The sequence below is a fragment of the Pseudonocardia lutea genome, from assembly GCF_042658055.1.
Lineage (GTDB): Bacteria > Actinomycetota > Actinomycetes > Mycobacteriales > Pseudonocardiaceae > Pseudonocardia > Pseudonocardia lutea.
Map to the genome: position 1 here is coordinate 1 of NZ_JBHSQK010000089.1, position 55157 is coordinate 55157.

Genomic DNA, 55157 nt, shown 5'->3' on the forward strand with positions numbered 1-55157 from the left:
CGAGACCCGCTCGCCGACTTCGTAAACAGCTCCTAGTGCTGGGCCTCGATGACATGGTCGAGCGCGCCGGCAGCAGGGGCCGTCGCGAAGGTCTGCACGTGGTCGATGGCTGCCTGCAGGGCGTCCTTCAGCGGGCCGATGTCGCGGGCGACCTGGGCGAGGAGCATGCCGCCCTGGAAGGCGGAGAGCAGGAGATGGGCCAGTCGGGTGGGATCGGCCTCGATGCTGATGCGGCCGAGCCGCTGCATCCGTTCGAGTCCGTCACGGAAGATGTCCCTCCACTGCTCGAACGCGTTCGCGAGTTCCGTGCGAACGTCGAGGTCGGTCTTGATGATCTCGCTGGCGAGCGAGCCGAGGCTGCAGCCTTCCTGGTAGGAGCGTTCGTAGGCGATGTAGAAGCCTGCCCAGTCCCGAAGCGAGTCGAGGCTGTCGAAGTGGGTGAACCGCTCACTGCGATGGAACGTGAGGACGCGCTCGGCCTGCCACTCGACGACCGCGAGGACCAGGCTCTCCTTGGTTGGGAAGTAGTGGTTGAGCTGGGACCCGCTGACGCCGGCCGCGCGACGGAGCTGCTCGTTGTTCGTCGCGTGGACGCCCTTGGTGTAGATCAGCTCCGCGGCGTGCTCGAGGATGCGGGCTCGGGTCGCCCGCCCCTTGTCCGTCAGCTTCTGCGGCACCCGAGCCTGCGTAGTGGCGTCCATGACCCGCACGATAACCCGGATTGGGCTTGACAGCCCACAACTGCGCCGTGTTCACTGTCGCCAGTGGGCTAGCAAGCCCAAAAAGCCGGCGCACCGAGCCGGCGCCCATGAGATATGGAGGCACCCATGAAGGCGATCGTCGCGATGGATCAGGCCGCGGAAGCGGCCGGGATCACGCTCGCGGAGCGGCCCGAGCCGACGCCGGCGATCAACGACGTCGTCGTCGAGGTCCACGCGTCGGGCTTCGTTCCCGCGGAGTGGGAGTGGCCCTCGACGTGGGCCGATCGCTCCGGTCACGATCGCGTCCCGGCGATCATCGGCCACGAGTTCGCCGGCGTGGTCTCCTCCCTCGGCTACGGAACGACGGGACTCTCGCTGGGGCAGCGGGTGTTCGGGATCACGGACTGGCACCGCGACGGAACGCTGGCCGAGTACGCGGCGGTGGAGGCACGCAACCTTGCGCCGCTGCCGGGGAACGTCGACTTCACGGTGGCTGCGAGCCTGCCGATCTCCGGCCTGACCGCGTGGCAGGGCCTGTTCCAGCACGGTCGTCTCCAGGCGGGGCAGAGCGTCCTGGCACACGGCGCCGCCGGCGCGGTCGGATCCGTGGTGACCCAGCTCGCCCGGGAGTTCGGCGCCTACGTCATCGGTACCGGTCGGGCGGCGGACCGCCGGGCGGCGCTCGACTTCGGCGCGAACGAGTTCCTCGACCTCGACCACGAGGATCTCGACGACATCGGCCGGGTCGACCTGGTCTTCGATGTCATCGGCGGGGAGATCCAAAGGCGCTCGGCGGGCATCGTCCGCCCCGGCGGGACGCTGGTGTCGGTGGTCGGACCTGTCGAGGCTCGCCCCGTCGACGCCTTGGCGGTCGACTTCGTCGTCGAGTCCGTTCCGGGTCAGCTGGTGGAGATCGTCGAGCGGGTGCGAGACGGGCGCCTTCGCCCGCACGTCGGAACCGTCGCGACCCTCGACGAGGCCATCCCCGCCCTCAACCCGACCGAGCGGCGCAAGGGCAAGACCGTCATTCGCGTACGTCCCTGAGCACCCTGGAACAGGCCAACAGCGCCGTCTGAGGGTGAAGAGGCGATTGCCCGAACGATCGCGGCGATGCCGGCGCCGACCACGGGCTGACCCCCATGATGCTCGACGACCTGAGGTGCTGCTCGTCGCGCCCTCGGGTAGGGAGGGGTCAGCGTGGGTGGCCCGTGACATGTTGACCCCCCGCGGGGTGGATCGGCACGTGGTCCCGGCCGAGCCTCGTCGCGGAGTGCCGGAGGAGCCCGTTTGAACGCCGACGAGTGGAGCGAGATCCAGAGCTCCGTAAGCTCCGGGCGGGCACCGGCTGGTCACCGTGATCGGCGTCGGCGGGGTCGGCAAGACCCGGCTCGCCACCCAGGCCGCGGTGGAGCTGCGCCGGGCCTTCGCCGACGGCGTCCGGGTCGTCGAGCTGGCCTCGCTGCGCAATCCGGCGCTGCTGCCGCAGGCCGTGTCCGACGGGCTCGGGATCGCGCACCGCGACCAGCCCGACCGGTCCGCCGTCGACGCGCTCGTGGAGCACGTGCGCACCCGGCAAATGCTGATCGTGATGGACAACTGCAAGCACGTGCTGGAGGCGGCGGCGCGGTTCGTCGACGAGGTCCTGCGCGCCACCTCGCGGGTCCACTTCCTCACCACCAGCCGCGAGGTCCTCAACCTGCCGGGGGAGCGGATCACCGTCCTGAACCCGCAGTCCACGGCGGGCGAGCGGACCCCGGCGATCGCCCTGTTCGAGAGCCGGGCCCGCGACGTCCTGCCCGGCTTCACGGTCGACGACACCAACCGCGACGCGGTGCGGCGGGTGTGCGAGCGGCTCGACGGCCTGCCGCCGGCGATCGAGCCGGCCTGCGCGCGGCTGCGGGTCCTGTCCGTCCACGAGCTCGCCGAGCGCCTGTCGGACGGCGTCGACCTGCTGTTGACCCGCGGTCGCGGCGGCGCGGAACGGCACCAGAGCCTGCAGGCGGCGATGGCCTGGAGCCACCGTGTTCGCGATGTCCCGCGGCTCGGCCTGCGTCCTGTTCCTGGCCTCGGACGAGTCCCGCTTCATGACCGCACACGAGCTGTCGCCGGACGCCGGGGTCACGGAGTACTGATCACAGGGCCAAGCTCGCGTCCCTGGCCAAGATCTACTCGGGCGGGGCGCCGATCCCGCCGAGCACCGTGCAGGCCTTCCGGGACAGAGTGCGCTCGTCGCCGCAGTCGCCGCCCGACCCTGCGCCCCGGTCCCGCTCGAGGACCGGGCCGAGGGGTTCGCCGGCGGGACGAGCAGCTCGTGGCGCAAGGGCCGCGCTGCGCCCCGACCGATGACCCGTGCGTGTCAGTCACTGATGGGCTGAGGCCACCTCGGCGAGGTCGTCGAGGGCGCGGAGGGTCCCGTCCTGAGGAAGGGTGTCGAGTTCGAGGGTGATCTCGTCGACTCCGGCGTCGGCGTACCCGCGCAGCGAGTCGGGGTCGGTCCCGGCGGCGAACACGGTGAAGGGCACGTCGTGGCGCCCCTGCTCACCCAGCCAGTTCCGAACCTCCACGATGCGCTCAGGTGGGGTGTGAGCGCGGGGCAGCCACGCGTCGCCGAGGTCGGCGAGGCGTCGAAGTGCCGCCGGGCTCTCCCCGCCGAGGTAGATCGGTGGGTGGGGCTGCTGGACGGGTTTCGGCCAGGAGTAGATCGGGTCGAAGTCGACGTGCGCGCCGTGGAACTCGGCCTGGTCGGTGGTCCAGATCTCCTTGAGCGCCTGGAGCTGCTCGTCCATCAGGGCGCCGCGCGTGGCGGGGTCCGTGCCGTGGTTGCGCATCTCCTCGCGGTTCCACCCGACTCCTACCCCGAAGGCGGTCCTGCCCTGCGAGACGAGGTCGAGGCTGGCGACCTGCTTGGCGGTGTGGATGACGTCGCGTTGGGGGAGCAGGGCGATCCCGGTTCCGAGGACCAGGCGCGAGGTCACGGCGGCGGCCGCGGTCAGGGCCACGAAGGGGTCCAGGGTGCGGTAGTACTTCCGGGGAAGGTCGCCGCCTCCGGGATAGGGCGAGTCGCGACTGGCCGGGATGTGCGAGTGCTCGGCGATGAACAGTGAGCTGAACCCGCGCTCCTCGAGGGCGCGCCCGAGTGCGTCGGGCCTGATGCCCTCGTCGGTGAGGAAGGTGGCGATCCCGAACTTCATCCCTCCGTCCTACTCCTGCGCGCCGAGTGCGGGGATCCGGGCCCTGTCACCCAGCGCTCGTCCAGTCCCGCACCCACGGTCGATCCGCCGCCGCGGCACACGGGTCCACGGTCAGGTGGTCGAGCAGGGGCGGACCACGACTCGCAGCGGCTGCAGGAGAGGTGAGGGACCCGTCGCTGTGGTCGCCGGGCGTACTCCTCGTCCGTGATGTGCTCGAGCCAGGTGAGCTGCATGTCAGTCCTTGCTGAGCAGTTCTTTGGCGAGGGTCAGGGCCGACACTGCGCGCGGCCAGCCGGCGTAGAAGGCGACGTGGGTGATGGCCTCCACGATCTCGGCCTCGGTCAGCCCGTTCTGCAGTCCCATCGGGATGTGGGCCTCGAGCTGCTCGATGTTGCCTGCGGAGACGAGGCTGGTGATCGTGGTCAGGCTGCGGTCGCGGCGGGAGAGCTCGGGCCGGGACCAGACCTGTCCGAACAGGATGTCGTCGGTGAGCGAGACGAAGGTGGGGGCGGGGCCGCCGAGCATCTGCTGCATCGGCGAGGCCCCGCCGCCGTTCGTGGGGCCGGCTTCCACGACCTCGCGGAACGGACCCGGTGCAGAGTGCAGCCGCCGGAGCCGGTCGGCCAGCGCCGTGGGGGAGTGACCGCGATGCCCTCGTCGGTCAGGGTGTCGTGCAGCATCCGGGCGTGGTGTCGAAGGACTTCTACCCGGACTGGGGGCGCTTCGCCGAGATGTGCGTGGCGATCATGCGGGTGGACGCGGGGCGGGACCCGCACGATCGCGGGCTGCAGGACCTGGTGGGGGAGCTCTCGACCCGCAGCGAGACCGTCCGCAGGCTCTGGGGTGCGCACGACGTGCGCACACACGGCGCGGGGACCAAGCGCTTCCACCATCCGCAGGTGGGGGAGCTGGTCCTGGCCTACGAGGAGCTGGCGGTGACCGCGGAGCCGGGCACCGTGCTGATGGTCTACACCGCCGAGCCCGGCTCGCCGTCCGCCGAACGCCTGCGGCTGCTCGGCTCGCTCGCGGTGAGCGCGCCCTGATGGCGCGGGTTCTGATCACCGGCTCGACGGACGGGCTCGGCCGCGCCACGGCCGAGGACCTGTCGGCACGTGGTCACGAGGTCGTCGTCCACGCGCGCAACGCCGACCGGCTGCCCGCGCTCGACGACCTGGCCCGCGGCGGCGCCTCCACTGTGGTCGGCGACCTCGTGGACCCCGGCGAGACCCGGAAGCTGGCCGAGCAGGTCAACGCGCTGGGCCCGATGGACGTGGTGATCCACAACGCGGGGGTGATGACGGGCCCGGTACTGCCGGTCAACGTCGTGGCGCCCTACCTGCTGACGTGTCTGCTCGACCGGCCGCAGCGATCGGTGTTCCTCAGCAGCGGTATGCACACCGGCGGACGGGCGACCCTCGCGGGCCTGGACTGGACGGGGCGACGGCGAACCGCGAGCTACTCGGACAGCAAGTTCCTGCTCACAGCTCTCGGCCTGGCCGTGGCGCGCGCGCTACCGGACGTCCAGTGCCAGATCGTCGACCCGGGCTGGGTCCGCACCCGCATGGGTGGGCGGGGCGCTCCCGGGGACCTGGAGAGCGGGATCCGCACCCAGGTCCGGCTCGCCACCGAGCCCGACATCGGCGAGACCGGCGGTTACTGGTACCACGAGCGCCGCATGTCACCCGACCCGCGCACCGAGGACCGGGCGCTGCAGGAGGCGCTGGTCGAGGCCCTCGCGAGACACACCGGGCTGCCTCTCTAGGCGGGTTCGGCCTCCCGCTGCTCACCTGCGGGCGGCCCGGGCGTGACGCGTGCACTGTCCGCGCCACGTTCCGCGCCACGGCCGGGCTACGCCTCCTGCAGCTCGGCCAGGATCCGCTGCCGCAGCCGGTACTTCTCGACCTTGTTCGTCGGCGTCCGCGGGATGTCGTCCACGATCCGGACGTGCCGGGGGCGCATGTACTTCGGCATGGTCTCGACCGCGAAGGCCTCCACCTCGTCGGCGGTGAGCACGGCGCCGTCCGTGGGCACGACGAAGGCCACGATGTCGTCCTCGTCCCCCTCGCCGCTCGGGATGGGGAACGCGGCGCTCATCTGGATCACCGGGTGCTGGTTGAGCATGTCCTCGACCTGGAACGACGACAGGTTCTCGCCGCGCACCCGGATCCGGTCGCCGAGGCGGTCGACGAAGTAGAACAGCCCGTCCTCGCCCAGGAGCGCGGCGTCGCCGGTGTGGAACCAGAGGTTGCGGGTCGCGGCGACCGTGGCCTCCGGCTTGTTCAGGTAGGACTCCAGCAGCAGCCCCGGCACCTTGGGCCGGACGGCGAGGTGGCCCGGCTCCTCCGGCGCGCACTCCTCGTCCCGCTCGTTGCGGACCGTGACGTCGAAGAACGGGCTCGGCCGCCCCATCAGCCCCTTCCGGGTCGCCTGCCCGGCCTGCAGCACCGGCACACCCTTCCGGAACGCCACCGCCGCCATCTCCTCGTGGGAGTGGCCGCGGTACAGGTCGGGCGGAGTGCCCTCGCCCTCCGCGGTCTCCTCGATCAGCACACACAGCGGCGCACCGGCCTCGGTCTGCCCGAACCCGGCCGCCACGTGGTCGATCCCGAACCGACGGGAGAACTCGTCGTGCTGCAGCGGCAACGGCTGCATGTACGCCTTGTTCAACGTGTTGCGCCGATCGTCGGCGGTGGCGGGTGCCTTGGACAGCCAGGGGATCATGACGTCCAGCAGGATCGCCGAGGTCGCCCCGCGGGAGGCGACACGCTCCCAGAACCGGGTGGGGCTGAACCGGTTCCACACGGCGACCTCGGCGCCCTGCCAGAGCGCGCGGCCGAAGTTCGCCAGCGCCCCGCCGACGTGGTACATCGGCAGGTCGTTGTAGACGACGTCCTCCTCGGACAGCGTCATCCGCAGCCCCCAGGTGTACTGCGCCATCCAGCGGAAGGGCTGCAGCACGCCCTTCGACGGCCCGGTGGTCCCGGAGGTGTAGAAGACGTTGGCCGGGTCGTCGAAGGCGAGGGCGATCTGCGGCGCCGCGGCGTCGGCCACGAGATCACCCCAGCTCACGGGCCGGAAGGCCGGGTGCAGGTCGGGGGCGGGCGCGTGGTCGTGCGCCGTCGGCGGCGGGGCGTAGACGGCGACGGCCGGCGGCTGCTCGAGCACGTCCGCGACGGCGTTGAGCGCCGGGAGCAGCGCCGGATCGGTCAGGATCAACACCGGCCTGGTGTCGTTCAGCTGGTAGGACAGCAGCCGCCCGGTGTAGGAGAAGTTGACCGGCGCGTACACCGCGCCGGCCTTCCAGCAGCCGACCATCATCAGCGCGGTGATCATCGGGTTGAGGCTGAAGACCGACACCCGATCGCCCCTGGCCACGCCCGAGCCGGCGAGGTTGCCGGCGATCGCGTCCGTCCGGCGGTCGAACTCGGCGTAGGTGAACGAGACGTCGTCCTCGCCGTAGTAGAGGAAGGTGCGATCTCCGGTGGTCCGGGCCCAGTGCCGGAGCCGGTCGGTGATCAGCTCGTCCTCGGCCCGCAGCCGGGCGGTGAGCTCGTGCTCCGATGTCGCTGCCATGCGGGATCTCCTCAGGGGCGCGTGCCGAAGGCGGGGCGGCCGAGCTGCTCGGGCAGCAGGCGGTAGGCGTCGCGCACCCACTCGCACAGCACGGCCCGGCTCTCGCGGGGGTCGATCAGGTCCTGCACGCCGAACCGCTCGACGGTCCGGAAGGGCGAGGCCAGCGCCTCCAGCTCGCGCTCGATCCGGGCGATCTCCGCCGCCCGGTCCGGGGCGTCCTCCAGCTGCGCGCGGAAGGCCGCCTCGACGCCGCCCTTCGCGGGCAGCGAGCCCCAGGTGGCGGACGGCCAGGCCCACGTCCGGTTCGGCCGGTGCCGGTTGACGATCCCCGCCCCGCCGACGCCGAACACCCGCCGCACGATGATCTCGGCCTGCGGCACCCTCGCCTGGTAGACGGCGGCGATCGCCCGCACCCCGAAGCGGATGGTGGCCTTGCGTTCCGCGCCCGAGCCGATCGAGGCCCCGCCCTGGTCGGTGAGGCTGACCAGCGGGAGGTGGAACGTCTCGCAGAGGTCGACGAGCCGGGTGATCGCCTGCGCGCCCTCCGCGGAGATCGTCACGCCGCGGGTCGGATCGGTGGCGATCACGCCGACCGGGTGGCCGTCGAGCCGGGCGAGCGCGGTGACCGTCGCGCCGCCGTACTCGGCGTAGCGGAAGACCGTGCCCTGGTCGAAGACGGCCTCGAGCAGGGCGTCCACGTCGTAGGGCTCGCGGGGGTTGCGGGGCACTGCCCGCACCAGGCTCTCCTCCGCGCGGTCCGGCGAGTCCTCGCCGGGCACGACCGGGGGCACCTCGAACACGCTCTGCGGCAGATAGGAGAGGAAGCCGCGGATCACGCCGAAGGCCTCCGCCTCGCTGCGGACGAACCGCTCGATCAGCCCGTTGCGGCGGTGCACCTCCGCGCCGCCCAGCTGCTCCTTGGTGAGGTCCTCGCCGGAGCTGCCCTTCACCACCGGCGGCCCGGCGGTGAAGACCTGCCCGATGCCCTCGACCATCAGCGCGAGGTGGGACATGGCCAGCCGCGCGGCGCCGAGCCCGACGGTGGGGCCGAGGCACGCGGACACGACCGGGACCAGCGAGAGGTTCTCGACGACGGCGTCCCACCCGGGGTTGACGGGCAGGTAGTGGTAGCCGTTGCGCTGCGCGGTGACGACGCTCCCGCCGCCGCTCGCCCCGTCGAGCAGCCGGACGATCGGCAGCCGCATCGCGCCTGCGTACTCCTCGGTGAAGACCTGCTTCTGCCAGATCGCGGCGTCTCCGGAGCTGCCGCGGATGGTGAAGTCGTCCGCCCCGACGACGGCGCGGCGCCCGTCGATCCGGGCCGTGCCGGACACGAAGTTGACCGGCAGCAGCGAGATCAGCTCGTTGTCCTCGGAGTACGTGGCGAAGCCGGTGAGCGGGGCGATCTCGGAGAAGGAACCCTTGTCCACCAGCGCGTCGATGCGCTCGCGCACGGTCAGTCGACCCGTCTCGTGCTGCCGTGCGACCTTCGCCGGGCCGCCCATCTCGCGGCCGAGGGCGCGGCGGGTGTGGACCTCCTCGGCCTCGCGCTCCCAGCCCTCGTCGACCGCGGGGAGGTCCGCGGTGACCTCGCCGTCGTCCGACGTCGAGGGCTCCAGCACGAGCAGCGGCGCGCCTTCCTCGACGACCGCCCCGACCTCGGCCAGCAGCGGCCCGACGGCGCCCGCGGTCTCGGCGCGGACCGTGAACTCCATCTTCATCGCCTCGAGCACCAGCAGGGGCTCGCCGCGGCGCACCCGCGCACCGGGCTGCACCGCGTACTCGACGACGACCCCGTCCATCGGCGCCGTGATCCCGTCGGCGGGCACGACCGCGGCCCTCGGTGCCGCCTCCGCGACGGTGGGGAAGCGGACCGGCAGGTCGGTGTTTCGCAGCTCGGCGAGGTGCGCGGTCACGAACCCGGTGTCCGACGGGCCGGCGGTGAAGTCCGGATGGGTCAGTACCGCGCGGAGGAACGGGATCGTCGTGGTGAGCCCCTCGATCCGGAACTCGGCCAGCGCGGCGTCCACGCGCCGGGCCGCGTCCGCGAACGAGGCGCCCCGGGCGATCACCTTGGCCAGCAACGAGTCGAACCGCGGACTGGTCCGCAGGCCGGCGTAGCCGTAGGTGTCCACCCGCACGTGCGGGCCGGCGGGCGGGTCGAAGGCGGTGAGCAGGCCCGCCCGGGGGCGCGGCGTGCCGTCCTCGTCGAGCTCCTCGGTGTTGACCCGGGCCTGGATCGCGAACCCCCGCGGATGTCCGTCGACGTCCAGGGGCGCACCCTGCGCGAGCCGGATCTGGGTCTCGACGAGGTCGACGCCGGTGACCTCCTCGGTCACGGTGTGCTCGACCTGGAGCCTCGGGTTGAGCTCGAGGAACCACACGTCGTCGCCGTGCACGAGGAACTCGACGGTGCCCAGGCTCTCGTAGCCGACGTGCTCGCCGATCGCCACGGCCGCGTCGAGGAGCCGCTGCCGGACGGCGTCGTCCAGGAACGGCGCGGGGGCGATCTCGATCAGCTTCTGATGGCGGCGCTGGATCGAGCAGTCCCGCTCCCCGAGGTGCCGGACCTGCGTGCCGTCCCCGACGATCTGCACCTCGATGTGCCGCGCCGCCCCGACCAGCTTCTCGACGTACAGCTCCCCGGACCCGAACGCCTGCTCGGCCTCGGAGCGGCAGCGGGCGTAGGCGTCGGCGAGGTCGTCGACGCCGGTCACGGCCCGCATCCCGCGGCCACCCCCACCGGCGAGCGCCTTGAGCATCACGGCGCCGTGCTCGGCGAGAAAGGCCGCGGCCTCGTCGAGCGAGGTGGGCCCGAGGGTGCCGGGCAGGATCGGGACGCCGGCCTCCTGGGCCGTCGCACGGGCGCGGACCTTGTCGCCGAACAGGTCCAGCAGCTCGGGCCGTGGGCCGACGAACGTCAGGCCGTTGTCCGCGCACCGCCGGGCGAAGGCGGCGTTCTCGCTGAGGAAGCCGTAGCCGGGGTGCACGAACCGGGCTCCCGCACGGATGGCCACCTCGAGGAGCGCGTCGTGGTCCAGGTAGGCGGCCACGCCCGAGCCGGGCAGCTCGTGCGCCTCGTCCGCCAGGGTGACGTGCGGGGCGTCGGCGTCCTCGGTCGCGAACACGGCGACCGTTCGCAGGCCCAGCTCGCGGGTGGCCCGGACGAGGCGGACGGCGATCTCGCCCCGGTTGGCGACGAGCAGGGTCACGGGACCTCCAGTCATGCGGTGATGCTGCGCAACAGGTGCGCGACGAGGCGGTCGACGATCTGGAACTCGTCGAGCCCGCCGTCCGGCCGATACCAGACCGCCGGGCCGAAACAGGCCCTGATCAGGGTGAACGCGGTCAGCTTCACGTCGTCGACCACGAGGCTTCCCTCGGCCACACCCTCGCGCAGCAGCGTCTCGAGCAGCCGCTCGTAGCGGCGCTCGATGGTCCGGACCTCGTCGAGGTACCGCTGGTCCAGGCCGTGCAGCACCGGCAGGAGGATCACGTGCTTGGCGAGCGGATCGAACGCCGCCGCCGCGAGGTCCCGCAGGGCGGCCTCGATGCGCACGCGCGCGCTCCCGGGTCGCTGCACGATCTCGGTGAGCCGGTCGACCGCCGCGCCCGAGGTGGCCCGGCGGGTCTCCACGACCAGCTCCTGCTTGCTGCGGAACTGGTAGTAGAGGACGCCCTTGCTCACGCCCATCTGCGCGGCGATGTCCTCCATCGTCGCGGCCTCGTAACCCTTGCGGGCGAACACCTCCGCCGCGGCCGCGAGGATCCGCCTGCGCTGCGCCTCGCGCTGTTCGGGATCGCGGACGGCGCTGCCCCGCAGGCCGATCTCGGCCATCGGCCCTCCCGCCGCGTCGTCGCCCCCCGACTTCGACCCGTCGGTTTATACCGAAGCGTATGGCGAGGGCCCCCGTAGGTCAACGCCGCTCGGGCGCTCCCACGACCCGCCGGGCACGAGACCGCTACAGCGCGAGACCGCCGTCGACGACGAGTTCGGCGCCCGTCATGAAGGGGCAGTCCTTGGAGGCGAGGAACAGCACGGCGCGCGCGATCTCCTCGGCCGTGCCGCGGCGGCCGAGCGGGGTCGCCGCGGTCACGGCGTCGATCTGCTCGCCGGGCATGACGTCGATCATCGTCGTGCTGATGAAGCCCGGGGCGACGGAGTTGACCCGGACGCCGTGCGGGCCCAGCTCGACGGCGGCGCACTTGGTCATACCGCGCACCGCCCACTTGGTGGTGGAGTAGCCGATCTGGTTGGCGTAGCCGCGGTGCCCGCCGATCGACGAGACGTTGACGATCGAGCCGGTGCCGGCCCGCTTCATCCCTCCGGCGACCGCCCGCATCCCGAGGAACACTCCGAGCTGGTTGACGCGGTAGTGCTTCTCGAAGTTCTCGACGCTGGTCTCGCTGATGTCGGGGCCGGGGTCGAGGATGCCGGCGTTGTTGACGAGCAGGGTGATCTCGCCGAGCTCCTCCCGGACCCGGTTCAGGAGCCCGGTCCACGACTGCTCGGAGCTCACGTCGTGGGGTAGGTAGCAATGCGCGCCGCCGAGCTCGTCGGCCAGTGCGCGCCCGTGCTTCTCGGAGCCGCCGGCGATCACCACGGAGGCGCCGGCTCCGGCCAGCGCGGCGACGACGGCGGCGCCGATGCCACGGCTTCCTCCGGTGACGACGGCGACCTCGCCGGTGAGGTCGGTCGCCCGGGCGGCCCCGAGGGTGGTGGTCTCGGTGGTCATGGTCGTTCCTCCCAGGGTGTCAGGGTGTCGAGCCAGCTCGCGAGCGCCGCGGTGACCGCCTCGGGTCGTTCCTCGGTGACGAGGTGGCCTGCGTCGGGGATCGGCACGAAAGTCGAGTTCGGCAGCCGCTCGTGCATCGCGTGGGCGTGTTCGACGGCGATCCCGTTGTCGCCCTCGCCGTGGAGGACCAGCGTCGGGACGCTGATGCCGGCCAGGTCCGGCAGGCGGTCCGGCTTGTCGATCCACGAGCGGTACTCGCCGTACAACGACCGCGCCGGGCGGCCGCGCCACTTCGCCGTCCAGCGCTCCACCAGATCGGTGGGTGCCTGCTCCCCGAAGATGACCGGGGTGAAGGCCTCGACGACGGATTCCGGGATCGGCCCGTCGACGTCCAGAGGCTCGAGCAGGGCGCCGAAGGTCGTGCGCTCCTCGTCGGTGTACGCCGCGGCCTGGGTGGCCATCAGAACCAGCCCGGCGATCCGCTCGGGACGGCGGAGCGCGAGCTCGACGGCCATGAACCCGCCGACCGACATGCCGAGCAGCACGAACCGCTCCACCCCCGCGGCGTCGGCCACGGCGAGGCAGTCGTCGACGAGGTCGTCGAGCGAGCGCTCGGTCCCGTAGCGGCTGGTGCCGGCGCGACTGGTGTAGGCGATGGTGCGGTACCGGTCGGACAGCGCCGCGGTCTGCGGCGCGAACATGGTGCGGTCGAGCAGCGTGCCGTGGCTGAAGAGGACCGGTGGCCCCTGACCGAGGTCGGCCACGTCCGATCCGGGCAGGATCGTCGCCGGTGTCGTCCGTGGGGTCATGCCGACGCCTCCTGCCCGACGCCCGGCGTCGCCGTCGACGCCGGGGTGGGGCTCTCCCCGGCCTCGTCGGCGAACACCTGTTCCAGGGTCTTGCCGGTGACGCGCGGGCCCAGTGTCCGGATCACCAGGGCCCCGACGGCGAGGAGGACCGCCATCGCGACGAAGACGCCGCCGAAGCCGACGGTGCCGAACGCGAATCCGATCGCGACGGGCGCGGCGAGGGCGCCGACGTTGCCCGCAGTGGAGACGAGCCCGGCGCCGGTGGCGCGCACGGCTGTCGGGTACACCTCCGAGGAGTAGGGGAAGAAGATCCCCGAGATGCAGGTGATGCAGACCGACAGCGCCATGCCGAGGAACAGCAGCGCGACGCTGTCGCGGGGGACCAGGGCGAGGGCGACGGAGGCGACGGTCGCCACCGAGAAGAACGTCACCAGCAGGGTGCGTCGCTCGAACCGGTCGCTGACCGCCAGCGCGGTGAGATAGCCGATGGGTTGGGCGACGAACAGCAGGAAGCTGTAGAGGGAGGCGATGCCGGGCGCGACCCCGATCTCGAGGAACAGCGACGGCATCCAGGTGAAGAAGCCGAAGAAGGCGAACAGGAACACGAACGACGAGATCCAGGTCGCCGTGGTGACCCGGGCGAGCCCGTTGCGCCACACCTCGAGCGGGGAGGTGGACACCCGCGGGGCGGCCGGGACGACGGCGGTGACGGGCACCGGCGGAAGCGCCGTGGCGCCGGTGGCGGCGAGAACCCTCGCCTCGAGCCGGGTGACCACGGCGTCGGCCTCGGCGGTGCGGCCCCGGCTGAGCAGCCAGCGCGGTGACTCCGGCAGCGAACGCCGCCACCAGAGCAGGACGAGGACCGGGAGCCCGCAGAGCACCGAGGTGATCCGCCAGCCGTCGTCCAGCGGGACGACGAAGGACCCGAGCAGGGCGGCCACGACGTTGCCGAGGGAGAAGAACAGGGTGACGCCGCTGACGAAGCGGCCGCGGTTGCGCCCGGTGGCGAACTCGGAGATGTACGGCGAGACGATCGCCGCCTCGGCGCCGCCGCCGAGGCCGGCGACGATCCGCGCGACGATCAGGAACGCCAGCCCGTCGGCGAAGGCGAGGGAGACGGAGGCGGCGCAGAACAGCAGCAGCGCGTGGAGCATCACGCTCTTGCGGCCCAGCCGGTCGCCGAACAGCCCGGCGAGGACGGCACCGACGATCATCCCGATCGGCGCGGCGCCGCCGATCAGGCCGATCTCGCCGTTCGACAGGCCGAACTCGACCTTCAGGTACGGCAGCATGAAGCCGATGATCACGATGTCGAGCGCCTGGAACAGGTGCCCGAGGCCGCCCGCGAGCAGGATCCCGTACTGCGGGCGGGCCATCGGGAGGCGTTCGAGACGGGCGAGGATCTGCGGATCGGGCAGGGTGGTGGGCGGGGGAGTGGCGTCGACCATGTCGACCTCCGTCGGTCGAGGGTGGACGTGCGGGTGGGATGCAGGTGTCTCAGGCGGGGCCGGCGATGCGGCTGGTCCGCGCCTGGTCGGCGTTCGTCTCGTGCGCGGCCGGGCCGCCGGCGGCGTGGGCAGGGTGGGTGTCGTCGGTGAGGGAGCGGCCGGCGGTCTCCGGCAGCACCTTCGCCAGGACGAGACCGATGGCGAGTGCGATCGCGGCCAGGTAGAGGGCCGGGGCGAGCGGGCTGCCCGTGCTCGCGGCGAGCGCCGCGGCGACCAGGGGGGCGGTGCCGGCGATGGGGCCGGCCCCGAGGCTGAACGCGACCGCGGCCCCGCTGGAACGGGTGCGGGCCGGGAAGAGCTCGACCAGCACGATGGACGACATCACGTTCAGCCCGGCCTGCGGGACGGCGAACAGGCACATGCCGAGGAACGCCGCCCAGGGTGAACCCGATCCGACGAGCAGCAGCACCGGCACCGCGAGCACGGCGTGCGCGAGCGCGGCGCCGACGTAGACCGGCCTGCGGCCGATCCGGTCCGACAGCCGCCCCGCGAGCGGGCACAGCACGACGTAGACCAGCAGCGCCGCGGAGCTGACGAGCAGTGCGGTTCGCCGGGAGCCCCCGACCGACATCGCGTTGGCGAAGTAGGTCGCGAGGTAGTAGAAGCCGACGCCGGTGACCGCCGCGCAGGCGAAGGCGATGAGCAGGGTCCGCCGCTCGGTGCGCAGGGTGTCGCGCAACGGGCTGCCGGAGACGCCGTCCTGGGCCTGCAGCTGCTGGTAGACGGGGGTCTCCTCGAGCCGCAGCCGCAGGTAGAGCCCGGTGAGGCCGAGCGGAGCAGCCAGCAGGAAGGGCAGCCGCCAGCCCCAGGACTGCATCTGTGCCGGATCGAGCGTCGACTCCAGGAGCAGCACGAGCACCGTGCCGGCCACGATCGCCAGGCCGCCGGAGGCGGAGATCAGCGCAGCGCGCGCGCCGCGTCGGCCGGGCGGGGCGTACTCCGCGAGGAAGGCCGAGGCGCCCGTCCACTCGCCGCCCGCGGACAGGCCCTGCACACAGCGGAGCAGGACGAGCAGCAGGGGCGCCCAGAACCCGATCGTGGCGTAGGACGGGAGGACGGCGATGAGGGTGGTCGCCACGCTGATGCCGAGGACGGCGGCGGACAGCGCGACCCGGCGGCCGTACCGGTCGCCGACCGAGCCGAGCACCGCGCCGCCGAGCGGGCGGAACACGTAGGCGACGCCGAACACCGCCAGGGAGGCGAGCAGCGAGACGACGGAGTCGGTGGCGGGGAAGAAGACCCGGCCGAGGGTGACGGCGACCGCCCCGTAGACGGCGAAGTCGAACCATTCGGTGAAGTTCCCGATCAGCGTCGCGGTCACGACCCTGCGCGGCATGGCGGAACTCATGGTGAGGCTCCGGAGGTGTGGTGGGCGGTGGGCGGTGCCGGTGGACGGAGAGGGGTCGGCTACCGGCTGGGGACCACGAGGGGTGCCGTCTCGCTGCCGTGAGCCGGCGTCCAGTTCGGGATCGGGGTGAAGTAGTGCAGGTCGAAGACACGCTCGGTCAGGCCCCATCGGCCGTCGCGGCGTTCGAACCGGTCGCGGTAGACGCCTCCCACCTGGGTCGGTCCGAGCTCGACGTTGGTGACCAGGCAGTCGAGCGCCGAGACCGCGGTCGCTGTGTCCCCGTCGGTACCCAGGTCGACCACGACGTTGCTCATCCAGTGGTGCATGCGCGGGCTCTGGGACCAGAGCAGGTGCGCGGCCTCCACGATCCCGTCGACGCCGGCGAAGTCGCCGAAGGGCTCGCCGAGGCGCAGCTCGGCGCCGTCGTGCCAGATCGAGCGCAACAGGTCCACGTCCTGGCTGTCGAAGGCGTGGGCGTACTCGGCGATCAGGCGGTGGACCGCGAGGGTGCTCTCGAGCCGGTCGAGGCGGAGGTTCGTGTCGGTCACGGGCTCGTCCTCACTTCGAGTAGTCGATGATGCCGCGGATGATCTTCCCGTCGCGCAGGTCCTGGTAGCCGTCGTTGATCTCGTCGAGGGTGTAGCGGCGGGTGATCAGCTCGTCGAGCTTGAGCTGCCCGGCGTCGTAGAGGCGCAGCATCCGGACGATGTCGTACTGCGGGTTCGACGAGCCGAAGAGCGTGCCCTTGATCGTCTTCTGGTTGAAGACCATGTCCGAGCCCGAGACGTGCACGGTGAGGTTGGCGGGGTTGGCGACGCCGGTGACGACGACGGTGCTGCCCTTGCCGATGACGGCGAACGCGTCCGTGATGACCTCCTCGGTCATCACCCCGACGACGCAGATGGCCTGGTCCGCGCCCTCGCCCCAGGTGAGCTCCCTGACCGCCTCGGCGGCCTCGGCCGCGGTGGCGAAGACGTGGGTGGCGCCGAACTCCTGAGCGGCCTCGCGCTTGAACGCGACCGGGTCGACGCAGATCACGTACTTCGCGCCGGCGTGCGCGGCGCCCTGGACGGCGTTCATGCCGACCCCGCCGAGGCCGTAGACCACCACGGTGTCGCCGGGCTTCACCCCGCCGGCGTTGACCGCGCTGCCCCAGCCGGTGGGGACCCCGCAGCCGACGAGGACGGCCTTGTCCAGCGGGAGCCAGTCGTCGACCTTGACGCAGGACAGCTCGGAGACGGTGGCGTACTCGGAGAAGGCGCCGAGCATGCAGAAGGCTCCGATGTCGCCGAGCTCGGGGTCGTGCATGCGGAAGGTGCCGTCGGGCATGGAGCCCTCGAGGATGGTGGCGCCCTGGTTGCACAGGTTCTGGCGGCCGGTGGAGCAGTAGCGGCAGATCCCGCAGGAGGGGATGAAGCTGCACACCACGTGGTCGCCCGGCTGCACCTTGGTCACGCCGGGGCCGACCTGCTCGACGACGCCCGCGGCCTCGTGGCCGCCGACGATCGGGAAGCGGACGACGTTGTCGCCGTCGACCATGTGCAGGTCGGAATGGCAGAGCCCCGCCGCGGTCATCTTCAGCAGGACCTCGCCCGCCTGCGGCGCGTCGAGCTCGATCTCGCGGACGTCGAACGGGGTGTGGTAGCCGGTCAGGACGGCGGCGCGTGTCTTCACGGGTGTCTCCTTGTGCAGGGTGATCGGCTCTGGTCAGCCGTGGAAGGTCCAGACGGACTTCGTCTCGAGGTAGCCCTCGAGGCTGTCGGGTCCCAGGTCGCGCCCGTAGCCGGACTGTCGGTAGCCGCCGAACGGGGCCGCCGGGTCGGTGAGGCCCCAGCCGTTGACGTAGACCGTCCCGGCCCGCAAGGCCTTGGTGGCGCGGTGCGCGAGGTTCACGTCCCGTGTCCAGACGCCCGCGGCGAGGCCGTACTCGCTGTCGTCGGCGCGGCGCAGCACCTCGTCGGTGTCGTCGAACGGCAGCACGGTCAGGACCGGGCCGAAGATCTCCTCGGTGGCGCAGGCCATGTCGTCGCGGGCGTCGGAGATGATGGTGGCCGGGTGGAAGAACCCGTCCGCGGGCACGTCCGGCCCGACGTGGACGGTCGCGCCCTGCTCGCCGGCCAGGGTCACGTGCCGCGCGACCTTCGTCTGCTGCGCGGCGTTGACCAGGGGGCCGAGCTCGGTGCCCTCGTTCAGGCCGTGTCCCGGCCGCAGGCGGTCGGCGATCGCGTGCAGCCGCTCCACGACCTGGTCGTGCACGGAGCGGTGGACGTAGAGCCGCGAGGGGGCGCTGCAGGTCTGGCCGGAGTGCCAGAAGATGCCCCCGGCCGAGCCCTCCACGGCCGCGTCGAGGTCGGCGTCGGCGAAGATGATGTTCGCGCTCTTGCCGCCGAGCTCCAGCGTCACCCGCGTGACTTGGTCGGCCGCGCGGCGGGCGATCTCCTTGCCCACCGCGGTCGAGCCGGTGAAGGTGATCTTGTCGACGCCGGGGTGGTCGACCAGGGCCCGGCCCGCCTCCTGCCCGCGGCCCGGCACGACGTTGAGGACGCCCGCGGGCAGGCCCGCCTCGACGGCCAGCTCCGCCAGCCACAGCGCGGAGTGCGGGGTCTCCTCCGACGGCTTCAGCACGACGGTGCAGCCCGCGGCCAGGGCGGGCGCGAGCTTCCAGCCGCACAGCAGCAGCGGGAAGTTCCAGGCCGTGATGGCACCGACCACGCCGACGGGGTCCTTCTCGGTGGCGATGTGGATGCCCGGGTGCGAGGTCGGCACCGTCGAACCGACGATCTTGGTGGGCCAGCCGGCGAAGTAGTGGAAGCAGCGGGCGGCGAAGTCGACGTCGATGCCGCGGGCGGCACCGCGGACCTTGCCGGCGTCGAGCACCTCGAGCTCGGCGAACTCGTCCGCGTGCTCCAGGATGGCGTCGCCGATGCGGTGCAGGACCTTGCCGCGCTCGATCGGCGTCATGGTCCGCCACTCCGACGCCGGGTCGAACGCCCGCCGCGCGGCCTGGACCGCGCGGTCGACGTCCGCCGCGTCGCCGCAGGCGGCGGTGCCGATCCGGTGGCCGTCGGCCGGGTCGAGTACGGGGAGGGTCCGTCCGCTCAGGGCCGGTAGGGCCTGCCCGTCCACGAACACGTGGGGCGGCAGGTCCAGCCTCGAGGCCACGGCGGGGGAGAGGGTGCGGGTGTCGACGCTCAGGGTCATCAGTGACTCCTTCTCGATAATTGATACATTCGCACACGGTGGCGGTGAGCACAACCATCGGCCCACATGTTCCACTCTGAGCTGGGATTTTCTCGGCGGCGCCCGCGTACGGGCACGCGCTGGCGGGTGCAACAAGCACCATCCCACCTTGCAAGGATTGTATCAAGGATCTAATCTCGGAGCAGAGGCGGGAGCCCACTGCTCCCGCCGAACGTCCCTGGAGGCGTCGATGCCCCCCACGCACACCACGCACACCACGAACACCACGAACACCACGAACACCACGGATGCCCCGGCTCCTGCGGGGGCCCGGCCCTTCCGCGAGGGCCTGGTCTCGCTGAAGCCGCCGCGTCTGCTCGGATCCCGTTGTGGCGCGTGTGCCACCACGACCTTCCCGCCCCGTCAGTTCTGTCCGGCCTGCCGGGCGGTGGACGGACTGGAGCGGACCGCGCTCGACACCCGCGGGCGGATCCACTCGTTCACCGTCGTCCGGCAGGCACCGCCCGGGGTGGCGGTGCCCTACATCCTGGCCTGGGTCGACGTCCCGGCCGATCAGGTCCGGCTGATGTCCACCGTGGTGGGCGTGGAGCCGGAGGCGGTCGAGCTCGGGCTGCCGGTCGAGCTGGAGCTCACCCCGTTCGCCACCGGCGACGACGGCGCCGAGCTGCTGGGCTTCCGGTTCCGCGCCAGCACGACGGGGGCGACCGCATGAACCTCGCGCCCGCCCATGTCGCCGGCGCCGGGATGGTCCGGTTCGGCAAGTACCCGGCCGACGTCACGCTCGAGCGTCTGGCCGTCGGGGCGGCCCGCGCCGCCCTGGCCGACGCCGGAGCCGACCTCGGACAGGTCGACGCGCTCTCCGTCGGCCACGTGTTCGGCGGACCGGTGGCCGGGCAGCGGGTCGCCGCCCAGCTCGGGCTGGACGGCAGGCCGGTGTCCAACCACGAGAACTACTGCGCCAGCGGCGCCACCGCGGTCCGCGAGGCCTGGGTCGCCCTGGCCGCCGGGCTGCACGACGTCGTCCTGGTGATCGGCGTGGAGAAGATGACCGACCGGATCTCCGGCGGCGTCCGCCCGGACCCGGGTGATCTCGACGCCGCGGTCGGCTACGTCATGGCCGCGGGGCACGCGATGAGCGCCCGCCGCTACATGGCCGACCACGGCGCCACGCGGGAGCAGATCGCCGCGGTGGCGGTGAAGAACCACGCGCACTCGGTGCACAACCCGTTCGCGCAGTACCAGAAGCCGATCGCGCTGGAGCAGGTCCTCGGGGCGCGGCAGATCGCCGAGCCACTGGGTCTGCTGGACTGCAGCCCGATCTCGGACGGCGCCGCGGCAGTGGTGCTGTGCAGCCCTGCGGGTCTGCGCCGGCTGGGGCTCTCCGGTCCGGTTCCCCGTGTGCTGGGCGTCGGGCTGGTCAGCGGCGCCGTGCAGACCGGGCTCGGTGATCTCAACGCCGAGGACGTCTCCCGTCGGGCCGGCGAGGAGGCGTGGAAGCTCTCGGGGATCGGCCCGGACGAGATCGACCTCGTCGAGATGCACGACTGCTTCACCATCGCCGAGATCGTGCGCATGGAGGGCCTCGGGCTGGTCCCGCACGGACAGGGCGCCGCGTGGGCGGCCGACGGGCACACCGCCCTCGGCGGGCGGCTGCCGGTCAACCCCTCCGGCGGCCTGCTCTCGCGCGGCCACCCCGTCGGCGCCACCGGGGCCGCGCAGGTGTGCGAGCTGACGTGGCAGCTGCGGGGAACCGCGGGCGGGCGGCAGGTCGAGGGCGCCCGCACCGCTCTGGCCTACTGCAAGGGCGGCACCGTCAACGGCACGGACGGCGGCTCGGTCACCACGGTGGTGATGGCGCGATGACGGCGTCCACTCCGGTACGGGCGGTGCACGTCGTGGGCGGCGGCGAGCCGACCGCACTGGTCGAGCGGGCCCTCGAGAGCGTGGAGGCCGCCGCACCCGCGGTCTGCGTCGTCGCGCGCGTGCCCGGTCGTGCTCCGCTGGCCGAGCTGACCGACGCACGCCTGGCCGACGAGGTCGGTGGCGCGCTCGAGGAGGTGCTCGCCGCGGTCCGGAGCGAGCTCGGCCACCTGCGGCCCGGGGGCCGCCTGGTGTTCGTCCTGCCCGCACCGCCCCTCATGGCGGTCAACGGGGGCGCCGCGGCCTCCGCGGTGACCAACGGCGTGCTGTCCATGGCCCGCACCTTGTCCCTCGAGCTCGCCCGCGACAGCGTCACCGTCAACGTCGTGGCCGTGGAGGCCGACGCGGGCGACGACCCCGACCGGGTCGCTCGGGCGCCGCTGTCCGCCCAGCTGTCGGCCCTGCTCGGCCCGGGCGGCGAGCGGATCACCGGGCAGGAGATCTACCTGACCGCAGGCTCCGACCTGGGGAGGCTGCGCCCATGACCGCGCCCGTGACCGCGCCCGTGAGCACCCCGACCCTCACCGGCAGGGTCGCCCTGGTCACCGGGGGAGCGGGTGGCATCGGCCGGGCGATCTGCGCCACCCTCGCGGCCCGGGGTGCGACGGTCGTGGTCGCCGACCTCGACCTGGACGCCGTGTCGGCCGCCGCGATCGGCATCGCGGCGGAGCAGCCGGGCGAGGCGCACCCGCTCGTCCTGGACGTCACCGACCCCCGATCCCGGACCGCGGCCGTCGAGTTCGGCGCGGACCTCGGCGGGGTGGACCTGCTGGTCAACTGCGCCGGCGTGTTGCGCGACGCGCGGATCGGGAAGCTCGAGCCCGGCCTGTTCCGGCGCCTGCTGGAGATCAACCTGCTGGGACCGCTGGCCCTGACCCGCCTCGCGGCACCCGGTATGGCCGAACGGGGCCGCGGAGCGATCGTGAACCTCGCCTCCCGCGCCTGGCTCGGCACGTTCGGGTCCACCGCCTACTCCACGGCCAAGGGCGGGCTGGTCGGCGCAACGAGGTCGCTCGCCCTCGAGCTCGGCCCCGCCCGGATCACCGTCAACGCCGTGGCCCCCGGGTTCGTCGAGACCCCGATGACCGACGGGCTGCCGCCGGACATCCGCCGCCGCACGCTCGACGCCATACCCGTCGGTCGCGCCGGGCGCCCCGACGACGTCGCCGCTGCCGTCGCGTACCTCGCCGAGGCCCCCTACGTCACCGGGCAGGTCCTCGTCGTGTGCGGGGGGCGCAGCATCGGCGACCCGTACGCCGCATGAGGAGACACACCATGTCCCAATTCCCGCAGCAGCCGAACGACGGGCCCCTGGCCGGGGTGAAGGTCGTCGAGTTCGCGGGCCTCGGGCCGGGCCCGTTCGCCGCGATGCTGCTCGCCGACGCCGGCGCCGACGTCATCAGGATCGACCGGCCCACCGGCCCGGTCGACGGCGGCGCGCTGACCCGCGGCCGCCCCTGGCTCGGCCTGGACCTCAAGGCCCCCGCCGACCTCGACACCGCCCGTGCGTTGGTCCGCCGCGCCGACGTGCTCGTCGAGGGGTTCCGGCCCGGCGTCATGGAACGGCTCGGGCTCGGCCCCCACGACTGCCGGGCGGACAACCCCCGCCTGGTCTACGGGCGGATGACCGGCTGGGGCCAGGACGGACCGCGCGCCCGCGAGGCCGGCCACGACATCAACTACCTGGCGCTGACGGGGGCGCTTCGGTCGATCGCACGCCGCGGACAGGCCCCGGTCCCGCCGTTGAACCTGGTCGGCGACTACGGCGGTGGCGGAATGCTGCTGGCCTTCGGCATCGTCACCGCCTTGCTCGAGCGGCACCGCAGCGGTCGCGGGCAGGTCGTCGACGCGGCCATGGTCGACGGCGTGAGCCTCCTCATGACCGGGATCTGGAGCCGCGCCGCGCAGGGCCGCTGGTCGGGCGAGCCGGGCACCAACGACATCGACACCGGCGCCCCGTTCTACGACGTCTACGCCACCGCGGACGGCGAGTACATGGCCGTCGGCAGCATCGAACCCCAGTTCTGGGCCCGCCTGCTGCAGGGGCTGGGCCTCGACCCGGAAGCCCTGCCCGATCAGTGGGACCGGGGTCGGTGGCCCGAGACGAAGGAGGCCGTCGCCGCCGCGTTCGCGACCCGCACCCGCGCGGAGTGGACCGAGGTCTTCGCCAGCCTCGACGCGTGCGTCACCCCGGTGCTGTCCCTGGCCGAGGCTCCCCTCGACGCCCATCTCCGCGCTCGCCGGACCCTCGAGCAGCGGCCGGACGGGCCGCAGCCGGCCGCGGCGCCGCGCCTCGACCGCACCCCGCTGCAGGCCGGGAGGGCCGCAACGGTGGACGAGGCCTTCCGCCGCTGGGGCGTGTCACTCACGGCGGGTGCGCGATGACCGCCGCGCGGTCGACCCCTCTGGCGCGGGTGATAGTTTATCCAGGACTGAACGGGCGATCGGGGGGAGCCGGCGTGGCTGGACGGGCACGCGCTGCCGCTCGCCCCCGCCTGCAGCGTCGGGCGATGAGCGTCGAGGTGGCCGAGCACATCCGTTCGATGATCTTCGACGGACGGCTGAAGGCCGAGCAGCGCGTCCCGCAGGACGCGATCGCCGAGGAGCTCGGCGTGAGCCGGCTGCCGGTGCGCGAGGCGCTGATCACCCTCGAGGCCGACGGGCTGGTCGCCTCCGAGCCGCACCGCGGCACCTTCGTCGTCCCGATCCGCGCCGAGGACATCATCGACCACTACCGGCTCTACGGCATGGCCCAGGGGCTCGCCGCCGCCGGCGCGGTGCGGCGGATCACCGAACCGGTCCTGGCCAGGCTCGAGGAGCTGCACGCGCAGATGTGCGCCAGCGACGACCCGGACCTGCTGCACGACCTGAACTGGGAGTTCCACTCCCTGATCAACAAGACCGGGGCGAGCCGCCGGACCCTCTCGGTGCTGCGACACCTGTCGCACAACCTGCCGCGCGAGGTCTACAGCCTGCCGGCCGCCGCCAGTCCCCAGGCCAACCGCGGACACGCCCGCATCATCGCCGCGCTGCGCGCCGGGAACGAGGCCGAGGCCGACCTGGCCAACCGCGAGCACGTCCAGCAGGAGGGCGACCAGGTCGTCGCGGCGCTCAAGCGCGACGGCATCCTCGCCGACTGACGGCCACCCCGTCGCCCACGCGGCTCGCCGCCGTCTCCTATATCAAAGATCCGGACAACGGAGGTTCGGAACATGACCACTCCCGTTGTGGTGGTCGGCATCGGCACCACCGACTTCGGCGCCCTCGGACGCACCGCCGACGACCTGGCCGGCGAGGCGCTGCGCAACGCCCTGGACGACGCCGGCCTGTCCGCCGCCGACGTGGACGGGCTGCTGACCCACCGCGTGGACAGCTACGAGGCCCTGGCCGCCGAGCACGGCCTCGACCCGCGCTGGACGACGGCGCTACCTCCCGAGGGCCGCATGACCGGCCCGGCGATCCAGCTGGGTGCGGCCGCGCTGCGCGAGCGCCTGTGCCACACGGTGGCTCTGGTCTACGGCAACGACGGCCGCACCCGTGGCGCCACCTACGGTGCCGGCAACTCCGGCTCCACCGCCGCCGGCGAGGGGTACGGCACCACCCCGGCGCTGACCGCGCCGTACGGGATGACCTCGCCCGGGGCGTTCTCGGCGCTGATGCTGCAGCGCCACCGCCACCTGTACGGCACCTCCGAGGAGCAGCTCGGCACGGTCGCCACCACCTTCCGCGCGCACGCCGCCCTCAACCCGCAGGCCCTGCGCCGCGACCCGCTGACGCCGGAGGACTACCTCGCCTCGCGCTACGTCGTCGCCCCCCTGCACCTGTTCGACTACTGCCAGATCAACGACGGTGGTGTCGCGCTCGTGCTCACCACGCCGGACCGGGCCCGAGACCTGCCCCGAAGCCCGGTCCACGTGCTCGGCGCCGCCCAACGCGCCCGGCTGACCGGGTCCGACCTGCCGCCGGAGGACTTCTGGGCCGATGCGCTGGCCGAAGTCGGGGAGGCGGTGCTGCGGTCGGGCGGGCGCAGCCGCGACGACGTCGACGCGCTCATGGTCTACGACAACTTCAGCCCGAACGTGCTGTTCACCCTCGAGGGGCTCGGCTGGTGCGAGCCCGGCGAGTCGGGGGAGTGGATCGCCGGGGGCCGGATCGCCCTGGGCGGTGAGCTGCCCTGCAACACCTCCGGCGGTCAGCTCTCCGAGGGCTACCTGCAGGGTTGGGGCCTCGTCGTGGAGGCGGTGCGCCAGCTCCGCGGCGAGTGCGGGCCGCGTCAGGTGCCGGCGGCTCGCACGGTCCAGTACGCCTGCGCCGCCCCGGTCGTGTCCTCGGTGCTGTTCGGTCGGGACGCCTGATGGACGTCCGACCTCACCTCGACGGACTGCGCGCCGGCCTGCTGCGGGTGGCGCGCTGCGGGGCCTGCGGGACGGCCGCCTTCCCGCCCCCGCAGGTCTGCCCGCGCTGCGGCGCCCGCGACGCCGCCGAATGGTTCACCGCCTCCGGCCGCGGCACCCTCTGGAGCGCCGTGGTCTTCCACAAGACCTACCTGCCCGAGCACCCCGCGCCCTACCCGGTCGCCGTGGTCGAGCTCGCCGAAGGTCCCCGACTCGTCACCACCCTCACCGGCCTGCCCACCGGGGACCTCCGGGACATCCGGATCGGGCAGGCCGTGACCGCGGAGATCGACGCGAACCGTGAGCCGCCGCGCGTCGTGTTCCGCCCCGACCCCGAAGGAGCAGCGCCATGAGCGCCCCGACCGGCACCCCCGTGCCCACGGCGTCCGGCACCGGGCCGGCCGCCCTCACCGTTCCCGAGGTCCTCGACGATCTCGCCGCGCGCCGTCCCGCTGCCGAAGCCGTCGTGGGGCCGGAGGGCCGGGTCACCTACGCCGAGATCGCCGACCGCACCCGCCGCCTCGCGGCGTTCCTCGCCGACGCCGGCCTGAGCCGGGGCGACCGGATCGGGGTCCTGCTGCCGAACGGCGTCCGCTGGATCATCGCCGCGCTCGCGGCGCACCGCGCCGGTCTCACGGTCGTCCCGGTCAACACCTGGTACCGCGCACCCGAGCTCGACCACGTCCTGAGCACCTCCGAGGTGCGCCTGGTCGTCACCGACACCACGATCTTCGGCCGCGACGTCCTCGGCGAGCTCACCGCGGCCGGATTCGGGCGGTCCTTCGCCGACACCGACCCCTCGCCGGCCGAGGGCTACCGCGGGGCGCTGGTCTGGCCGGCCGACGTCGAGCTGCCAGGGCAGGCCGCGCCCCGGCCCCTCGACCCGCCCGCACCGACCGACCTGGCCCTGCTGCTGTTCACCAGCGGCAGCACCGCGCGTCCCAAACCCGTGCCGTTGGAGCACGGCAAGCTCCTGCGCAACGGCTACGAGATCGGGCGCCGCCAGCACCTCGTCCCCGGTGACCGGCTCTGGATCGCCGCCCCCTTCTTCTTCGGCTACGGCTGCGCGAACGCCCTGCCCGTCGCCCTCACCCACGGCGTCACCCTGTGCCTGGAGGAGCGCGTCGACGGCGACCGCTCGCTGGAGTTCCTCGCCCGCGAACGCTGCACCGTCTACTACGGACTCGCCCCCACCACGCGCGCCCTGCTCGCGGCCCCGTCCTTCGGTCGCCACGACCTCTCCGCCCTGCGGACCGGCACCACCGGCTTCACCGCCGAGGACAAGCGCCTGGTGGTCGAGCAGCTCGGGGTGTCCGAGATCTGCAGCATGTACGGGCTCACGGAGGGCTACGGGCACTCCACCGTCTCCGACGCCCACGATCCGCTCGAGGTGCGGCTGCACACCTCCGGGACCGTCGTGCCCACGCAGGAGATCCGTGTCACCGGCCCCGACGGCCGCGATCTCGGAACCGGTGAGACCGGCGAGATCGAGCTGCGCGGCTGCGTGATCGACGCCTACCTCGGCGGGCCCGAGCTCAACGACGGCGTGTTCCGCCCCGGCGGCTGGTTCCGCACCGGCGACCTCGGCTTCCTCGACGAGGACCGGCGGCTGCACGTCGTCGGCCGCAGCAAGGAGATGCTCAAGGTCAAGGGCATCAACATCGCGCCCCTCGAGGTCGAGGAGCTCCTCTGCAGCCACCCCGACGTGGACCAGGCCTACGTCGTCGGCGTGCCCTCGGCCGACGGCGACGAGACCATGGTCGCGGCCGTCGTCGCCCGCCTCGGACACGATCCCGGACCGGACCTCGCCGCGGCGCTCGTCGCCCACGTCAAGGCCCGGGCGGCCGGGTACAAGGTCCCCAGCCGGATCGAGGTCCTCACGCAGGACCAGCTGCCCCTCACCGACACGGGCAAGGTCAGCAAGCGGGCGCTGCGCGACGTCCTGGCCGGGGGTGTGACATGAGCATCCACACCCTCGCCGCCGGCATCGGCTTCACCGAAGGGCCGTTGTGGACCGCCGACGGCCGGCTGCTCGTGGTCGCCCTGTCCCGCGGGCTCGTCGTCGAGATCGACCTCGACGGCGGCGTCCGCGGCGCGGTCGAGGTCGGCGGCGGACCCAACGGCCTCACCGAGGGTCCGGACGGCGCGATCTGGGTCGCGCAGAACGGCGCCGCCCTGCGTCCCAGCCGATCGCCCCGACCCACCCCCGCAGGCCTGCAGCGCCTCGACACCGGCCGGGTCACCGACGTCCCCGTGCCGGGAGCGCTGGCGCCGAACGACCTCGCCCTCGGGCCCGACGGGCGAGTCTGGTTCACCGACCCCGGCCTGCCCGGCAGCACCGGGGAAGGTCGGCTCTGCGCCCACGACCCGGTCACCGGGACGACCTCGGTCCTCCTCGGCGGCCTCGCCTTCCCCAACGGGCTCGCGTTCGGACCGGAGGGGGACCTCCTGTATCTCGCGCACACCGACGACGGCCTCGTCACACGGCACCGGTGGACCGGCGACCGGCTCGTCCCCGTCGGAGCCCCCGCGGCGCTCCCCGCGGGTGGTCCGGACGGGCTCGCCCTCGACGCCGACGGCCGCCTCTACGCCGCCGTGCCCGACGCGGAGGCGATCGTCGTCTTCGAGCCCGACGGCCGGCCCGCGGGCGAGATCCGCTTCCCGGAGCCCACCTTCCCGACCAACCTCTGTTTCGCCGGCCCGGAACTCGACGTCCTCGTGGTCACCGGCGCGAAGGGCGGCCGGGTGCTGCTCGTCGAGCCGCCCGGTCGCGCCCGCGGCCTCGCCCTCCGGGCGGGGGCAGCGTGACCGCGCCCTCGTCGGTCGGCGACCTCTCCGAACTGCTCACCGCGCTGCGCGGCCTCGTGGCTGCCCGTTCCACCGGGTCGCGGCTGCCGGCGGAACGTGAACTGGCCGTCCGGCTCGGGGTCGGGCGGGCGGTCCTCCGCCGTGCCCTGCGCGAGCTGGCCCACTCGGGCACGATCCGGACGCGTGCCCAGTCCGGCAGCTACGTCTGCTGATCGGACGCTCCCCGCGCGTCGGCGCACGGCGGCGCACGGCGGCGCGGCGGTGTGGGCGGCAGCCGGGCCCGTCCTGGCCGACCGGCGCGCGCGCCAATTCGAGGTCGGCCGGCGGGCTTAGGCCGCGGCTCGCCGCCCGACCAGGTGGAACACCCGGCTGAGCTGCCGGTACGGGTCGCGGTCGGCGGCCCGGAGCTCGACCTCGGCGACGGCCTCGACGTCCGTGGTGTCGAGGGGGAGGTCCATCCAGTCGGCGAACAGCCAGACGCCGTACCAGGCCTCGGGCGCGAGCCCGCAGTCGCGGAGCAGCGCCGACAGGTCGTCGACCGTGTCGGCGCGGGTCTCGGTCCCGAGAACGCCCAGTTCCGAGCCGGCGTCGAAGGCGGCCAGGGCGTCGGACCACCGGTGCTCGAGCGCCGGTCGCACCGCGAGCGTGCGGGCGTTGAGGGCCATCAGTGAGAGGACGCCGCCGGGAGCGACGCACCGGCACAGCGCCGCCACCATCGGCGCCGGATCCTGCAGGTACATGAGCACGCCGTGACAGAGGACCGCGTCGAACCGGCGCCCACCGGTCAGGAGGTCAGCCTGTTCGCCCGGGCCCTCGAGCAGGCGTACTCGCCGTCGCACGGCCTCCGGCTCCGCCTCGATGCGCTGCTGCGCCCGGGCCAGCATCGCCGGCGACGAGTCCAGCACGGTGACCTCGTGGCCGAGGCGGGCCAACGGCAGGGACTGGTGTGCGGCACCACCGCCCACGTCGAGGACGGCGGCCGGCGGGGGCGGGAGGTGCCGGAGCAGCTGCCGGTGCAGGACGTAGGTCCGCACCCGGCCCTTCACCGAGGCGTAGGCGCCGTCGACGAACGCGTCCGTCAGGGCTGCCCACGCGTCCTCAGTCACCTTCGGCGCCCGTCGGGACCTCGACGCAGTCGGCACCGCACCCGGGCCCCGGGGCAGGTGCCGGCGCGGGCCGGTGCAGGACCGCCCGCCTCGGCGTGACGACGAGGGCGTCACCGGACAGGGTCGAGTCCCCGTCGACGATCAGGGAGTAGCCGTCGGCCGTGCTCGGCGGCCAGACCAGCGTGACGACGGGCCGCGTGGCCAGGTTGGCGCGGGTCGTCCGGCCGAGATCGCCGACCACGAGCTCGTGGCCGGTCACCGCCGGAGACACGGCGGTGACGTGGGGCCTGCCGTCGTCCCCGAGGGTCACCAGGTAGGCGAAGCCGAAGCGGGTGACGGTCGCGGCCAGGTCGTCGGTGGGAACGGCGATGCTCACGCGGTCGAGGCTAGAGCCGGCCACCCACGCGCGGCGCCGGCGGCACGGATCGTCCGCACGGATGTGGTGCGTGGCCTGCGCTCCACCGGACGGATCAGCCGTCGGCTCGGCTCCGGATGAGCTGGTCGAGGGGTACCGCAGGATCGGCGAGCGCCCGGGGGTCCACCCGCGAGTCGTCCCGGATCAGGCCCGCGAGCGTCTCGGCGACGTCCCAGACGTTGACGTTCATCGCCGCGGCGAGCCGGTCCCGGTGAACCCAGAAGGCGACGAACTTGCGCTCCGCGAGATCGCCCCGGACGACGACCTGGTGCTCTCGCTGCGGGTCGACCCATCCGGTGTACTCCATGCCGAGCTCGTACTGGTCGGTGAAGAAGTACGGCAGCCGGTCGTAGGTGGCGTCCTCGCCGAGCATCGTCCGGGCGGCGACGACCGGCTGGTGGAGCGCGTTCGCCCAGTGCTCGACCCGGATCGGTCGCCCCAGCAGCGGATGGGAGGCGTTGGCGACATCACCGGCGGCGAGGATGTCGGGGTCGGAGGAGACCAGGTGGCGGTCGACCACGATCCCGTCGTCGACGTCGAGCCCGCAGGATGCGGCGAGCTCCACGTTCGGCTCGACACCGATCCCGACCACGACGACGTCGGCCTCGACCTGCGTCCCGTCGGCGAGGACGACCCCGCCGACCCGGTCCGGGCTGCCCTCGGCCGGACGGATCGCGGTGACGGTGACCTCGCACCGCAGCTCGACACCGTGTTCGGTGTGCAGGTCGGCGAAGACGCCGGCCAGCTCCGGCCCGAGGACCGACTGCAGGGGCCGGGCCGCGTGTTCGAGCACGGTGACCTCGGCGCCGCCGGCCCGGGCGGCCGCGGCGGCCTCCAGTCCGATCCAGCCGCCCCCGATGACGACGACCCGGGTCCCCGGGGTGAGGGTGGCGCGCAGGTGTTCGCTGTCGTCGACCGTGCGCAGGTAGTGGACCCCGCGGAGCCGGGACCCGGGCACCGGGAGCCGGCGGGGTCGGGCGCCGGTCGTGAGCAGCAGCTTGTCGTAGGACAGCCAGGCGCCGGTGGCGGTCTCGAGCTCGTGCGCGTGCCGGTGGATCTTGGTGACCAGGGTGTCGAGACGCAGTTCCACCCGGTTGTCGACGTACCACCGGAGCGGTCGCACCTCGAGGGAACCGCGGTCGCTGCGGCCCTGCAGGTAGCCCTTCGACAGCGGCGGCCGTTCGTAGGGCCGGTGCGCTTCGGCGCCGACGAGCACGATCCGACCGTCGAATCCCCCGCTACGGAGCGCCTCGGCCGCGGTCGCGCCGGCCAGTCCGGCGCCCACGATCACGAACGTCGGCGAGGTGGACTGGGAGTGTTGAGTGGCCATGACCCCTCCCGGATCTAAAGGACGCTATCGTGGACGTTAGAACCGGGGCCCTGTTGAGTCAATGACTGTGTCCGTTAGAAGGTGGTGTCGGGTGGACGACTTCGTGTCGCAGGTCAGCGGCGTCAGCGCGCTCGCCGAACCGGCCCGCCGGGCGCTGTACCTCTACGTGGCGGCGCAGCCGGAGCCCGTGAGCCGCGACGGCGCCGCGGAGGGTGTCGGGCTGCCCCGGCACACCGCCAAGTTCCATCTCGACAAGCTCGTCGAGGAGGGGCTGCTCGACACGGAGTTCCGCCGACTGTCGGGGCGACGGGGCCCGGGCGCCGGCCGGCCCACCAAGCTCTACCGGCGCTCCGCCCGCCAGGTCGCGGTCACGCTCCCGCAGCGGCACTACGACCTGGCCGGTCAGGTCCTCGCCGAGGGAGTGGACGCGGCGGCCCGCGCCGGGGTGCCGGTTCTCGACGCCGTCCGGGAGGCCGCCGCGGCGACCGGACGCCGGTTGGGAGCGCAGGCCCGGCAAAGGTGCGCCTCGGCGGTGCCGACGCCTCGGGACGTCGTCGCCGCCCTGGGCGAGCACGGCTACGAGCCGCGGCGGCACGAGGCCGTGACGGTGCTCGGGAACTGTCCCTTCCACGCCCTCGCCCGCGATCACACCGCGCTCGTCTGCGGGATCAACCTGAGCCTGCTCACCGCCTTCCTGGAGGAGTTCGGAGCTCCCGGGTCGAGGGCCCGGCTGGACCCGGCTCCCGACCGGTGCTGCGTGACGGTGCACGAGGACGCCGCGACCTGACACGGCCGTCGCCGGCTGACGCGTCTTCGCAGGTCCGTGCCCCTGCCCGGCCCGTGACCCGGACGGCCCGAGGTTATGCCGCGAGCCTGGTCAGCAGGTGAACGAGCCGCGCGGCGTCGTCCGGCGCCAGCTCCGCCACCGCGTCGTCCTCCGCCCGGCCGACCTGCGGTGCGATGCGGGCGTGCAGGTCGGCGCCGTGATCGGTGGTGAAGACGAGGACCCGGCGACGGTCCCGCTCGTCGACCCGGCGGTGGACCAGGGCGTTGTCCACGAGCCGGTCGACGATCTTCGTCAGCGTCGGGGCGGGCACCATGGCGTGCTCGGCGATCTCCGACATGGAGTGCCCCTGCTCGTCGGCGAGCAGGTCCAGGACGCGCCACTGCTCGAGAGCGAGCCCACAGCCGGCCAGCGTGGCCTCGACCTGCTGCGCCACCTGGTTCGTGACACGGGCGAGCAGGGTGTGGAGCGACTGGGCCCGCCGGGCCGGGGACGACGCCCCTCGGGGCACGAGGGGCGTTGAGGCCACGGAACATCCTCTCCGAGAGCGGTGGAATCGCTGTCATCGTAAACACTACCGATTCGAAGTGTCGGATGAAGCTGCGCCACAGGTCGCGGAGGCCCGAGCGGGGCTCAGAACGAGAAGACCCCGATCAGCACGGCGAAGCCGAGGGCCCACGACGTGGCGACGCCCTCGACGATGGTGATCCATCCGGTGGGTCTGGCGATCGGCAGCTCGAGTGCGAGGAGCGCCCAGAACAGTCCCCACAGGACGGCCCACGCGAACCAGTTGATGCCCAGCCAGATCAGGGCGACGTTCCCGTTCGCGTTCTGCAGCGTGTAGATCCCGGCCGGGATCGCGGTGATCGCGACGAACAGGCAGTACCACCCGAAGGCCCGGCCGCCCGCGTCGAGGTACTGGTTGAACGCCACCCAGAGGTACGTGAACGCGAACAGGAGGATGAAGCCCCCGCTCCGCGCCGAGGCGAGGTTGTTGCCGACCGCACCCTGGACCAGGAAGATCAGCGCGATCACCACGCCCACGAAGCCGGTGAAGATGTTGATCACCGCGACTTCCCGGTTCTGCAGGAACAGCGGCGACCGCTCTGCTCGCGCCGGGGCCGGTTCGGCCCCCCGGCCGCCGACCGAGCTCGGGACGTCCGCCGGCTCGCCGGCCGCAGCGGCCGCGTGGGCCGGGACCCGCTCGACCTCCTCCGCCGCCCGCGCCTGGCCGATCAGCCAGATCCCGTTCACGGCGAGAACGGCTCCGACGTACAACAACACCACGGCGAGCAGCATCGGATTCGCCTCTCACTCTCGATTGTCGGTGCAGGACCCCACGGCGCGGTCGGTCCCGGCCGAGGCCGGAGTGGGCGGCCGCGTTTCTCGCCGACGACGCGCGGCTCCGGCGCGCGCCCCCCTCCGCCCCGAGTGCGCGGCCACCCTCAGTGTCTCCCGGGTCGTCAGCTGCTGGTCGCGCACGAGCCGCGGTCCGCCGACCGTGGGCCCTCGGCGGTCGGCCGGATGTCGAAGTCGAAGATCCCGGTCGGCAGGTAGAGCGAACAGCAGGCGTTCGGGATGTCCACGACGCCCGACACCCGCCCCTCGATCGGGGCCGAGCCGAGCAGCAGGTAGGCCTGCTCCCCGGAGTAGCCGAACTTCTTCAGGTACTCGACGGCGTTGAGGCAGGCCCGCCGGTACGCGACGGTGGCGTCCAGGTAGAGGTTGTCGCCCGAGGTCTCGTCGACCGAGACGCCGATGAAGGTGAGGAACTCGCTGTAGCGCGGCTCGACACGACCCGGGATGAGCACCGGATTGGTGGTGATGCCGTACTTCTCCATGCCTCCCTTGATCAGGTCCACGCCGAAGTCGATGAAGCCGCCCATCTCGATGGCGCCGCAGAACGTGATCTCGCCGTCGCCCTGCGAGAAGTGCAGGTCGCCGCCGGAGAGTTTCGCTCCGGACACGTGCACGGGGTAGTAGACCCGGCTGCCCCGGGTGAAGTTCTTGATGTCGTGGTTCCCGCCGTTCTCCCGCGCAGGGACCGTGCGCGCCCCTTCGCGCCCGACGCGCTCCAACTCCGCCCCGCTCAACGTGCCGGCCAGGACCCCGTCCTCGAGGGGCGGCAGGGCCAGCGGCGGCACCCGATCCGGGTCCTGGTCGATCAGCGCCTGCTCCCGGCGGTTCCACTCCGCCAGCAGTTCGGCGGAGGGCGCCGTACCGAACAGGCCCGGGTGGGTGATGCCGGTGTAGCGCACCCCGGGGATGTGCCGCGAGGTGGCGTCCTGACCGTGGAAGTCCCAGATCGCCTTGTAGGCGTCGGGGAAGTGGTCGGTCAGGAACCCGCCCCCGTTGGCCTTGGCGAAGATCCCGGTGTAGCCCCACCCCTGGCCGGGGGCGTCGCCGTACTCCTGGGGCGGCTGGCACGGGCCCAGGTCGAGGATGTCCACGACCAGCAGGTCACCCGGCTCGGCGCCCTGGATCTCGATCGGACCGCTGAGCATGTGCGCGACATCCAGGTCGACGTCCCGCACGTCGTTCGACGAGTCGTTGTTGCCGAGCTGTGCATCGGTCCACTCCCGGCACTCGACCCGGAACTCCGCACCCGGACGGACGGACGCCGCCGCGGGGATGTCCGGGTGCCAGCGGTTGTGCCCGGGCACCGCCTGGTCCCGCATCGACTTCGACTGATCCACGCTGAACACGACCTCGGGCACCGCTGTCCCTCCCCGCCCTCCGAGTCGAATTGCTTCCGAAGGAAAGTATTCCTGCAGGAAGGGCCTGTCAACGAAGGAAGCGGCGCCGCGTCTAGAGCGACATGCGATGGCGCTCCGGGCCCGTCCAGCCCTCGTCGAGCGGCACCGAGTACCAGATGTCCAGGGTGACCGACGAGAAGTACCAGGTCCCCTGCACCCGGCGGTAGGTGTCGGTGAAGCGGCCCGCGAACAGGAAGCTCCGGCCGTGGTAGATCGGGGTGGCGAGCAGGTGGCTCGTGCCTCCGGCGTCGTCGCCGCTCACCTCGACCGAGTGGCCGTGGACGAACTGCCGCACGAACGGTGCTCCGGCGTCCGCCGGGAGCAGCTCCGGGATCCGGCCGAAGAATCCGCCGATGGCCTGCCTCCCGGTTGCTCGTCCGAGGTAGGAGTAGTCGAGCTCGGCGTCGTCCGTGAACAGCTCGTCGATCTCCGTCCACCGGTCGGTGTTGACGTAGTCGTGGAAGCGGTTGCGCAGACACCGGATGCGGTCCTGCGACTCCAGCACCTCGACACGGTGGCGCAGGCCAGCGAGCTCCGTGGCCAGTGCGGAGGTGTCGGTCATCGGGCCCGGAAGGTGAGGGGCTGCGACTGCATCCCGTGCATCACGTAGCTCGGGTCGTAGCGGGGGACGAACCCCTCCTCGGCCAGCCGGATGTCGTCGAGCCGCTCGAGCAGCACCTCGAACCCGATCCGTGCCACCGCCCGCGCCAGCGGCGCGCCGATGCAGGAGTGCGGCCCGTGGCCGAACGCCTGGTGGGAGCGCAGCTTGTCGCGGTCGGCGTCGAACTCCTCCGGCCGGTCGAACACGCTCTCGTCCCGGTTGCCGGAGGCGTAGACGACCCAGACGTGGGCGCCGGCCGGGATCGGGACCCCGCCGAGCTGGGTGTCGGCCGTCGCGACCCGGAACAGGCCCTGCACCGGGGACTCCAGCCGCAGGCCCTCCTCCAGACAGCGCGGCAGGTCCTCGGGGCGCTCCCGGACCCGGGTCATCAGCGCCGGGTCCTCGCACAGCATCAGCATGAACGAGGAGATCAGCTTGGTCGTGGTGTCGGCGCCGGCGCCGATGAGCTGGCTGAAGAACCCGACCATCTCGTTGGGCGTCAGCGGGGCGTCGCCCTCGTTGCGCGCCTGGACGACGGCGGTGATGAGGTCGTCCTTCGGGTTCTGCCGGCGGTCCTCGACCTCGTTCTCGAAGAACGTCCAGAACTCGATCTGCGTCTCCAGCGTGGCGAGCAGCTCCTCGTCCGTCATCGAGGTGCCGATCGTGGAGTTGATCGCGTCCGCCCAGCGCCGGAAGTCCCGGGAGTTCTCCACCGGCACGCCGAGCAGCGTGGCCAGCGCGTGGATCGGGGCGGGGGAGCAGAAGGCCGGCACGAGGTCGACCTGTCCGTCCGCGGCGAACCCGTCGACGAGCGCGTGGCACATCTGCCGGATCTGCGGCTCGATGCGGGCCACCGATCGCGGGGTGAGCGCCTTGTTGAGGATCCGCCGGTGCCGGCTGTGGTGGGGCGGGTCCTGGGTGAAGAGGACGTCGCCGCGGCTCATCACCACCCGGACCCGCTCGGCGAACTCCGGCGGCACGTCCGTCATCGCCCGCGTGATCGCCGCGATCGCCCCGGACACCGTGGGACCCATGGGGTTCTGGCTGGAGAACAGCCGCGGCTGGGTGTTGACCTTCTCGATGTCCGCGTGCCGGGTCACGACGTAGATGTCGTACTCCGGGTCGTGGAAGACGGGGGCGGTGCGCCGCAGCTCCGCGTAGTGCGGGTAGGGGCAGCGCATCGCCTCCTGGTCCTGGTCGAAGACTGCTTTGGTCGGTCGGTCTTCCGTGGTGGTCATCGCGTCCCCCGACGTCGCTGTCCGGATGCGGGCTACTTGGCTCCCTGCCCCGCGTCGACGCGCAGGACGTGGCCGGTGATCTGGTCGGCGTTGTCCGACGCCAGGAAGAGCACGGCGTCGGTGATGTTCTGCATCTCGGTGCGCCACTTGGGTCCAGGCATGTTGCCGGCGGCCGAGAACATCTCGTAGGCGGCGTCCGGGGTCATGTCGACCTCGCCGGCCAGCCCCAGCACCATGCCGGAGCCCTGGCCCTCGCCCGGCCGGATCGTCGCGGGTGCGATGCAGTTCACGTTGATGTCGAACTCGGCCAGCTCGAAGGCCCAGGCCGAGGTGAGGCCCTGGATCGCGTGCTTGGCCGCCACGTAGTGCGACAGCTGCGCGTGTCCCGAGCCGGTCACCCCGGACGAGATGTTGACGATCTTCCCGGAGCGGCGGCCGATCATGTTCGGCACCACGTACTTGGCCACGTACATGTGGCCCTTGACGATCGTGTCGATCACGGCGTCCATGACGTGCGAGCGCATGCCCTGAATGGTGTCCAGGGCGGCGACGCCCGCGTTGTTGACGAGGATGTCGATCCGCCCGTCGAAGAAGTCCAGGGCCTTGGCGACGGCGGCCTCGACCTGGGACTCGTCCCGGATGTCGCAGGGCAGCGGGATGACCCGCCGGTCCATCTCCTCGATCGCCTTCACGGTGTCCTCGAGCATCTGCGCCGTGGCGAGCGGGTAGATGTCCGCGATCGGTTCGGTGATGTCGAGTGCGGCGATGTCGGCGCCGGCGTCGGCGAAGGCCTTGGCGTGGCTGAAGCCCTGGCCCTTCGCCGCGCCGGTGATCAGCACGTTCTTGCCCTCGAGTCCGCGCAGGACGGCGGCCATGGGTCCTCCTCGGTGATCGGTGCGCGTCAGGGGGTGACGACGGGGGCCGGTTGCGTGCCGGACGGCGCGGGGGCGGCCTCGTCGGGGGTCAGGACGCCGCGGCCCTGGGCGTGCCGCTCGGCGGCCTCGCCCGGACCGCCGTTCTCCGCCGCCCAGCGGACGGAGTCGACGATCATGTCGTAGCCGGTGCAGCGGCAGAGGTTGCCTTCGATGCCCTCGCGGATCTCGCTCTCGTCCGGCGCCTCGTTCTCCAGCAGCAGCCCGGTCGCGGCCATGACCATGCCGGGCGTGCAGTAGCCGCACTGCAGGCCGTGGCACTGCCGGAAGCCCTCCTGCACCGGGGACAGCTCGCCGCCGCCGGCGAGGCCCTCGACGGTGAGGACGTCGGCGCCGTCGGCCGCCACGGCCAGCACGGTGCAGGACTTGACCGTCCTCCCGTCGAGCATCACGGTGCAGGCGCCGCAGTTGGAGGTGTCGCAGCCGACGTGCGTGCCGGTGAGCCCCCGGGTCTCGCGCAGGTAGTGCACCAGCAGCAGGCGGGACTCGATCTCGTCCTCGCCCACCGTGCCGTTGACCGTGATCCGGACCTTGTGGTGGGACATCTCAGCTCCCGTTCTGCTGGAGGATCCGCCAGACCTTCTGCGGGGTGCAGGGCATCTCGACGTCCCGGACGCCGAGGTGGGACAGCGCGTCGACCACCGCGTTGACCACCGCCTGCGGTGCCGCGGTGGCGCCCGACTCGCCGAGTCCCTTGGCCCCGAGGGGGTTGAAGCTGGTCTTCGTGACCAGGTGGTCGGTCTCGTAGTGGGGGAGGTCGACGGCGCTGGGCACCGTGTAGTCGACGAGCGTCCCGGCCAGGGGCTGGCCGTCCGGCCCGTACGTGACCTCCTCGAGCAGCGCCTGGGCGATGCCCTGCGCGACGCCGCCGTGGATCTGCCCCTTGGCCATCAGCGGGTTGATCACCGTGCCGCAGTCGTCGACCGCGACGTAGCGGGCGACCCGGACCTTGCCGGTGTCGCGGTCGACCTCGACCACGCAGCAGTGCGCGCCCGACGGGTAGGACAGGTTCTGCGGCTCGTGGAAGGCCGTCTCGTCGAGGCCGAGGTCGAAGCCGTCGGGCAGCAGGTGCGGTTTGAACGCCCGCACCGCGACCTCGCCCATGCCCACGGACCGGTCGGTGCCGCGCACCCGGAAGGCGCCGTCGACCAGTTCGACGTCGCCCTGGTCGGCCTCCAGCATGTGCGCGGCGATCCGCGCCGCCTTGTCCCGGACCTTGATCGCGGCCTTCATCACCGCCGAGCCGCCGACGGGCACGCCGCGGCTGCCCATCGTGCCGATGCCCTCCTGCACGGTGGCCGTGTCGCCGTGGATCAGGGTGATCCGGTCGAAGTCGATCTGCAGCTCGTCGGCGACGATCTGGGCGAACGCGGTCTGGTGGCCCTGCCCGTGCGGGCTGGTGCCGACCTTGATCACCGCGGACCCGTCGACGTTGAGCCGGATGTTGGCCGACTCCCAGCCGCCGACGTAGCCGAACTGCTCGAACAGCGGGGTGGGGCCGAAGCCGCCCATCTCGACGAACGTGGAGAACCCGATCCCGAGCAGCGGGGCCGACGGGTCGTCCCGCCGGGTGGCCTGCTCCTTGCGCAGCAGCGGGTAGTCGACGTGCTCGAGGAGCTTGTCGAGCGCGCCCGGGAAGTCCGCCTCGTCGTAGACGATGCCCTCGAACTGGGTGGCGAACGGCATTTCGCCGGGCTGGACGAAGTTGCGCCGCCGCACCTCCAGCGGGTCCAGCCCGAGCTCGGCGGCGACGTGGTCGACCACCCGCTCGATCATGAACGACGCCTCGGGGCGGCCGGCCCCGCGGTAGGAGCCGACCGGGGTGGTGTTGGTGACGACCGACCGGAAGCTCGGCGCGATGACCGGGATCTTGTAGCAGCCGCCGGACATGAACGAGGTCAGCGTGGGCAGCCCGATGCCGGTCGCGTCGGGCCAGCCGCCGCAGTCCTGGGTGATCCGCACGCGGAGGGCGAGCAGCCGGCCGTCGTCGTCGAACCCGACCTCGACGTCGTGCTCCTGGGCCCGCCCGTGGACCATCGAGGTCAGGTTCTCGCTGCGGGTCTCGACGAACTTGACCGGGCGGCGCAGCCGCCGGGACAGCTCCGCGGTCAGGATGAACTCGGGGTAGCACGAGGCCTTCGCGCCGAAGCCGCCGCCGACGTCGGGCGCCACGACCCGGACCTCCTGCTGGGGGAGCCCGAACATCTGCGCCATCTCGTTGCGCATGTGGTGCGGGGTCTGCGTGGTGGCGTAGATCGTGAGCCCGGAGTTCTGCCAGTCCGACAGGCAGACGGTCGGCTCCATCGGCACCGCGGCGCAGCGCTGGTTCCTCAGGTGGATCGCCAGGCGGTGCGGGGCGGCGGCGAGCTCCTCCTCGGCGTCCGTGGCCGAGAGCACCTGCTCCAGCACGACGTTGGAGGCGGTGCCCTCGATGATCGGCACGGCGTCCTCGGCGGTCGCGGCCGCGATCGAGGCCATCACCGGCAGCTCCTCGTACTCGACGAGCACCGCCTCGGCGGCGTCGGCGGCGAGGTAGCGGTCGGTGGCGACGACGACGGCCACGCACTCGCCGACGAAGTGCACCCGGTCCTTCGCGAGGCAGGGCCGCTCCATCCCGGGCACCGAACGGTTGGGCGGCAGACCCTCGAGATCGGCGTTCGTCCAGACGCCGAGGACGCCCGGCACGGCAGCGGCCTCGGCGGTGTCGACGGACAGGATGCGCGCGTGCGCGAGGTAGGACCGCACGTACGCCATGTGCACCGTGCCGGGCAGGCGCACGTCGTCGACATACGTACCGCGCCCGGTGAGCAGGGCCGGGTCCTCCTTGCGGACCACCGCCGCGCCGACCATCGAGCCCATGATCCGGACCTCCTCGTCCCGTGCCTACCGGCCGTGCGGTGGGTGAGGCGAGGGCGTGTGCCCCCGGTCACGACCGGCCGACGCTAGGAACCTAACGTCGAGTGCCCGGCCGTCGCAAGGGGATCAGCACGCGGCGCACCCGTCGGCAGGGGGAGCAGCACACCGGTGACGAGCCGCGCGGCGGCGGAGGGAAGGTGGGCTGCGGCGTCCGCGATGTCCACGGGTCCACCGACCCGCACTGCTGCCCCTCCGTCGTCGTCAGGTTGCTCACGCCGCCTGGCTCGCCGAGGTACAGGCAGACGTCCCGAGGTGCGGCAGCACCTGAGGAAGGGAAGGCGGCCTCAGCCTCGTTCGCAGTACAGCGCCGGCACGTCGGCGACGGCGGCCCGGTCCTGGGCGTTCACGCGGCCCTCACCTGCCCTCCCGGAGTCGCGGCAGGACCTCCTTGCCGAAGGTCGCCAGCCGCTCCCGCTGCACCGGGAGCGGCTCCGGGAACAGCAGGCGCAGGACGAGATGGACCTCCGGCCAGGCCCGCAGCGTCGCGAGCACCCCGCGCAGCCCGGCGACCACCTCGTCGACGTTCCCCTTGACCTGGACGTACGCGTCGACGTCGGCGCCGACGGCGACCGGGCGCGAGTACACCGTGCGGCCCGCCTGGATCGCCTCGTACGCCTGCTGCTGCACGCCGAAGGCGGCGCGGGCCGAGCCGGCGCCGCCCCCGGGGGCGTCGAGCACGCAGGTGACGTTGACCGCGCGGGTGAACCCGGCGCGCGGGGCCCCGAGCCGTGCCGAGGCGGCCTCCACGATCCCGGGCTCGCCCCGGCCGACGAGGTGCCCGTCGGCGATCCGCCCCGCGCGGCCGACCGCCGCGGCCGCGTACCCGCCGAGCCAGATCGGGATCCGCCCGCCCGGCGTGGGGGTGACCCGGACGTCGTCGAGCCCGAGGTCGGGGCAGGAGAAGGACGTGCCGGTCCAGGCCGTGCGCAGGGCGCCGACCAGAGCCTCCAGCCGGGCGCCCCGCGTCCGCGGGTCCACCCCGAAGGCCCGGTACTCGTGCTCGGCGTAGCCCAGACCCAGGCCGAGGACGAGCCGCCCGCCGCTGAGCAGGTCGACCACGGCGGCGTCCTCGGCGAGCCGGAGCGGATGGTGCAGCGGGGCCAGCACGACGCCGGTGCCGAGCGTGATCCGGCTCGTCACGGGGGCCAGGGCCGCCAGCACGGTGAGCGGGGAGGGGAGGTAGCCGCCGGGGAGGCCGTGGTGCTCGGTCACCCAGAACGAGTCGAAGCCGGCCGCCTCGGCCGCCGCCGCGAGCTCGGCGACGTCGCGGTAGCTCTGTCTGTTGTCGGCGCCCTGGCCGGTCCACAGCCCGACGCCGACCTGCAGGCTCATCCGAGGACGTCTCCGAGCCGAGCCCGCCAGACCTGCAGGTCGACGTAGTCGCGGAAGGCGGTGATCAGGCCGGTGACCGGGTCGACCTCGACCACGCCGTTGCACTCGACGGCGTACTCGCGCCCGTCGATCCGGAACCGGTCGACCCGTTCCAGCCACGCCCGGTCCTCGGTGAAGCTCGCCGTCACGATCTCCCACTCCACGTACTCGGAGCGGTCGAGGATCGGTGCGAGCAGCCCGCGCACGCCTTCCGGCCCGTGGACCGGCGGGTGGGGCATGTTCGCGTAGGTGGCGTCGGGGGCGAAGCACGCCGCGGCGGGCCCGGCGTGCTTCGNCGACCGCGGCCAGGAACCGTTCGACCGCCGCCCGCGCGCCCGTGCCGCTCATCCCTCGAAGACCACCGGGTACGACGCGAAGTGGTCCCGCGCGGAGTGCGGGTCCCGCTTCGGCGCGGCGTCCGGATCCGGGCGGCCCCCCGCGGTGAGCAGCGCCTCGAGCATCAGGGTGACGGTGCCGAGCACCCGCTCGGACTCGCTCACCGGGTGCCCCTCCGGGGCGGGCACCCCGCCCGCCAGCTCGGTGCCGATGCAGGCGTGCATGCCGCCCCCGAACGCGTGCCCCCACCGCGGGACGTCCGCCGGGACCTCGCGCAGCGGGTCGTAGACGTCCGGGCGCTCGAACACGGCGGGGTCGCGGTTGGCGGCGGCGATGTCGAGGACGACGAACGCGCCCTCGGGGATCTCCCGGCCGCCGCGCAGCGAGATCGGGGCCAGCGCGCGGCGCTGCGCGACCGGGCTCGCGGGGTGCAGCCGCAGGGTCTCGTAGACGCAGCGCTGCAACAGCGCCGGGTCCTGCCGCGCCTTGTCGGCGGCGTCGGGCTCGCAGCGGGCCCAGGCGAAGAAGTCGTCCGCGGCGTGGGTGAAGGCGTCGGCCGTGGAGTGCGAGCCCGCCTGCAGGTAGAAAGCGCACTCGCGGCGGAGGACGTCCCGGTCGATCCCCAGCTCGTCCCCGTTGCGCAGCAGCGCGGTGAGCACGTCCCGCGGCAGGTCGTCCTCGGTGATCTCGCCGGCGGCGAAGCGGGCGAGCAGGGCCTCGCGGCGCTCGATCGACGGCTGGAGGAAGATCGTGTCGAACTCCTCGAGCGCCGCGGCGACCTCGGCCCGCACCTGCTCGGGGTCGCGGGTGGTGTGGACGATCGTGGCGCCCTCGGAGAACTTCTTCGCGAAGCGGTAGAGCGCGTCGACCGCCCTGTTCGCCTCGGCGGCGCTGCCGGTCGGCTTGTCGAGGCCGGCCACCATCGCGGTGAGGTTCATGATCGTGCGGTAGCCGAGCTCCAGCAGGTCCGCCCGGCCCGCGGCGGCGAAGGGGGCGAGGGTGTCCCGGACGACGTCGCGCAGGAACGCCTTCTCCCAGTAGCGGAAGGTGCCGCGGCGGAAGAGCCGGTTCTCCACCCGGCGCCGCGTGCGGTGGGCGGCGCCGTGCAGCACGAGCAGGCTGTCCGCCATGACCACGCCGCCCGCGTCGTACAGGGCCTGCTCCAGGTCGTGCTGGCGGTAGGCCTCGCGCACCTCGGCGTAGCCGTCGAGGGTGATCGTCTGCATCGGCGTCCCCGGTTCACCTCGGCGTGATAGTCCTAACGACGCTAGCATCGGACGCGATCGAGGGGGAGCCCACGGAGACCGGTCCGCCGGCGACAGAGGGGATCGCCGAGCTGTGGCGACCTCCGGTGCCGGCCGGCCAACTCGGCGTCGTTAGGGCCTTGACGCCGCCCGGAGCGCACGACAGGGTCGGACCGTCCCCGGGATCCCGAGAAAGGCGGCATCGTGACCGGACCCGTACCCACCGAGGCGGACGTCGTGGTGCTCGGCACCGGGCTCGCCGCGCCCCGCAGCACCGCCGTCGAGGGGGGACCGTGACCACGACCGCCCAGGACGCCACACCGATCGTCCTCAGGACGTTCGCCGACGCCCACGACGCCTACCGGAGCAAGGACCTCCGCCAGGCGCTGTACGACGCGGGCGAGGTCGTCATGTCCGGCGTGCTCGTGAACCTGCACGGCCAGGAACACCGCAACCGGCGCCGGGTCGAGAACCGGATGTTCCGGCGAGAGGTGTTCGAGCGCTACGAGCGCGAGCTGTTCCCGCAGGTCACCGAGGAGACCCTGGGCCGTTACCTGGCGGCGGGCCGCGTCGACCTCGTCCATCTCGGGCACGAGCTCATGCTCAACCTCGCCGCGCTCACCGCCGGCATCGACCGGCCGCTGGGCACCACCGAGGAGACCGCCCGGCTCTACGACTACAACGCCCGCTTCATCGAGGGCGCCACGATGGTCCACGCCACCGGCGACCGGGAGGCGCTGCGCGCCGCCGTCGCGCAGGCCCTCGAGGACTGGGACGCCGAGTTCCTCGCCCCCTCGGCGGAGCGCCGGCGCGCCCTGCTGGCCCGGGAGGCCGCGGGGGAGGAGGTCGACGTCCCGCGCGACGTCCTGACCACCCTCCTCCGGCACGCCGACGAGCTCGACCTGCCGTGGGAGGTCATCCGCCGCGAGGTCGCGTTCTTCCTGCTCGCGGGTGCCCACACCAGCGCGACGGCCTTCGTGCGGACCGTCGACCACCTCCTCGGCTGGCTCGAGGAGCACCCCGAGGACGCGGAGGCGGCCTGCGGGGACGCGCTGTTCGTGCAGCGCGCCGTGCACGAGACCGTGCGGCTGAACCCGTCCAGTCCCACCGGCATGCGCCGCGCGCTCGCGCCGGTGCGGCTGCGCTCCGGCGTCGAGATCCCCGAGGGGGCCACCGTCGTCATCGACCTGCAGGCCCTCAACCGGGACCCGGAGCTCTTCGGCCCCGACGCCGCCGAGTTCCGCCCGCACCGCGTCCCGCCGCCCGGGGTGGCGCCGTTCGGGCTGAGCTTCGCCGCGGGCATGCACGTCTGCATCGGGCAGGACCTGGCCGCGGGCGTCGTGGCGCGCCCGGGCACGGACCCGGACGAGCACTTGTCCGGCCTGGTCACCGGCGCGGTGCAGCGGATGTTCCGGGCCGGGGTGCGCCGCGACCCCGACCACCCGCCGCAGCGCGACACCGCGACCGCACGCCCGTACTGGGCCACCTATCCCGTCCTGTTGGGGGAGGGCACATGAGCTACCGGATCGACGTCGACCGCGAGGTCTGCATCAGCTCGGGGAAGTGCGTCGCCGACGCTCCCGACCTCTTCCGCTTCGACGACGAGGAGATCGCCACACCGGTGACCGGCGCCCCCGAACCGGGCGACGAGCGCGCCCTCGACCTCGCCCGCGCCTGTCCGTCGGGCGCCCTGACGGTCCACGACGCGGACACCGGCGAGGAGATCGACATCTTCTGATCGACCTCTGGGAGGCTCGGCCGATGGATCTGGGCATCACGGGGAAACGGGCGGCGGTCGCCGCCGGGACGGCCGGGCTGGGCTACGCGAGCGCGGCCGCGCTGGTCGCGGAGGGCGTGCACGTCACGATCTGCGGCTCGGACGGCGACCGGGCCGAGGCCGCGGCGCGGGCGCTGGGCGGCGGCACCGAGTGGCTGGTCGCCGACCTCTCCGGGCCGGAGGGTGCGGAGGAGTTCGTCCGGCGTGCGGGCGAGCCGGACATCCTGGTCGTCAACGGCCCCGGGCCCGCGCCGGGCACGGCGCTGTCGGCCTCGCTGGCGGACTACCGGAACGGTGTGGACCGCAGCCTGCTCGCCGTGATCGCCATGTGCCAGGCCGCCGTGCGCGGTATGCGCGCGCGGGGGTGGGGCCGGATCGTCGCGATCACCTCGCTCGGGGTGCGGCAGCCCTACCCGAACCTGGCCCCGTCCAACGCCGCCCGGGCCGGGGCCACCGGCTTCCTGCGCACCCTGGCCCGCGAGATCGCGGCCGACGGCGTCACGGTCAACTCCGTCCTGCCCGGCCTGCACGAGACCGCCCGGGTGCGCAGCATCTACGGCGAGGGCGACTCTCCCGCGCTGGCCGAGGCCCTTGCCACCGTCCCGGCCGGACGGCTCGGGCGACCGGCCGAGCTCGGCGCCGTCGTCGCGTTCCTCTGCTCGGTCCACGCGGGCTACCTGACCGGGGCCGCGGTGCCGCTGGACGGCGGGGCGTACCAGGCGTTGCTCTGATCACCGGCGACCGGGCACGGACCCGTTGACGTACTAGTCGTCAGATATCTAACGTCGCACGGGCGGGTGTCCCCGCCACCGACGACGACGTCTTCCGGAGCCCCTGTGACCGCCACCGTCCCCGATCCCACCACCACCCGCGCCGTACGGCGGACCGTCCTCGGCGGCACCGTGGGCTCCTTCGTGGAGTTCTACGAGTTCTCCGCCTACGCGGTACTCGCCACCACCCTCGCCGCGGTGTTCTTCCCGGCGGCCGACCCGACGACGGGGCTGCTGTCCTCGCTCGCGGTGTTCGCCGTGGCCTTCTTCGCCCGCCCCCTCGGCGGGTTCGTGTGGGGCGCGCTCGGCGACCGGATCGGCCGCAAGCGGACGCTCGCCCTGACCGTCCTGCTGATGTCGGTCGCCACCACGCTGATGGGGGTGCTGCCCGGCTACGCGACCATCGGCGTCGCCGCGCCCGTGCTGCTCATCGTGCTGCGCTTCCTGCAGGGCGTCTCGGCCGGCGGCGAGATCTCCGGCGCGGTCTCGTTCATCGCCGAGCACTCGCCCCTGCACCGTCGCGGGCTCTACGTCGGGCTGATCTCGGTCGGCTCCGTCGTGGGCACCCTGTTGGGCAGCCTGTTCCCGGGGATCCTGCTGCTCACCCTCTCGGCGGAGCAGATGCAGGCCTGGGGCTGGCGGCTGCCGTTGCTGCTCGCCCTGCCGATGGGCGTCATCGGCCTCTACATCCGCCGCCGGCTCGACGAGACCCCGCACTTCCTGGCGCTGAAGGAGGACCGGGCGCGCGAGGCGAACCCGGTCGGCGCGGCGCTCTCCGGCCGGGAGAACGTCCGGCTGCTGGTGAAGTCGTTCCTGTTGATCGCGGTGAACGCGGCGTCCTTCTACATGATCGTCGGCTACCTGCCGACGTTCGCGACGAAGAGCCTGAAGCTGACCGGGTACGAGGCCTTCGCCCCCTCGCTCATCGCGCTCGCCGCGTGCCTGCTGGCCGAGGTGGTCGGTTCCTGGTGGTCGGACCGGGTCGGCCGACGCCCGGTGCTGCTGATCAGCGGGACCGGGCTGCTGGTGCTGTCCTACCCGGCGTTCCTGCTGATGACGTCCGGCTCGTTCGGGCTGATCTCCGTGGGCCTGGTGCTGTTCGGGCTGCTCGCGGGCGGCTACGCGGCCGTCACCAACTCGACGCTCACCGAGATGTTCCCGACCAGGGTGCGGGTCAGCGGGCACGGCATCACGTACAACCTGTCCGTGGCGTTGTTCGGCGGGTCCGCGCCGTACCTGCTGACCTGGCTGGGCGGGGTGACCGGCAGCAGCATGGTCGGCGCGGTCTACGTGATGATCCTGGCGGTGATCTCGCTGCCCGCGGTGTGGTTCACGAAGGAGACGGCCCGCCGTCCGTTGCGGACGGTCTAGAGCCGCAGCAGCCGGGCGGCGTTGCTCGCGAGGGTCTCCGCGAGCGCGCCGCCCGGGTGGTCCGCCCCGCCGGAGTCCCAGCCGGCGAAGTTCGTGCCGAAGACCAGCCGGTCGGCGCCGGCGTGGTCCACGAGCAGCTGCAGGGACTGCTCGTCGTGCACGTGGGTGTCGAACCAGATCCGTCTGTAGTAGTGCTCGAAACCGTTGCCGCGCAACGCTCGGCTCACCCACGCCCGCTTCGCGACGGCGCGCGAGAAGCGCCCGGAGAGGAACGCCGCGGCGCCTCCGCCGTGCGACAGGCAGACGTCCAGGCCGGGGTGGCGTTCCAGCACCCCGCCGAACACCAGCGCGGCCACGGCGAGCGTCTCGTCGTAGGCGAAGCCCAGCATCAGGTCCAGGTCGAAGCGGCGCAGCCGCGGATCGTCCGCGGGCCCGTCCGCGCCCAGCGGCGACGGGTGCACGAACAGCGGCACGTCGAGGTCCACGACCGCCTCGTACAGCGGGTCCAGCGCCGGGTCGTCGAGCGTGCGTCCCGCCGGGTCCGTGTCGATGTACACGCCGGCCATGCCCAGGTCCCGCACGGCCCGGCGGGCCTCGGCCACCGACGCCGCCACGTCCTGCACCGGGAGCTGCGCGGTGGCGAGCAGCCGGCCGGGGTGCTTGCCCACCAGCTCGGCCAGGGCGTCGTTGTGCCGGCGCGCGAATGCCGTCGCGTCCGCCGCGGGCAGAGTGTCGAAGTAGGTGATCGGGTTGGGGGACAGGACCTGCAGGTCGATCCCCGCGGCGTCCATGGCCGCCAGTCGGACGTCGACGTCCATGAACGGGCTGCCCGCGTACTTCACGCCGTGCAGGACGTAGTCCCCGACGCGGTAGAAGGGCGTGCCGTCCGGCGACGTGCCGAGCTCCGGCCCGGCCTCCCCGGCCGCGCCCTCCGCCATCGCGAGGACGGCGTGGGCGTGGACGTCGACGACCCGCGGGGACGGCTCAGACATGCGACATCCGCTCGATCTGCTCCTCGGTCAGGGCCAGCGAGCGGGTGAGCGGGCAGGCCGCGAGGAAGCGGACCTGGTCCGACGAGCGCGGCTTGTGCTCGGGGATCGGGGTCGAGAGGTCGATCCGCCTCCCGGCCTTGACCACCTCGACGATCTTCTCCTTGTCCTGCAGGATCCGCACGTCGGCGAGCGGGTCCCCGTCGATCACCAGGACGTCGGCGATCTTGCCGTGCTCGAGCGTCCCGACGTCGTCCATCCGCATGGCGAAGGCGCCGTTGCGGGTGGCGGCCACGATCGCCTCCATCGGCGTCATGCCCATGTACTCGGTGAACATCTCCAGCTCGCGGGCGTGCCACTCGCCGACCGGGGTCACCGCGAACCCGGTCTCCGAGCCGGTCAGGAAGGTGACGCCCGCGGCGTGCGCCTTCGTGAGCTGCGTGGCCGTCACCTCGATCTCGGCGCGGAACACGTCGAGCAGCTCGGGCGCGGTACCGACCTTCTCGCCGTAGTCGGCGAGGTTGCCGAGCAGGGTGAAGGTCGGGCACATGGCCGAGCCCGCCTCGATGACGGCCTCGATCGCCTCGTCGTCGAGGTAGGAGGCATGGTAGATGAGGTCGACGCCGGCCCGGGCCGCGTCCCGCGTGGAGTCGGAGTTGCGGCAGTGCGCCACGACCTTGGTGTTGAGCTCGTGCGCGGTGTCGCAGACGGTGCGCAGCTCGTCGAGGTTCCAGACCTTGACCTCGGGGCCCTTCATCGACGGGATGAGCCCGGTGACCATGATCTTGATCCAGTCGACGCCGTACTTGATCTGCCGACGGATCTCGTTGACCATCACGTCCCGGCCGGTGACGACCGTGGCGTAGCCGGTGCGGCCCTCGTCCTTGATCATCCGTCCGGCCGTGCCGCCCAGCATGGTCATCAGGGCCTGGCCGCCCGCGCGCATCCGCGGGCCCTCGACGATCCCGGCCTCGATCGCGTCGCGGAGCTCGCAGCCGATGTTCCACAGACAGTCCGCGTCGAGCACGCTGGTCACGCCGGCGCGCAGCACCTTGCGCGCGTTGTAGGCCGAGAGCATCGAGCTGTAGGCCTCGGTCCGGTGGTTGAACAGCTCGTCGTTGCCGGTGGGCTCGCCGAAGGTCAGGTGTGTGTGGGCGTCGATCAGGCCGGGCATCACCGTCTTGCCGGTCGCGTCGATCCGCTCGTCGACCCCGCTCGCCTCGGCGTCGGCCAGCGCCTGCGCGCCGAGGGCGGTGACCCGGCCGTCGCGGATCAGCACGGCCTCGCCGGGCCGGGCCGCCGCGCCCGTGCCGTCGACGAGCGTGCCGCCACTGATCAGGATGCTGCCGCCCACGGGGCCTCCCAGGAACGTCGTCGTGTCGGTGGGACACTCCGCACCATACGCCGTCAGAAGTATGACGACTACGCGTGCGCGGCTCTCCCGGGCCGTAATCATGGACGGGCGGGCCGGATGGGGGTTAGCGTCGTCAGTGAACCAACGCCGCACCGGGGCCGCGTGGGCCCGGTACGGACGTCCGACGAGGGGAAGTGTGCCGTGACGCGTGGATGGGCCGTGGTCACCGGGGCGGGCAACGGGATCGGCGCCGTCATCAGCCGGCACGCCGTCAAGGAGGGCTACCGGGTCGCGGCCTGGGACGTCGACGCCGCCGGACTCGAGGCGCTGGCCGCCGACCTCGGTCCGGCCTGCGTGCCGACCGTCGTCGACGTCGCGGACGAGGGGTCGGTCGCCGCGGCCGTCGCCGCGCTGCCGGAGGCGCCCTCGCTGCTGGTCAACAACGCCGGGATCGCCCGGTTCGGCCCGCTGCTCACGATCGCGGCCGCCGACTGGCGGGCGGCGGTCGACGTGAACCTGACCGGCACCTTCCTGGTCGGCCGGGCCGTGGCCGCCCGGATGATCGAGGCCGGCGGTGGCGCGATCGTGAACATGGCGTCGATCAACGGGATCGCCGCCGCGCCCAACGCCGGGGCCTACACGGCGTCGAAGGCCGGGATCGTGAAGCTCACCGAGCACATGGCGCTGGAGTGGTCCGGCCACGGGGTCCGGGTCAACTGCGTGGCGCCCGGCCTGATCAACGCCGGGATGTCCGACGCGATCTACGCCGACGAGGAGGTCCGCAGGCTGCGCCAGGCGCGGGTGCCCCAGGGCCGGCTCGGCACGGCCGAGGACGTCGCCGACGCGGTGCTGTTCCTCGGCTCGCCCAAGGCGGGCTACATCTCGGGACAGACGCTCGCCGTCGACGGCGGGATCACCAAGACGGCTCTCGCGTCGATGCCGCGGCCGAAGTCGGTGGACTCGGTGGGCGTCGACGAGGGCGCCGCGGCCCGCGAGGGCGGCTGAGCAGCGGACATGGTCGCGGGGTCGTCCCGGGCCGCACGGTCCGGATGGGACGATGGCCACATGTCCCAGCAGAGCGTGATCGAGGAGCTGCAGCGCCTCGGGATGTCCGGCTACGAGGCGAAGGCCTATGTCGCGCTGGTCGCGGCGGGGACCCCGCTGAACGGCTACGAGGTCGCGAAGCGCTCCGGTGTCCCGCGCTCGACGGTGTACGAGACGCTCGCCAAGCTCGTCGGGCGGGGGGCGGCCTACGAGGTGCGGGCGGGGGAGGCGAGCGTCGGGTACATCTCGCTTCCGCCCTCCGCGCTGCTGGACCGGATGCGCCGCGAGTTCGACCAGTCGATCGACGCGCTGAGCGCGGCGCTGCCACAGGTCGCGGCCCCGTCACAGGTCCGGCTGGTGCACAACCTGTCCGACCGGGAGTCGCTGCTCGCGCGCGCCGAGGACGTCGTCGCGGCGGCCCGCACCGACCTTTTCCTGTCCGGGTGGCCGGCGGAGATCGCGCCGCTGAAGAGCACGGTGCGCCGGGCCGACGCGGAGGGCGTCGAGGTCACCGTGGTGACCTTCGGGGAGGACCCCGAGCCCGTCGGGTCCACCTACCCGCACCGGTTCTCCTCGCCCGACGTGGTGCTGGAGAACCTCGGCTGCCGGCTGCTGGTGGTGGCCGCGGACCGCGAGCAGGCGGTGATCGGCGGGGTCGTGAACGGCGACGCCTGGGGCGTCTACACGGACGACCCGGCCGTGGTGCTCGTGGCCGTCGAGTACGTGCGGCACGACATCGCCATGCACCTCATCGCGGAGAAGTTCGCGCCGGAGGACTTCGAAGCCTTCTGGACCTCCGATCCGGCGCTGCGCAAGCTGCGGGCCGACCACGGGATCCCGGCGGCGCTGCTGGCGCGCGGTCCGGGGGGCGCCTCCGCCCCGCCGCGCCGCGGACGGCGCGCCTAGCCGGTCAGGGCGTCACCAGGACCTTCACGACGTCCTCCGGGTGCGCGATCGCGTGGTCGAAGGCCCCGGCCACGTCCGCGAGCGGGACCTCCCGGCTGACGAACCGGGCCGTGGCGGCCCGGCGCGCCGTCACCACGTCGAGGGCCTCGGGGAAGAGCCCGGCCCGCGCGCCCACGACCGTCACGCCCTCGAACAGCAGCCGCGGCACCGGCACGACGAGATCGTGCGCGGCGACCCCCACGACCACGAGCCGCCCGCCGGGTCCGGTCGCGGCCAGCGCCGCCTCGAGACCCGGGCGGGTCCCGGACGCCTCGAACGCCACGTCCGCGCCCTCGCCGCGGGTCCAGTCCGCGACCGCCTCCGGGTCCGGCGCGGTGACCCGGTCGGCCCCCAGCTCCGCGGCGAGCGCGCGCCGGGCCGCCACGGGGTCGCTGACCAGCACCGCGTGTCCGCGGGCCGCGGCGGTCACCGTGATCGCCAGCCCGATGGGGCCCCCGCCGACGACCGCGAGCCGGTCGCCACCGCGCAGCTCGGCCCGGGCCAGCGCCATGGCCGCGATGGAGAACGGCTCGACCAGGGCCGCCTCGACGGCGGTCAGGCCGTCGGCGGCGTGGAGCTGCTCGACGGGGACGACGATCCGGTCGGCCAGCCCGCCCGGCAGGGCCACCCCGAGCGCGCGGAAGGCCGTGCAGGCCGGCCAGGCGCCGCGGGTGCAGGGGCGGCAGCGCCCGCAGGGGATCGCGGGGTCGACCGCGACCGTCTGCCCGACCTGCAGCGGGCCGTCGTAGCCGTGGGGGAGCTCGACGAGGGTGCCACCCACCTCGTGGCCCTGGCGGAGCGGGAAGCCGGTGTCGTGCCGCTCGCCGAGGAACATGTGCAGGTCCGTGCCGCACAGCCCCACCGCCCCCACCACGACGACGGCGTCGCCCGGTCCCGGATCGGGATCCGGCACCTGCTCGATCGCGATCGTGCCCGGTGCGGTGGTCACGGCGGCGCGCATCCGGTTGGCCTCCTCGGGTCGGTGGGCACGTCGTGGGATCCCGGGTGGCAGCGCTATGCGTTCGTGACGCCCAGGCTCAGTCCGCCGTCGATGGTGAGCACCGCGCCGGTGGCCCATTCCGCGCTCAGCAGGTACTCGACCGCTTCGGCGACCTCGTCGGTGGTGCCGGGCCGGCCCAGGGCGTGGGCGGGGCCGAGGGACTCCATGCGTTCGGCTGCCTGGGCGTCGTCGAACAGCCCGGCCCGCTGGTTGATCTCGGTGAGCACGCCGCCCGGGCGCACGCAGCCGACGCGCACGCCCTGCGGACCCAGCTCGGCGGCGAGCACGCCGGTCAGGGTCTCCAGGGCGCCCTTGGTTGCGGCATAGGGGGAGGCGCCGGGGAAGGCGCGCTGGGTGTGCACGGACCCGAAGAACACGACCGCGCCCCGGGCCTCCCGCAGGTGCGGCAGGGCGAGGCCGGTGAGCAGCATCGGGCCGATCGTGTTCGAGGCGAAGACGGCGTGCAGGTCCTCCTCGGTCAGCTCCTCGAGCGCGCCGCGGTACATGTTGCCGGCGCCGTGGACCACCGCGTCGAGACCGCCGCCGTGCGCCACCGCCGCCGCCACCATCGCCTCCCGGTCCGCCGCCACGGTGACGTCCCCGACGACCCCGTGCGCACCGGCGGCGGCTGCCACCGCCTCGACCTTGCCCGCCCGGCGCCCGGAGAGCGTGACCCGGGCCCCGGCCTTCGCCAACCGGTGCACCACGGCCTCACCGATACCGGAGCCACCCCCGGTGACCAGCACCGACATGCCGTCGATCGGACGTCCCACCTCAACTCCCTCCGGTGACGACCGCAGACGCGGCCTTGCGCAGCAGCACTGCGCGGTCGAGCGGTGCGTGTTCGGCCGCGAGGGCGTCGGACTGCACCTCGACGGCGAGCGGGACGGCCGCCGGCAGGGCGACGAGGAAGCCCGCCAGGTCCAGCGTCCCCTCGCCCGGGGGCACCCGCTCGTGCCGTGCCTCGTGCGCCAACGACTCCGGGTCGCCGGGCTGAGAGGCCGATCCGACGTCGGTCAGCTGCGCGTAGCCGACGAGCTCCTCCGGCCACGCCGCATCGAGGGGCTCGCGCATGCGGTGCAGGTGCAGCGCGTCGGGAAGCACGACGGTGCCCGGCACGGCGCGGGCGATCCGCTCGGCCGCGGCGCGGGAACGGACGGCGGTGAAGGCCATCGGCTCGAGGGCGATGCGGGTGACGGAGCCGGCCAGGACCTCGGCGAGGTCGCCCAGCGACGCGGTCGTCCGGGCCTCGTCGGGATCCTCCGAGACGGTCAGCAGGAAGGCCGCGTCGAGGACGGCGGCGGTGTCGGCGAGTCGGCGGTGCGCGTCCGTGACGCCGGCGGGCCCGAGCCGCACGACCTCGACGTCGAGCAGCCGGACGCCGGTCCGCCGCACTGCGTCGGCGACCGCGGGTGCCTGCGCGCGCGGATCGGCGAGCCGCACGCCGGCCAGTGGGAACCCGGCCTCGGCGGCGCAGCGGATCACGCCGTCGGGGGTGAGCTCGAGGACGCTGCCCGCGGAGAGGGACAGCTCGGTCCGGTCAGCCACGGGTCGTCCAGCGGAGGGCGCGGCGCACGATCTCCCGGTGCGCGGGGACCTCGTACGAGGGCGGATGGTGGCCGAGGGCGTCGTAGACCACCCGGCCGCCGCCGTGCTCGCGGGCCCACAGCAGCGGCCGCGGGGGCCCGTCCGTGCCCGGGGTGGCGGCGTGGAGCAGGCCGGTGACCTCGCGGGTGCGCAGGTCGCCGTACACCTCGTCGACGATCGTGAAGTCGTCGACGCCGTCGACGAGCGGGTGCGCGGACCCCACGGTGACCGCGACCTCGGGACCGAGCGGCGGGTGGTGCGAGTGCCCCCACTCCCAGTGGCCGCCGAGCGCGTCGCCCCACTCCGGCCAGTCGTCGAAGCAGATGCTCGCGGTGTGCATCCCGAGCACGCCCCCGCCCCCGGCGAGGTGGGCGGCGAGGGCCTCGCGGGCCGCGGGGGAGGGGCTGGCGCCCTCCTCGGCCGCCCGCTCCCGGTACCGGTCCGGGGTGCCGGGTCCGGTCATGGACCATCGCAGGGCGTTGACGACGAGAAGCGCCGCGCCCGGCAGCGCCTCGAGGGACGAGTCGACGCCCGCCGTCCCGGTGTGGACGTCCACGTCGAAGCCGGCTTCGTCGAGCAGTGCCTCCAGACAGGCGGTGGTCGCGGGGAAGTCGTGGGTGAGGCCGCCGGACAGCACCACGGCGCGCATCGGCTACCTCCAGGACGCACGCGGCGAACGCGGCGTGAGTTGACTGACGACTACGGAGGAGCCTAGCCGCTGGGCGGCTGGTGCAACACCGAAGGACGCCGGAATGCCGATGTGCCTCGACGAGGCTGTCGGCCCGAAAGGTCTGCTCGGCGTGCGCCGCATCCCGCCGGGACTGCGATCAGATCGACATCGATCGGAGGGCGGGTACGGCGAGGACGGCCCGTGGGTCGCCCTCGCCGATGCCTCAGGCCAGGCCCTTGCTCGTGTCGTTGCGGGTGGCGTCGCCGAGCTGGGAGCCGCCGTCGACGTCGAGGATCGTGCCGGTCACGTAGGTGGCGGACGGGCTGGAGAGGAACACCGCGGCCTCGGCGACCTCCTCGATCTCGCCCCAGCGCTTCATCGGGATCCGCGCGTAGTGGGCCTCGCGGGTGCTCTCGTCGGGCGCGAGCCGGG

The 55157-nt window shown here is 73.0% G+C and carries 55 protein-coding genes and 1 pseudogene (1 of these 56 running past the window's edge); 22 read left to right on the forward strand and 34 right to left on the reverse strand.

From position 1 onward, the window contains the following. Positions 1-32 precede the first annotated feature (32 nt). Positions 33-701 carry a TetR/AcrR family transcriptional regulator gene (locus tag ACFQH9_RS27330; RefSeq protein ID WP_379570454.1) on the reverse strand — a complete coding sequence of 223 codons (669 nt, stop codon included), beginning with the start codon at positions 699-701 and terminating at the stop codon, positions 33-35. Positions 702-827: 126 nt separating this feature from the next. Here ACFQH9_RS27330 and ACFQH9_RS27335 point away from each other — a divergent pair, with 126 nt between their 5' ends. Both ACFQH9_RS27335 and ACFQH9_RS32285 read left to right on the forward strand, forming a co-directional pair. Further along, positions 828-1745, forward strand: a complete 918-nt coding sequence (locus tag ACFQH9_RS27335; RefSeq protein ID WP_379570456.1) for an NADP-dependent oxidoreductase — start codon at positions 828-830, stop codon at positions 1743-1745. 310 nt (positions 1746-2055) lie between these two features. Then, a pseudogene (locus ACFQH9_RS32285) lies at positions 2056-2337 on the forward strand (hypothetical protein); the annotation flags it as partial. 724 nt (positions 2338-3061) lie between these two features. Here the strand turns inward: ACFQH9_RS32285 and ACFQH9_RS27345 are convergent. Together ACFQH9_RS27345 and ACFQH9_RS27350 are read right to left on the reverse strand one after the other, a co-directional pair. After that, positions 3062-3892 carry an LLM class F420-dependent oxidoreductase gene (locus tag ACFQH9_RS27345; protein ID WP_379570458.1) on the reverse strand — a complete coding sequence of 277 codons (831 nt, stop codon included), beginning with the start codon at positions 3890-3892 and terminating at the stop codon, positions 3062-3064. A 234-nt stretch (positions 3893-4126) separates the two neighbouring features. Then, positions 4127-4465: a carboxymuconolactone decarboxylase family protein gene (locus tag ACFQH9_RS27350; protein WP_379570460.1), complete on the reverse strand. Its 339-nt coding sequence runs from the start codon at positions 4463-4465 to the stop codon at positions 4127-4129. 113 nt (positions 4466-4578) lie between these two features. On the opposite strand from ACFQH9_RS27350, the gene ACFQH9_RS27355 reads away from it, so the two are divergent. Both ACFQH9_RS27355 and ACFQH9_RS27360 read left to right on the forward strand, forming a co-directional pair. Continuing rightward, complete coding sequence (locus tag ACFQH9_RS27355) at positions 4579-4935, forward strand: MmyB family transcriptional regulator (RefSeq protein WP_379570462.1); 357 nt, start codon at positions 4579-4581, stop codon at positions 4933-4935. Continuing rightward, a complete protein-coding gene (locus ACFQH9_RS27360) occupies positions 4935-5654 on the forward strand; it encodes an SDR family NAD(P)-dependent oxidoreductase (RefSeq protein WP_379570464.1) in 720 nt (239 codons plus the stop codon). Before ACFQH9_RS27355 ends, ACFQH9_RS27360 begins: the two co-directional genes overlap by 1 nt. 86 nt (positions 5655-5740) lie before the next feature. Here the strand turns inward: ACFQH9_RS27360 and ACFQH9_RS27365 are convergent, their stop codons facing one another. The 10 genes from ACFQH9_RS27365 to ACFQH9_RS27410 all read right to left on the reverse strand — a co-directional run bounded on the left by ACFQH9_RS27365 (position 5741) and on the right by ACFQH9_RS27410 (position 19067). Next, entirely contained in the window at positions 5741-7465 is a 1725-nt protein-coding gene (locus tag ACFQH9_RS27365; RefSeq protein WP_379570466.1) for an AMP-binding protein, read from the reverse strand. Between the two features lie 11 nt (positions 7466-7476). Then, positions 7477-10692, reverse strand: coding sequence for a carboxyl transferase domain-containing protein (locus ACFQH9_RS27370; RefSeq protein WP_379570468.1), 3216 nt, complete (start codon positions 10690-10692; stop codon positions 7477-7479). Then, entirely contained in the window at positions 10689-11303 is a 615-nt protein-coding gene (locus ACFQH9_RS27375) for a TetR/AcrR family transcriptional regulator (protein WP_379570470.1), read from the reverse strand. Before ACFQH9_RS27375 ends, ACFQH9_RS27370 begins: the two co-directional genes overlap by 4 nt. 124 nt (positions 11304-11427) lie before the next feature. Further along, positions 11428-12201 carry an SDR family NAD(P)-dependent oxidoreductase gene (locus ACFQH9_RS27380; protein ID WP_379570472.1) on the reverse strand — a complete coding sequence of 258 codons (774 nt, stop codon included), beginning with the start codon at positions 12199-12201 and terminating at the stop codon, positions 11428-11430. After that, on the reverse strand, positions 12198-13010 hold the full coding sequence (locus tag ACFQH9_RS27385; RefSeq protein WP_379570474.1) for an alpha/beta fold hydrolase: 813 nt from the start codon (positions 13008-13010) through the stop codon (positions 12198-12200). The genes ACFQH9_RS27380 and ACFQH9_RS27385 overlap by 4 nt, the downstream gene beginning before the upstream one ends. Then, positions 13007-14458, reverse strand: a complete 1452-nt coding sequence (locus tag ACFQH9_RS27390; protein ID WP_379570476.1) for an MFS transporter — start codon at positions 14456-14458, stop codon at positions 13007-13009. Before ACFQH9_RS27390 ends, ACFQH9_RS27385 begins: the two co-directional genes overlap by 4 nt. A 49-nt stretch (positions 14459-14507) precedes the next feature. Continuing rightward, positions 14508-15866, reverse strand: coding sequence for an MFS transporter (locus tag ACFQH9_RS27395; protein ID WP_379570478.1), 1359 nt, complete (start codon positions 15864-15866; stop codon positions 14508-14510). Positions 15867-15925: 59 nt separating this feature from the next. After that, positions 15926-16414: a nuclear transport factor 2 family protein gene (locus ACFQH9_RS27400; protein WP_379570480.1), complete on the reverse strand. Its 489-nt coding sequence runs from the start codon at positions 16412-16414 to the stop codon at positions 15926-15928. Between the two features lie 10 nt (positions 16415-16424). Then, entirely contained in the window at positions 16425-17540 is a 1116-nt protein-coding gene (locus ACFQH9_RS27405; RefSeq protein WP_379570482.1) for an NDMA-dependent alcohol dehydrogenase, read from the reverse strand. A gap of 33 nt (positions 17541-17573) precedes the next feature. Continuing rightward, positions 17574-19067: an aldehyde dehydrogenase family protein gene (locus ACFQH9_RS27410; protein ID WP_379570484.1), complete on the reverse strand. Its 1494-nt coding sequence runs from the start codon at positions 19065-19067 to the stop codon at positions 17574-17576. Positions 19068-19296: 229 nt separating this feature from the next. Between ACFQH9_RS27410 and ACFQH9_RS27415 the strand changes: the two genes are divergently transcribed. The 11 genes from ACFQH9_RS27415 (at position 19297) to ACFQH9_RS27465 (ending at position 28401) form a co-directional block, all read left to right on the forward strand. Next, positions 19297-19779 (forward strand): Zn-ribbon domain-containing OB-fold protein, encoded by a 483-nt coding sequence (locus ACFQH9_RS27415; protein WP_379570486.1) that lies wholly within the window; start codon positions 19297-19299, stop codon positions 19777-19779. Beyond that, a complete protein-coding gene (locus ACFQH9_RS27420; protein WP_379570488.1) occupies positions 19776-20930 on the forward strand; it encodes a thiolase family protein in 1155 nt (384 codons plus the stop codon). The genes ACFQH9_RS27415 and ACFQH9_RS27420 overlap by 4 nt, the downstream gene beginning before the upstream one ends. Next, positions 20927-21472 carry a Rossmann-fold NAD(P)-binding domain-containing protein gene (locus ACFQH9_RS27425; protein ID WP_379570490.1) on the forward strand — a complete coding sequence of 182 codons (546 nt, stop codon included), beginning with the start codon at positions 20927-20929 and terminating at the stop codon, positions 21470-21472. The genes ACFQH9_RS27420 and ACFQH9_RS27425 overlap by 4 nt, the downstream gene beginning before the upstream one ends. Next, positions 21469-22251, forward strand: a complete 783-nt coding sequence (locus ACFQH9_RS27430; protein WP_379570492.1) for an SDR family NAD(P)-dependent oxidoreductase — start codon at positions 21469-21471, stop codon at positions 22249-22251. Before ACFQH9_RS27425 ends, ACFQH9_RS27430 begins: the two co-directional genes overlap by 4 nt. A gap of 11 nt (positions 22252-22262) precedes the next feature. Next, positions 22263-23372 (forward strand): CaiB/BaiF CoA transferase family protein, encoded by a 1110-nt coding sequence (locus ACFQH9_RS27435; RefSeq protein WP_379570494.1) that lies wholly within the window; start codon positions 22263-22265, stop codon positions 23370-23372. 125 nt (positions 23373-23497) lie between these two features. Next, positions 23498-24127 carry a GntR family transcriptional regulator gene (locus tag ACFQH9_RS27440; protein WP_379570496.1) on the forward strand — a complete coding sequence of 210 codons (630 nt, stop codon included), beginning with the start codon at positions 23498-23500 and terminating at the stop codon, positions 24125-24127. Positions 24128-24199: 72 nt separating this feature from the next. Then, positions 24200-25342 (forward strand): thiolase family protein, encoded by a 1143-nt coding sequence (locus tag ACFQH9_RS27445; RefSeq protein ID WP_379570498.1) that lies wholly within the window; start codon positions 24200-24202, stop codon positions 25340-25342. Further along, a complete protein-coding gene (locus tag ACFQH9_RS27450; protein ID WP_379570500.1) occupies positions 25342-25734 on the forward strand; it encodes a Zn-ribbon domain-containing OB-fold protein in 393 nt (130 codons plus the stop codon). The genes ACFQH9_RS27445 and ACFQH9_RS27450 overlap by 1 nt, the downstream gene beginning before the upstream one ends. Next, positions 25731-27344 (forward strand): class I adenylate-forming enzyme family protein, encoded by a 1614-nt coding sequence (locus tag ACFQH9_RS27455; RefSeq protein WP_379570502.1) that lies wholly within the window; start codon positions 25731-25733, stop codon positions 27342-27344. Before ACFQH9_RS27450 ends, ACFQH9_RS27455 begins: the two co-directional genes overlap by 4 nt. Further along, complete coding sequence (locus ACFQH9_RS27460; protein ID WP_379570504.1) at positions 27341-28189, forward strand: SMP-30/gluconolactonase/LRE family protein; 849 nt, start codon at positions 27341-27343, stop codon at positions 28187-28189. Before ACFQH9_RS27455 ends, ACFQH9_RS27460 begins: the two co-directional genes overlap by 4 nt. Next, positions 28186-28401: a GntR family transcriptional regulator gene (locus ACFQH9_RS27465; protein ID WP_379570506.1), complete on the forward strand. Its 216-nt coding sequence runs from the start codon at positions 28186-28188 to the stop codon at positions 28399-28401. Before ACFQH9_RS27460 ends, ACFQH9_RS27465 begins: the two co-directional genes overlap by 4 nt. Positions 28402-28518: 117 nt before the next feature. Here the strand turns inward: ACFQH9_RS27465 and ACFQH9_RS27470 are convergent, their stop codons facing one another. The 3 genes from ACFQH9_RS27470 to ACFQH9_RS27480 all read right to left on the reverse strand — a co-directional run bounded on the left by ACFQH9_RS27470 (position 28519) and on the right by ACFQH9_RS27480 (position 31040). After that, complete coding sequence (locus ACFQH9_RS27470) at positions 28519-29295, reverse strand: methyltransferase domain-containing protein (protein ID WP_379570508.1); 777 nt, start codon at positions 29293-29295, stop codon at positions 28519-28521. Beyond that, positions 29288-29671, reverse strand: coding sequence for a pyridoxamine 5'-phosphate oxidase family protein (locus ACFQH9_RS27475; RefSeq protein WP_379570510.1), 384 nt, complete (start codon positions 29669-29671; stop codon positions 29288-29290). Before ACFQH9_RS27475 ends, ACFQH9_RS27470 begins: the two co-directional genes overlap by 8 nt. Before the next feature lie 94 nt (positions 29672-29765). Continuing rightward, entirely contained in the window at positions 29766-31040 is a 1275-nt protein-coding gene (locus ACFQH9_RS27480) for an NAD(P)/FAD-dependent oxidoreductase (RefSeq protein ID WP_379570512.1), read from the reverse strand. Between the two features lie 91 nt (positions 31041-31131). Between ACFQH9_RS27480 and ACFQH9_RS27485 the strand changes: the two genes are divergently transcribed. Beyond that, entirely contained in the window at positions 31132-31827 is a 696-nt protein-coding gene (locus tag ACFQH9_RS27485; RefSeq protein ID WP_379570514.1) for a helix-turn-helix transcriptional regulator, read from the forward strand. A gap of 73 nt (positions 31828-31900) precedes the next feature. Here the strand turns inward: ACFQH9_RS27485 and ACFQH9_RS27490 are convergent, their stop codons facing one another. From ACFQH9_RS27490 to ACFQH9_RS27540, 11 genes are all read right to left on the reverse strand, one after another. Then, the gene (locus ACFQH9_RS27490; protein WP_379570516.1) at positions 31901-32353 is read right to left on the reverse strand and encodes a MarR family winged helix-turn-helix transcriptional regulator; all 453 of its coding nucleotides are present in this window, start codon (positions 32351-32353) and stop codon (positions 31901-31903) included. 104 nt (positions 32354-32457) lie between these two features. Continuing rightward, positions 32458-33123 carry an AmiS/UreI family transporter gene (locus ACFQH9_RS27495; RefSeq protein WP_379570518.1) on the reverse strand — a complete coding sequence of 222 codons (666 nt, stop codon included), beginning with the start codon at positions 33121-33123 and terminating at the stop codon, positions 32458-32460. A 164-nt stretch (positions 33124-33287) separates the two neighbouring features. Further along, entirely contained in the window at positions 33288-34541 is a 1254-nt protein-coding gene (gene fmdA, locus ACFQH9_RS27500) for a formamidase (protein ID WP_379570520.1), read from the reverse strand. 91 nt (positions 34542-34632) lie between these two features. Continuing rightward, complete coding sequence (locus ACFQH9_RS27505; protein ID WP_379570522.1) at positions 34633-35142, reverse strand: nuclear transport factor 2 family protein; 510 nt, start codon at positions 35140-35142, stop codon at positions 34633-34635. Beyond that, positions 35139-36419 (reverse strand): cytochrome P450, encoded by a 1281-nt coding sequence (locus ACFQH9_RS27510; RefSeq protein ID WP_379570524.1) that lies wholly within the window; start codon positions 36417-36419, stop codon positions 35139-35141. The genes ACFQH9_RS27505 and ACFQH9_RS27510 overlap by 4 nt, the downstream gene beginning before the upstream one ends. Before the next feature lie 32 nt (positions 36420-36451). Beyond that, on the reverse strand, positions 36452-37294 hold the full coding sequence (locus ACFQH9_RS27515; protein ID WP_379570526.1) for an SDR family NAD(P)-dependent oxidoreductase: 843 nt from the start codon (positions 37292-37294) through the stop codon (positions 36452-36454). A 26-nt stretch (positions 37295-37320) separates the two neighbouring features. Then, positions 37321-37896, reverse strand: a complete 576-nt coding sequence (locus ACFQH9_RS27520; protein ID WP_379570528.1) for a (2Fe-2S)-binding protein — start codon at positions 37894-37896, stop codon at positions 37321-37323. A 1-nt stretch (position 37897) separates the two neighbouring features. After that, positions 37898-40210 (reverse strand): xanthine dehydrogenase family protein molybdopterin-binding subunit, encoded by a 2313-nt coding sequence (locus ACFQH9_RS27525; RefSeq protein ID WP_379570530.1) that lies wholly within the window; start codon positions 40208-40210, stop codon positions 37898-37900. A 411-nt stretch (positions 40211-40621) separates the two neighbouring features. Continuing rightward, positions 40622-41599, reverse strand: a complete 978-nt coding sequence (locus tag ACFQH9_RS27530) for an LLM class flavin-dependent oxidoreductase (protein ID WP_379570532.1) — start codon at positions 41597-41599, stop codon at positions 40622-40624. Beyond that, positions 41596-41877, reverse strand: coding sequence for a nuclear transport factor 2 family protein (locus ACFQH9_RS27535; RefSeq protein WP_379570534.1), 282 nt, complete (start codon positions 41875-41877; stop codon positions 41596-41598). Before ACFQH9_RS27535 ends, ACFQH9_RS27530 begins: the two co-directional genes overlap by 4 nt. Before the next feature lie 105 nt (positions 41878-41982). After that, a complete protein-coding gene (locus ACFQH9_RS27540) occupies positions 41983-43200 on the reverse strand; it encodes a cytochrome P450 (protein WP_379570536.1) in 1218 nt (405 codons plus the stop codon). A gap of 311 nt (positions 43201-43511) precedes the next feature. Between ACFQH9_RS27540 and ACFQH9_RS27545 the strand changes: the two genes are divergently transcribed. The 4 genes from ACFQH9_RS27545 to ACFQH9_RS27560 all read left to right on the forward strand — a co-directional run bounded on the left by ACFQH9_RS27545 (position 43512) and on the right by ACFQH9_RS27560 (position 47136). After that, positions 43512-44735, forward strand: coding sequence for a cytochrome P450 (locus ACFQH9_RS27545; RefSeq protein ID WP_379570538.1), 1224 nt, complete (start codon positions 43512-43514; stop codon positions 44733-44735). After that, positions 44732-44956 (forward strand): ferredoxin, encoded by a 225-nt coding sequence (locus tag ACFQH9_RS27550; RefSeq protein ID WP_379570540.1) that lies wholly within the window; start codon positions 44732-44734, stop codon positions 44954-44956. Before ACFQH9_RS27545 ends, ACFQH9_RS27550 begins: the two co-directional genes overlap by 4 nt. Positions 44957-44979: 23 nt before the next feature. Then, positions 44980-45726: an SDR family oxidoreductase gene (locus tag ACFQH9_RS27555; RefSeq protein ID WP_379570541.1), complete on the forward strand. Its 747-nt coding sequence runs from the start codon at positions 44980-44982 to the stop codon at positions 45724-45726. A 105-nt stretch (positions 45727-45831) separates the two neighbouring features. Then, positions 45832-47136, forward strand: coding sequence for an MFS transporter (locus ACFQH9_RS27560; RefSeq protein WP_379570543.1), 1305 nt, complete (start codon positions 45832-45834; stop codon positions 47134-47136). On the opposite strand, the gene ACFQH9_RS27565 is transcribed toward ACFQH9_RS27560, so the two are convergent. Together ACFQH9_RS27565 and ACFQH9_RS27570 are read right to left on the reverse strand one after the other, a co-directional pair. Beyond that, on the reverse strand, positions 47133-48128 hold the full coding sequence (locus ACFQH9_RS27565; RefSeq protein ID WP_379570545.1) for an amidohydrolase family protein: 996 nt from the start codon (positions 48126-48128) through the stop codon (positions 47133-47135). The genes ACFQH9_RS27560 and ACFQH9_RS27565 overlap by 4 nt on opposite strands. Then, positions 48121-49479 carry a metal-dependent hydrolase family protein gene (locus ACFQH9_RS27570; RefSeq protein WP_379570547.1) on the reverse strand — a complete coding sequence of 453 codons (1359 nt, stop codon included), beginning with the start codon at positions 49477-49479 and terminating at the stop codon, positions 48121-48123. Before ACFQH9_RS27570 ends, ACFQH9_RS27565 begins: the two co-directional genes overlap by 8 nt. A 201-nt stretch (positions 49480-49680) precedes the next feature. Here ACFQH9_RS27570 and ACFQH9_RS27575 point away from each other — a divergent pair, with 201 nt between their 5' ends. Together ACFQH9_RS27575 and ACFQH9_RS27580 are read left to right on the forward strand one after the other, a co-directional pair. After that, positions 49681-50484: an SDR family NAD(P)-dependent oxidoreductase gene (locus tag ACFQH9_RS27575; protein ID WP_379570549.1), complete on the forward strand. Its 804-nt coding sequence runs from the start codon at positions 49681-49683 to the stop codon at positions 50482-50484. Between the two features lie 60 nt (positions 50485-50544). Then, on the forward strand, positions 50545-51429 hold the full coding sequence (locus ACFQH9_RS27580; protein ID WP_379570551.1) for a TrmB family transcriptional regulator: 885 nt from the start codon (positions 50545-50547) through the stop codon (positions 51427-51429). A 4-nt stretch (positions 51430-51433) separates the two neighbouring features. On the opposite strand, the gene ACFQH9_RS27585 is transcribed toward ACFQH9_RS27580, so the two are convergent. The 5 genes from ACFQH9_RS27585 to ACFQH9_RS27605 form a co-directional block, all read right to left on the reverse strand. After that, complete coding sequence (locus tag ACFQH9_RS27585; protein ID WP_379570552.1) at positions 51434-52429, reverse strand: zinc-dependent alcohol dehydrogenase; 996 nt, start codon at positions 52427-52429, stop codon at positions 51434-51436. A 53-nt stretch (positions 52430-52482) separates the two neighbouring features. Next, positions 52483-53241, reverse strand: coding sequence for an SDR family NAD(P)-dependent oxidoreductase (locus tag ACFQH9_RS27590; RefSeq protein ID WP_379570554.1), 759 nt, complete (start codon positions 53239-53241; stop codon positions 52483-52485). A 1-nt stretch (position 53242) separates the two neighbouring features. Then, positions 53243-54016: a sugar phosphate isomerase/epimerase family protein gene (locus ACFQH9_RS27595; protein ID WP_379570556.1), complete on the reverse strand. Its 774-nt coding sequence runs from the start codon at positions 54014-54016 to the stop codon at positions 53243-53245. Further along, a complete protein-coding gene (locus tag ACFQH9_RS27600) occupies positions 54009-54704 on the reverse strand; it encodes a ThuA domain-containing protein (protein ID WP_379570558.1) in 696 nt (231 codons plus the stop codon). Before ACFQH9_RS27600 ends, ACFQH9_RS27595 begins: the two co-directional genes overlap by 8 nt. Positions 54705-54948: 244 nt before the next feature. Then, positions 54949-55157, reverse strand: partial view of an SDR family oxidoreductase gene (locus ACFQH9_RS27605; protein WP_379570560.1) — the 3' end only. The gene runs 583 nt beyond the window's last position; the window shows 209 of its 792 coding nt (coding positions 584-792); its start codon lies beyond the right edge, outside the window — the gene reads right to left on this strand; it ends in the stop codon at positions 54949-54951.

What these genes read in the sequence shown, in the direction of transcription:
- ACFQH9_RS27420 (WP_379570488.1), top strand. Translation starts at nt 19,776, where the DNA reads ATGAACCTCGCGCCCGCCCATGTCGCCGGCGCCGGGATGGTCCGGTTC.
- ACFQH9_RS27530 (WP_379570532.1), bottom strand. Translation starts at nt 41,599, where the DNA reads ATGAGCCTGCAGGTCGGCGTCGGGCTGTGGACCGGCCAGGGCGCCGAC.
- ACFQH9_RS27410 (WP_379570484.1), bottom strand. Translation starts at nt 19,067, where the DNA reads ATGACCCTGAGCGTCGACACCCGCACCCTCTCCCCCGCCGTGGCCTCG.
- ACFQH9_RS27505 (WP_379570522.1), bottom strand. Translation starts at nt 35,142, where the DNA reads ATGACCGACACCTCCGCACTGGCCACGGAGCTCGCTGGCCTGCGCCAC.
- ACFQH9_RS27510 (WP_379570524.1), bottom strand. Translation starts at nt 36,419, where the DNA reads ATGACCACCACGGAAGACCGACCGACCAAAGCAGTCTTCGACCAGGAC.
- ACFQH9_RS27480 (WP_379570512.1), bottom strand. Translation starts at nt 31,040, where the DNA reads ATGGCCACTCAACACTCCCAGTCCACCTCGCCGACGTTCGTGATCGTG.
- ACFQH9_RS27450 (WP_379570500.1), top strand. Translation starts at nt 25,342, where the DNA reads ATGGACGTCCGACCTCACCTCGACGGACTGCGCGCCGGCCTGCTGCGG.
- ACFQH9_RS27345 (WP_379570458.1), bottom strand. Translation starts at nt 3,892, where the DNA reads ATGAAGTTCGGGATCGCCACCTTCCTCACCGACGAGGGCATCAGGCCC.
- ACFQH9_RS27535 (WP_379570534.1), bottom strand. Translation starts at nt 41,877, where the DNA reads ATGCCCCACCCGCCGGTCCACGGGCCGGAAGGCGTGCGCGGGCTGCTC.
- ACFQH9_RS27525 (WP_379570530.1), bottom strand. Translation starts at nt 40,210, where the DNA reads ATGGGCTCGATGGTCGGCGCGGCGGTGGTCCGCAAGGAGGACCCGGCC.
- ACFQH9_RS27435 (WP_379570494.1), top strand. Translation starts at nt 22,263, where the DNA reads ATGTCCCAATTCCCGCAGCAGCCGAACGACGGGCCCCTGGCCGGGGTG.
- ACFQH9_RS27335 (WP_379570456.1), top strand. Translation starts at nt 828, where the DNA reads ATGAAGGCGATCGTCGCGATGGATCAGGCCGCGGAAGCGGCCGGGATC.
- ACFQH9_RS27375 (WP_379570470.1), bottom strand. Translation starts at nt 11,303, where the DNA reads ATGGCCGAGATCGGCCTGCGGGGCAGCGCCGTCCGCGATCCCGAACAG.
- ACFQH9_RS27445 (WP_379570498.1), top strand. Translation starts at nt 24,200, where the DNA reads ATGACCACTCCCGTTGTGGTGGTCGGCATCGGCACCACCGACTTCGGC.
- ACFQH9_RS27455 (WP_379570502.1), top strand. Translation starts at nt 25,731, where the DNA reads ATGAGCGCCCCGACCGGCACCCCCGTGCCCACGGCGTCCGGCACCGGG.
- ACFQH9_RS27385 (WP_379570474.1), bottom strand. Translation starts at nt 13,010, where the DNA reads ATGACCCCACGGACGACACCGGCGACGATCCTGCCCGGATCGGACGTG.
- ACFQH9_RS27540 (WP_379570536.1), bottom strand. Translation starts at nt 43,200, where the DNA reads ATGCAGACGATCACCCTCGACGGCTACGCCGAGGTGCGCGAGGCCTAC.
- ACFQH9_RS27430 (WP_379570492.1), top strand. Translation starts at nt 21,469, where the DNA reads ATGACCGCGCCCGTGACCGCGCCCGTGAGCACCCCGACCCTCACCGGC.
- ACFQH9_RS27330 (WP_379570454.1), bottom strand. Translation starts at nt 701, where the DNA reads ATGGACGCCACTACGCAGGCTCGGGTGCCGCAGAAGCTGACGGACAAG.
- ACFQH9_RS27440 (WP_379570496.1), top strand. Translation starts at nt 23,498, where the DNA reads ATGAGCGTCGAGGTGGCCGAGCACATCCGTTCGATGATCTTCGACGGA.
- ACFQH9_RS27495 (WP_379570518.1), bottom strand. Translation starts at nt 33,123, where the DNA reads ATGCTGCTCGCCGTGGTGTTGTTGTACGTCGGAGCCGTTCTCGCCGTG.
- ACFQH9_RS27550 (WP_379570540.1), top strand. Translation starts at nt 44,732, where the DNA reads ATGAGCTACCGGATCGACGTCGACCGCGAGGTCTGCATCAGCTCGGGG.
- ACFQH9_RS27390 (WP_379570476.1), bottom strand. Translation starts at nt 14,458, where the DNA reads ATGGTCGACGCCACTCCCCCGCCCACCACCCTGCCCGATCCGCAGATC.
- ACFQH9_RS27600 (WP_379570558.1), bottom strand. Translation starts at nt 54,704, where the DNA reads ATGCGCGCCGTGGTGCTGTCCGGCGGCCTCACCCACGACTTCCCCGCG.
- ACFQH9_RS27520 (WP_379570528.1), bottom strand. Translation starts at nt 37,896, where the DNA reads ATGTCCCACCACAAGGTCCGGATCACGGTCAACGGCACGGTGGGCGAG.
- ACFQH9_RS27515 (WP_379570526.1), bottom strand. Translation starts at nt 37,294, where the DNA reads ATGGCCGCCGTCCTGCGCGGACTCGAGGGCAAGAACGTGCTGATCACC.
- ACFQH9_RS27585 (WP_379570552.1), bottom strand. Translation starts at nt 52,429, where the DNA reads ATGCGCGCCGCCGTGACCACCGCACCGGGCACGATCGCGATCGAGCAG.
- ACFQH9_RS27415 (WP_379570486.1), top strand. Translation starts at nt 19,297, where the DNA reads ATGCCCCCCACGCACACCACGCACACCACGAACACCACGAACACCACG.
- ACFQH9_RS27460 (WP_379570504.1), top strand. Translation starts at nt 27,341, where the DNA reads ATGAGCATCCACACCCTCGCCGCCGGCATCGGCTTCACCGAAGGGCCG.
- ACFQH9_RS27365 (WP_379570466.1), bottom strand. Translation starts at nt 7,465, where the DNA reads ATGGCAGCGACATCGGAGCACGAGCTCACCGCCCGGCTGCGGGCCGAG.
- ACFQH9_RS27555 (WP_379570541.1), top strand. Translation starts at nt 44,980, where the DNA reads ATGGATCTGGGCATCACGGGGAAACGGGCGGCGGTCGCCGCCGGGACG.
- ACFQH9_RS27425 (WP_379570490.1), top strand. Translation starts at nt 20,927, where the DNA reads ATGACGGCGTCCACTCCGGTACGGGCGGTGCACGTCGTGGGCGGCGGC.
- ACFQH9_RS27380 (WP_379570472.1), bottom strand. Translation starts at nt 12,201, where the DNA reads ATGACCACCGAGACCACCACCCTCGGGGCCGCCCGGGCGACCGACCTC.
- ACFQH9_RS27360 (WP_379570464.1), top strand. Translation starts at nt 4,935, where the DNA reads ATGGCGCGGGTTCTGATCACCGGCTCGACGGACGGGCTCGGCCGCGCC.
- ACFQH9_RS27370 (WP_379570468.1), bottom strand. Translation starts at nt 10,692, where the DNA reads ATGACTGGAGGTCCCGTGACCCTGCTCGTCGCCAACCGGGGCGAGATC.
- ACFQH9_RS27395 (WP_379570478.1), bottom strand. Translation starts at nt 15,866, where the DNA reads ATGAGTTCCGCCATGCCGCGCAGGGTCGTGACCGCGACGCTGATCGGG.
- ACFQH9_RS27565 (WP_379570545.1), bottom strand. Translation starts at nt 48,128, where the DNA reads ATGTCTGAGCCGTCCCCGCGGGTCGTCGACGTCCACGCCCACGCCGTC.
- ACFQH9_RS27580 (WP_379570551.1), top strand. Translation starts at nt 50,545, where the DNA reads ATGTCCCAGCAGAGCGTGATCGAGGAGCTGCAGCGCCTCGGGATGTCC.